Origin of the sequence: Nocardioides sp. NPDC101246, from assembly GCF_044767415.1 — a bacterium.
Taxonomy (GTDB): Bacteria; Actinomycetota; Actinomycetes; order Propionibacteriales; family Nocardioidaceae; genus Nocardioides.
The window spans coordinates 1-42,860 of record NZ_JBIWNX010000028.1 but is presented as its reverse complement, the minus strand read 5'-3'; the positions used below and the strand labels follow the sequence as shown (position 1 = coordinate 42,860).

33 protein-coding genes and 1 tRNA gene are annotated in these 42,860 nt (G+C 68.7%); 9 read left to right on the top strand and 25 right to left on the bottom strand.

What is annotated here, in order from left to right; genetic code table 11:
• Nucleotides 1–427 precede the first annotated feature (427 nt).
• Complete coding sequence (tyrS, locus tag ACIRON_RS30535; protein ID WP_402999089.1) at nt 428–1,699, bottom strand: tyrosine--tRNA ligase; 1,272 nt, start codon at nt 1,697–1,699, stop codon at nt 428–430.
• A gap of 134 nt (nt 1,700–1,833) precedes the next feature.
• On the opposite strand from tyrS, the gene ACIRON_RS30530 reads away from it, so the two are divergent.
• Nucleotides 1,834–3,294, top strand: coding sequence for a serine/threonine-protein kinase (locus tag ACIRON_RS30530; protein WP_402999086.1), 1,461 nt, complete (start codon nt 1,834–1,836; stop codon nt 3,292–3,294).
• Between the two features lie 30 nt (nt 3,295–3,324).
• On the opposite strand, the gene ACIRON_RS30525 is transcribed toward ACIRON_RS30530, so the two are convergent.
• Nucleotides 3,325–3,585 (bottom strand): hypothetical protein, encoded by a 261-nt coding sequence (locus ACIRON_RS30525; RefSeq protein WP_402999092.1) that lies wholly within the window; start codon nt 3,583–3,585, stop codon nt 3,325–3,327.
• Between ACIRON_RS30525 and ACIRON_RS30520 the strand changes: the two genes are divergently transcribed.
• Together ACIRON_RS30520 and ACIRON_RS30515 are read left to right on the top strand one after the other, a co-directional pair.
• Entirely contained in the window at nt 3,519–7,961 is a 4,443-nt protein-coding gene (locus tag ACIRON_RS30520; RefSeq protein ID WP_402999083.1) for a BTAD domain-containing putative transcriptional regulator, read from the top strand. The genes ACIRON_RS30525 and ACIRON_RS30520 overlap by 67 nt on opposite strands.
• Before the next feature lie 106 nt (nt 7,962–8,067).
• On the top strand, nt 8,068–8,775 hold the full coding sequence (locus ACIRON_RS30515; RefSeq protein ID WP_402999080.1) for a hypothetical protein: 708 nt from the start codon (nt 8,068–8,070) through the stop codon (nt 8,773–8,775).
• A 95-nt stretch (nt 8,776–8,870) separates the two neighbouring features.
• On the opposite strand, the gene ACIRON_RS30510 is transcribed toward ACIRON_RS30515, so the two are convergent.
• Both ACIRON_RS30510 and ACIRON_RS30505 read right to left on the bottom strand, forming a co-directional pair.
• Nucleotides 8,871–9,857 (bottom strand): DUF4365 domain-containing protein, encoded by a 987-nt coding sequence (locus ACIRON_RS30510; protein ID WP_402999077.1) that lies wholly within the window; start codon nt 9,855–9,857, stop codon nt 8,871–8,873.
• Nucleotides 9,854–14,620 carry a DEAD/DEAH box helicase gene (locus ACIRON_RS30505; RefSeq protein WP_402999074.1) on the bottom strand — a complete coding sequence of 1,589 codons (4,767 nt, stop codon included), beginning with the start codon at nt 14,618–14,620 and terminating at the stop codon, nt 9,854–9,856. Before ACIRON_RS30505 ends, ACIRON_RS30510 begins: the two co-directional genes overlap by 4 nt.
• Before the next feature lie 103 nt (nt 14,621–14,723).
• Between ACIRON_RS30505 and ACIRON_RS30500 the strand changes: the two genes are divergently transcribed.
• The gene (locus ACIRON_RS30500) at nt 14,724–15,059 is read left to right on the top strand and encodes a hypothetical protein (protein ID WP_402999071.1); all 336 of its coding nucleotides are present in this window, start codon (nt 14,724–14,726) and stop codon (nt 15,057–15,059) included.
• 7 nt (nt 15,060–15,066) lie between these two features.
• On the opposite strand, the gene ACIRON_RS30495 is transcribed toward ACIRON_RS30500, so the two are convergent.
• The 4 genes from ACIRON_RS30495 to ACIRON_RS30480 are packed head-to-tail and all read right to left on the bottom strand — an operon-like array spanning nt 15,067 to nt 17,308.
• Complete coding sequence (locus ACIRON_RS30495) at nt 15,067–15,834, bottom strand: hypothetical protein (protein ID WP_402999068.1); 768 nt, start codon at nt 15,832–15,834, stop codon at nt 15,067–15,069.
• Between the two features lie 2 nt (nt 15,835–15,836).
• Nucleotides 15,837–16,187, bottom strand: coding sequence for a hypothetical protein (locus ACIRON_RS30490; protein WP_402999065.1), 351 nt, complete (start codon nt 16,185–16,187; stop codon nt 15,837–15,839).
• A complete protein-coding gene (locus ACIRON_RS30485; protein ID WP_402999062.1) occupies nt 16,184–17,017 on the bottom strand; it encodes a hypothetical protein in 834 nt (277 codons plus the stop codon). Before ACIRON_RS30485 ends, ACIRON_RS30490 begins: the two co-directional genes overlap by 4 nt.
• A complete protein-coding gene (locus ACIRON_RS30480; RefSeq protein ID WP_402999059.1) occupies nt 17,018–17,308 on the bottom strand; it encodes a hypothetical protein in 291 nt (96 codons plus the stop codon).
• 104 nt (nt 17,309–17,412) lie between these two features.
• Here ACIRON_RS30480 and ACIRON_RS30475 point away from each other — a divergent pair, with 104 nt between their 5' ends.
• The 3 genes from ACIRON_RS30475 (at nt 17,413) to ACIRON_RS30465 (ending at nt 18,937) form a co-directional block, all read left to right on the top strand.
• Nucleotides 17,413–17,670, top strand: coding sequence for a hypothetical protein (locus ACIRON_RS30475; RefSeq protein WP_402999056.1), 258 nt, complete (start codon nt 17,413–17,415; stop codon nt 17,668–17,670).
• A 40-nt stretch (nt 17,671–17,710) separates the two neighbouring features.
• Nucleotides 17,711–17,784, top strand: a tRNA-Ile gene (locus tag ACIRON_RS30470).
• A gap of 247 nt (nt 17,785–18,031) precedes the next feature.
• Entirely contained in the window at nt 18,032–18,937 is a 906-nt protein-coding gene (locus tag ACIRON_RS30465) for a hypothetical protein (RefSeq protein ID WP_402999054.1), read from the top strand.
• A 153-nt stretch (nt 18,938–19,090) separates the two neighbouring features.
• Here the strand turns inward: ACIRON_RS30465 and ACIRON_RS30460 are convergent, their stop codons facing one another.
• The 6 genes from ACIRON_RS30460 to ACIRON_RS30435 form a co-directional block, all read right to left on the bottom strand.
• A complete protein-coding gene (locus ACIRON_RS30460) occupies nt 19,091–20,053 on the bottom strand; it encodes a GNAT family N-acetyltransferase (protein ID WP_091048786.1) in 963 nt (320 codons plus the stop codon).
• 65 nt (nt 20,054–20,118) lie between these two features.
• Nucleotides 20,119–20,550, bottom strand: coding sequence for a DUF5990 family protein (locus tag ACIRON_RS30455; RefSeq protein WP_402999050.1), 432 nt, complete (start codon nt 20,548–20,550; stop codon nt 20,119–20,121).
• 15 nt (nt 20,551–20,565) lie between these two features.
• A complete protein-coding gene (locus tag ACIRON_RS30450) occupies nt 20,566–22,833 on the bottom strand; it encodes a transglycosylase domain-containing protein (RefSeq protein ID WP_402999047.1) in 2,268 nt (755 codons plus the stop codon).
• A gap of 196 nt (nt 22,834–23,029) precedes the next feature.
• Complete coding sequence (locus ACIRON_RS30445; RefSeq protein ID WP_402999044.1) at nt 23,030–23,455, bottom strand: ribonuclease domain-containing protein; 426 nt, start codon at nt 23,453–23,455, stop codon at nt 23,030–23,032.
• Between the two features lie 109 nt (nt 23,456–23,564).
• Nucleotides 23,565–24,218 carry a response regulator gene (locus ACIRON_RS30440; protein WP_402999041.1) on the bottom strand — a complete coding sequence of 218 codons (654 nt, stop codon included), beginning with the start codon at nt 24,216–24,218 and terminating at the stop codon, nt 23,565–23,567.
• A complete protein-coding gene (locus tag ACIRON_RS30435) occupies nt 24,215–25,498 on the bottom strand; it encodes a sensor histidine kinase (protein WP_402999038.1) in 1,284 nt (427 codons plus the stop codon). Before ACIRON_RS30435 ends, ACIRON_RS30440 begins: the two co-directional genes overlap by 4 nt.
• Nucleotides 25,499–25,616: 118 nt before the next feature.
• Between ACIRON_RS30435 and ACIRON_RS30430 the strand changes: the two genes are divergently transcribed.
• Nucleotides 25,617–26,369: a GAP family protein gene (locus ACIRON_RS30430; RefSeq protein WP_402999035.1), complete on the top strand. Its 753-nt coding sequence runs from the start codon at nt 25,617–25,619 to the stop codon at nt 26,367–26,369.
• 7 nt (nt 26,370–26,376) lie between these two features.
• Here ACIRON_RS30430 and ACIRON_RS30425 read toward each other — a convergent pair whose 3' ends face one another.
• From ACIRON_RS30425 to ACIRON_RS30375, 11 genes are all read right to left on the bottom strand, one after another.
• Nucleotides 26,377–27,225, bottom strand: coding sequence for a hypothetical protein (locus tag ACIRON_RS30425; protein WP_402999032.1), 849 nt, complete (start codon nt 27,223–27,225; stop codon nt 26,377–26,379).
• A 31-nt stretch (nt 27,226–27,256) separates the two neighbouring features.
• Nucleotides 27,257–30,025: a family 78 glycoside hydrolase catalytic domain gene (locus ACIRON_RS30420; RefSeq protein ID WP_402999029.1), complete on the bottom strand. Its 2,769-nt coding sequence runs from the start codon at nt 30,023–30,025 to the stop codon at nt 27,257–27,259.
• A gap of 93 nt (nt 30,026–30,118) precedes the next feature.
• Nucleotides 30,119–30,721 (bottom strand): lactate utilization protein C, encoded by a 603-nt coding sequence (locus tag ACIRON_RS30415; protein WP_402999026.1) that lies wholly within the window; start codon nt 30,719–30,721, stop codon nt 30,119–30,121.
• 8 nt (nt 30,722–30,729) lie between these two features.
• On the bottom strand, nt 30,730–32,163 hold the full coding sequence (locus ACIRON_RS30410; protein WP_402999023.1) for a lactate utilization protein B: 1,434 nt from the start codon (nt 32,161–32,163) through the stop codon (nt 30,730–30,732).
• A complete protein-coding gene (locus tag ACIRON_RS30405; RefSeq protein ID WP_402999020.1) occupies nt 32,160–32,900 on the bottom strand; it encodes a (Fe-S)-binding protein in 741 nt (246 codons plus the stop codon). Before ACIRON_RS30405 ends, ACIRON_RS30410 begins: the two co-directional genes overlap by 4 nt.
• A 44-nt stretch (nt 32,901–32,944) precedes the next feature.
• Entirely contained in the window at nt 32,945–33,172 is a 228-nt protein-coding gene (locus ACIRON_RS30400) for a helix-turn-helix domain-containing protein (protein ID WP_091048755.1), read from the bottom strand.
• Nucleotides 33,173–33,228: 56 nt separating this feature from the next.
• Nucleotides 33,229–36,309, bottom strand: coding sequence for a glycosyl hydrolase (locus ACIRON_RS30395; RefSeq protein WP_402999016.1), 3,081 nt, complete (start codon nt 36,307–36,309; stop codon nt 33,229–33,231).
• Nucleotides 36,310–36,332: 23 nt separating this feature from the next.
• A complete protein-coding gene (locus ACIRON_RS30390) occupies nt 36,333–37,808 on the bottom strand; it encodes a rhamnulokinase family protein (RefSeq protein WP_402999013.1) in 1,476 nt (491 codons plus the stop codon).
• Nucleotides 37,805–39,835 (bottom strand): bifunctional aldolase/short-chain dehydrogenase, encoded by a 2,031-nt coding sequence (locus tag ACIRON_RS30385; protein ID WP_402999010.1) that lies wholly within the window; start codon nt 39,833–39,835, stop codon nt 37,805–37,807. Before ACIRON_RS30385 ends, ACIRON_RS30390 begins: the two co-directional genes overlap by 4 nt.
• 6 nt (nt 39,836–39,841) lie before the next feature.
• Nucleotides 39,842–41,011 carry an L-rhamnose isomerase gene (rhaI, locus tag ACIRON_RS30380; RefSeq protein ID WP_402999007.1) on the bottom strand — a complete coding sequence of 390 codons (1,170 nt, stop codon included), beginning with the start codon at nt 41,009–41,011 and terminating at the stop codon, nt 39,842–39,844.
• Between the two features lie 144 nt (nt 41,012–41,155).
• Complete coding sequence (locus tag ACIRON_RS30375) at nt 41,156–41,494, bottom strand: L-rhamnose mutarotase (protein ID WP_402999004.1); 339 nt, start codon at nt 41,492–41,494, stop codon at nt 41,156–41,158.
• A 138-nt stretch (nt 41,495–41,632) separates the two neighbouring features.
• On the opposite strand from ACIRON_RS30375, the gene ACIRON_RS30370 reads away from it, so the two are divergent.
• Nucleotides 41,633–42,676: a LacI family DNA-binding transcriptional regulator gene (locus ACIRON_RS30370; RefSeq protein WP_402999001.1), complete on the top strand. Its 1,044-nt coding sequence runs from the start codon at nt 41,633–41,635 to the stop codon at nt 42,674–42,676.
• Nucleotides 42,677–42,860: the final 184 nt, after the last annotated feature.

Here is a 42,860-nt window from a genome sequence, read left to right as displayed (position 1 = left end):
TTAGCGGAGCCATTCTCACTTTCGCAATTCGGCGCTAACCGCGCTTTCCCGCTGAAAGTTTGAAGCCTTATCCGCCTCAGTCCTGGAGGACTTTATCGGATCTCGTTTTGTTCTCCAACTCGGCGAATTCTCGCTCTTATCGGACAAACCACGATATCCACGCCACACAGCACAAGACGATCAAACTACGGTTCGTCACGGTCTTGATGTCTGATCCGAAGACCCGACTGAGACTCTGAACCGAGCTGAAGCTCGAGAATGTTGGCGGCCGACTCAGGGGCCGGAAACCCGCTCGAAGACTCGAACTTGCTTCCCGCCGCACCCCGGCGACCAGATGAACATTACGCCTCAGTGACGCGCTTGCCAAATCGAAGAACGCCCCAGGGAAGGCGGTCACCTTCCGCGGGGCGTTCTCGCAGGTCAGAGCCTACTTGAGGCGCACGCCGGCGAACTTCTTCTTGCCCCGACGCAGGACTACCCAGCCGTCCCCGAGCAACTCTTTTTCGCCGAGCGCGCCCTCGGCGTCCTCGACACGGACGTTGTTGACGTACGCCCCGCCCTCGGAGATCGTGCGGCGGGCCTCCCCCTTGGAGGAGACGAGGCCGGCGGCGATGAAGAGGTCGACGTAGGTCGGCAGCTCCTCACCACGCTCCAGCTCGACGGCACCGGCCTCCGTGATCGCGGCGGCCAGCGTCGTACTGCTCAGGGTGGCCAGGTCGCCGCCGCCGAAGAGCGCGGCCGCGGCCTGCTTGGCCTGCTCGGTCTCCCCCGCCCCATGCACGAGGGTCGTCATGTGATCGGCGAGTGCCTTCTGCGCCACCCGCAGGAACGGCTTCTCCTCGTGCTGCGCCTCCAGGGACTCGATCTCCTCGTGGGACAGGAAGGTGAAGACACGGAGCATCTCCCCCACCTTGGCGTCCTCGACGTTGAGCCAGAACTGATGGAAGGCGTAGGGCGACATCATCGTCGGGTCGAGCCAGAGGGCGCCGCCCTCGGTCTTGCCGTACTTGGTGCCGTCGGCCTTGGTGATCAGCGGAGTGGTGAACGCGTGGACGGTCTCGCCGGTGACCCGGCGGACCAGCTCGACGCCGCCGGTGATGTTCCCCCACTGGTCCGAGCCACCGAACTGAAGGCTCACCCCGTGCGTACGGAAGAGGTTCAGGTAGTCCATGGACTGCAGGAGGATGTAGGAGAACTCGGTGTAGGAGATGCCGTCCTCGAGACGCTTCTTCACCGTGTCGCGGGCAAGCATCCGGTTGACCGGGAAGTGCTTACCGATGTCACGGAGGAAGTCGATCACCGACAACGACGCCGTCCAGTCGGCGTTGTTGACCATCGTCGCCGCGGTCTCGCCCTCGAAGGAGACGAACCGCTCGATCTGGCTCCGCACCTTCCCGACCCATTCCTGGACGGTCTCGGGTGAGTTGAGGGTGCGCTCACCCGAGTCGCGCGGGTCGCCGATCATGCCGGTGGCACCGCCGACCAGTACGTAGGGCGTGTGGCCGGCCCGCTGCAGGCGCATCGCCATGGTGATCTGGAGGAGGTTGCCCATGTGCAGGCTCGGCGCGGTGGGGTCGAACCCGATATAGAACTTCACACTCCCGCCGGCGAGCGCTTCTCGGAGCGCGTCGCGGTCCGTCGAGTCGGCGATGAGGCCTCGCCACTCGAGGTCGTCGAGGAGTGTGGGATCGATGGACACGTGGTGCCTTTCTCAGGTCGTTCTCAGATGGTGTTTCCGGGGCCCGGAACGGGCTGTCCCGGAAGCAAGGGTAGTAGGCGATACCCCCTAGAGTTGACCACTGGCGAACACGTTCGAGATTTGAGGGGACCTGGGTGATCGCAGGGAGGTACCGGCTCGAGAGGGAGCTCGGCCGGGGAGCGATGGGAGCCGTCTGGCTCGCCACCGACGAAATTTTGGGGCGTTCGGTCGCACTCAAACAGCTGATCGCACTCGACGGCGTATCGGATGCCGCCGTCGAACGGGAGGCACAGCTCGCCGCACGACTGGTCCACCCGAACGTCGTCGCCGTCTTCGACCTGGTGCGCGACGACGACAAGCCGTGGCTGGTGATGGAGTACGTCGAGGGGAAGACCCTCGCTCACATGGTGCGCGACGACGGCCCGCTGCCGATCGAGGACGCCGCGAGGCTGATCGGCCAGATCGCCTCCGCCCTGCGCTCGGCCCATGCCGCCGGCATCGTCCACCGGGACGTGAAGCCCGCCAACATCGTGGTCGGCCGCGCCGACCGCGCCAAGCTGACCGACTTCGGGATCGCGCGCGGCGTCGACTCCCAGACCACGCAGACCGGTCAGGTCACCGGCTCCCCGGCGTACCTGGCTCCGGAGATCGCCACCGGTGGGCGGGCCTCCCCCGCGAGCGACATGTGGTCGCTGGGGGCCACGCTCTTCCAGGCGCTGACGGGCGAGCCTCCCTACGGGATCGGCGACAACGCTCTGGCGACGCTGTACCGCGTGGTGCACGAGGACCCGCCGCGTACGCCTCTGGCGGGCCGGCTCGCGCCGCTGCTGGAGCACACGATGGCCTACGACCCCGCCGAGCGATGGTCGGCCGAGGACGTCGTCGACTTCCTGGCCGGGCGGTTGGCGGCCGAGAAGCTGGAGCCGGTTGCGCTGCGTACGCAGACCCTTGCCGCGGTCGCGGCTCCGACGCCGGCCCCGGCCGCGCCTTCAGGAGCGGCACAGTCGACCAGCACCCCGGCGCGGCGCCGCTGGTGGCCGATCGCGCTCGTCGTCGCAGCGGCGTTGGTGCTGGTGGTCGGCGGAGCGCTGTGGGCCAACCGCGGCGAGGAGCCGAGTGCGAAGCCGAAGCCGGCCGCGTCCGGATCGCCGCTCGCGGAGGCGACCGAGGAGGCCACCGACGACGCGGACGACGAGCAGTCGGAGGAGGCGTCCGAGGAGCCGACGCCCAGCGAGACGGCCAGCGAGTCTCCGAGCGAGAGCCCCTCGGCGAGCGAGACCTCCGGCGCGAGCGCCGAGGGGATCGACGCGTTCATCCGCAGCTATCTCGCCACCGCGCCCGCGAACCCCGACAGCGCGTACAGCTCGATGCTGACCCCGGCGTTCCAGGCCAGCAGCGGCGGGCTCGAGGGCTACCGCAACTGGTGGGGCTCCGTCGCGAGCACCAGCGTCGTCTCGGTCTCCCCCAGCGTCGACACGCTCAAGGTGACCTACACCTACAACTACACGATGAAGGACGGCCAGAAGGACGGCGGCACGGTGACGTTGGGGCTCGTCTACGCCGACGGGAAGTACCGCATCAACAGCGAGGGTTGATCCCGGGAGCCGGTCGGCTCCCGGGGTCGCTCAGCGGACGAGCTCCGGGTGGTCGGCCAGGTACTTCGCCCTCCGGACCTTCAGCATCGTGACGATCTCGTCGATCTCCATGGATCCGGTGCTGGATTCCGTGGGGTCGTCGACGCAGAGCGTGACCGGGTCGGCGGCAGGGTCGACGGGGCGCGCGCCTGCGGCTGCGGGCACCGCGGCCGAGATGACCGTCAGTGCGCCCGCGGCGGCTACAGCAGTGGCGAGAGCGGTCGTGGTGCGACGGGTGTTCTCGATGTTCATCAGGTTCCCCTCGGGCCGTGGGGCCGGTGGCCCCGGGTGTGTGGACCTCCGTTCTGACATCGGCGGGTATCGCCGCGGTCGGGGCTCGGTATCGCGGCGGTATCGACCGCGTTGACGGCACCAGGACCCGGTGCGACGCTGGGCGCGTGGGCATTAGCGTTCTCGGCCCACTGACGGTGGACGGCTCGGGCGACCTGGGTCGGCGGGACCGAGTGGTTCTCTCAGCGTTGGCGACCGACCCCGGACATCCGGTGAGTGCCGACCAGCTCTTCGACGCACTCTGGGGCGAGCGCCCGCCGGCGTCGGCCGGCAAGATCCTGCAGGGATGCGTGGTCCGGCTCCGCAAGGTGCTGGGACGAGAAGCGATCCGGACCTCACCTCACGGCTACACGTTGCACCTGCCCACCGAGGACATGGACTCGCTGCGGTTCGAGGACCAGGTCGGCCGGGCCCGCGAGCTGCTCACCCTCGGCGAGGCCGACCGGGCGGCGTACCTGCTGACCGATGCGCTGGAGCTGTGGCACGGGGCGGCCTTCGCCGAGCTGGAGAGCTGGGAGCCGGCGGTCGCGGCCGGTACGCGGTTGTCCGAGCTGCGGCTGGAGGCCGAGGAGCTCCGGATCGACGCGCTGCTGCGGGCTGGGCGGTACCGCGAGGTCCTCTCCGAGGCACAGGCTCTGGTCCGCGCCGCGCCGCTGCGCGAGTACCGCTGGGTGCTGCTGGCCCGCGCGCAGTACCAGTCCGGGCAGCAGGGCGAGGCGCTGCGTACGATCCACCAGCTCAAGGCGGTCCTGGCCGAGCACCTGGGCATCGATCCGGGTCCCGACGTGGTCGCGCTGGAGACCTCGATCCTCCGGCAGGACAGCTCGTTGCTGGTGGCCGATGCGCCCACCGCTTCAGCCACCTGTCCGTGGCTGGGCCTTCGGCCGTACGGCCTCGAGGACGCCGACTGGTTCTTCGGACGGGACGACGACGTCGCCGCCTGCTTGGACATCCTGGCGCGGACACCGGTGCTAGCTTTGATCGGCCCCTCCGGGTCGGGCAAGTCCTCGCTGCTCCGGGCAGGGGTGGCTGCGGCCCTGCGCCATCGCGGTCAGCACAGTGTGACGATCACGCCCGGCGCCCATCCGATGGATTCGCTGACCGCTCTCGCCCGCGCCCCACGCGGGGCGGCGCTGCTGATCGACCAGTGCGAGGAGCTGTTCTCGTTGTGCGAGGAGCCGGAGGAGCAGCAGGAGTTCCTTCGCGCCCTCACCGCCGAGGCCACGAGCCGGACCGTGGTCATCGCCCTGCGCGCCGACCACCTGGCCGACCTCGCCGCCCACCCGGGCTTCAGCCGGCTCGCCGAACACGGGATGTACCTGATCGGCGGGCTGGACGAGGAGGGCCTGCGCACCGCGGTGGAGACACCCGCCCGACAGGCCGGCCTGCTGATCGAGCCGGGCCTGGTCGACCTCCTCGTCCGCGAGGTCGGCCACGACCCGGGGGCGCTTCCGCTGATGTCCCACGCGCTGCAGGAGACCTGGAAGCGACGCGAGGGCAGCACCCTCACCGTGGCCGGCTACCGAGCCAGCGGCGGCATCAACGGCGCCGTGGCCCAGTCGGCCGAGGGTCTCTACTCCCGCGTCGAGGTCGAGCATCGCCCCCTGCTGCGCGACCTCGTCCTCCGCCTGGTCTCGCCGGGCCCCGAGGGCGAACCCGTACGTACCCGGGTGCCGCGGCGCCTGGTCGGCACCGACCCCGAGCACGAGCAGCTCATCGAGATGTTGGTCGCCGCCAGGCTGGTGACCACCGACGACGACGCCCTGGAGATCACCCACGAGGCCCTCACCCGGGCCTGGCCCCGGCTCCGCGGCTGGCTCGACGACGACATCGAGGGCCAACGGATCCGTCACCACCTCTCGGCCGCCGCCGACGCCTGGGAGGTGCTCGGCCGTCCCGACAGCGAGCTCTACCGCGGCGTACGCCTGGCCAGGGCGGTGGAGTGGAGCGCCGACAAGGACACCGCCCTGACCGACGTCGAGCGAGCCTTCCTCGAGGCGTCCTCGCACCACGCCGAGACCGAGCGACAGAGCATCCTCGAGCGGGCGCGGGCGCAGGCGCGGCTGATCCGGCGGCTCCGGATCGCGCTGGTCGGGGCCGCCGTGCTCCTTCTCGTCGCCGTGGTCGCGGGATCCCTCGCCGCCGTCCAGTCCGACCGCGCGAGAGAGAACGCCGCTCGGGCGGAAGACACCGCGCTCTCGGGGGACGCGCGGCGTGTCGGCGCCCGGGCGCAGATCACCGAGGACATCAGCCTCTCGCTGCTGCTCGCCGCGGCCGGTGCGCGGCTGGAGGACTCGGCGGAGGCCCGGCAGAACCTGGTCGCCGCGCTCGCCATGCGTCCCGGGCTCGTCCGTTCCGGCCCCGCCGCGGGCGGCTACGTGGAGAGCCTCGACGTCAGTCCCGATGGCCGCTTGATCGCTTCCACTGACGACCAGAACCGGGTCCACCTCTACGACGCCACCACCAACCGGCTGCTGAACACCTACGACTCGGTCCAGCCCTCGGGACCCGGGTGGCTGTTCGCGGCGTTCAGCCCCGACGGCAGGCAGCTCGCCGTCCTCCCCAACGGCCAGCGCTCCAGGGAACCGGTGCAGCTGCTGGACGTGACGACCATGGAGCCGACGACGAAGCTGAACTTCCTCGACGGCAAGCCGCTCTGGGGAGTCGACCTCCGGTTCGCTCCCGGCGGCCGCTACCTCGCCGCCAGTGTGTACCCCTCCAACTGGCCGACCCAGACGACCTGGAAGGACACGGGCTACACGTTGGTCTGGGACCTGCGCTCGCCGTCCGCGCCTCCCACCCGAGTGCCCACCGGAACCGACCCCACCGGGGCGGGGCCCAGCCGGGACGGCCGAACCCTCTACGCCGACTGGCCGCTGACGGCGTACGACATGTCATCGGGCGAGCCGATCTGGCAGCGCGAGGAGATCAGGTCGCTCGCCTCCGCCGACATGAACGCCCAGGGGACCCTGCTGGCGCTCGCGGACACCGGCGAGGCGAACATGCGGGAACGCACGCCGAGAAGCTGGAACGCCCTCCTGGTGCGTACCTCCGACGGGTCGACGGTCCGCACCTTGGTCGGGCACCAGGGCCAGGTCCGCGACGTAGCCTTCTCACCCGACGGCACGCGGGTCGCCTCGCGCGCGAGCGACGGTGAGGTCATCGTCTGGGACACCGCCACCGGCCAGCCGTTGGCCCGCTGGGAGACCCCCTCCCAGTGGGGCGTCGACTTCAGCCCCGACGGCGACCTGGTCTACGAGGGCGGCGGCGTCTCGATGCTGCGCACCTGGGATCTGTCGGCGGAGAAGACCTACCTGCAGCGCGCGGCTCGGGTCGACGACACCGACATGTACGCACACGCCGATCTCTCCCCCGACGGAAGGCGGGTGGCGTACAGCTGGACCGACGGTGACACCGGATGGGTCCGGTTCGTCGACACCGCCACCGGCGAGGCGACACCACCCGTGCGGGCACCGGTGACAGCGGGCCCGTGGCGCAGTGGCACCTGGTCGCCCGACGGGACGAGGTACGTCGCCAGTTGTGTCACCGGCCAGTGCGGCGAAGCCGTGGTCATCGATCCCGCCATCGGCGCCGTGGAGAGGCGGGGTGACCTCAACGGCGGCACCGTCTCCCTCGCGTACGTCGAGAAGGCGCGCAGCCTGCTCGTCGGTGGCATCGCCGGGACGACCGTCGTCGCGGCCGAGACCCTCCAGCCCCGCCGCGACCCGTTCGACATCGGCAGCTCCATCATCGTCCCGATCGGGGACGGCGCCACGGCGATGGTCGGCGGCCTCACCGCCGACGGCACCTCCGAGCACTGGCAGGTGATCGACGTACGGACCGGCGACGTCCGCTCCGAGGGGGACCTGGACTTCGTGCGGTACGCCTCGGTCGCCTCACCGGACGGTTCTGTTGTCGCGGGGGCGGGAGACACCGGCGAGATCGTGACCATCGATGTCTCGACCGGGGAGATCCTGCAGCGATCCACCGGCCTCGGCTCCGCCGTGCTCTGGCTCGACTACTCCGACGACGGGTCGCGGCTCGTGTCCGGAGCCGACGACGGCGGCGTCAGTCTGTGGGATGCCACGACGTTGGACCTGCTGGGCACCGTGTACCCGCCTCACGTGGGCGAACCGGTCCCAGCCAGTGCGCAGTTCATCGAGGACAGCCACGACGTCGCGATCGCGTCGTACGACGGCACGGTCTACCAGTGGGAGACCGATCTCGACCGGGCGATCGACTTCGCCTGCCGGATGGCCGGCCGGGACCTGACCGAAGAGGAGTGGGAGGAGTTCCTGCCCGCGCAGCCCTATCGGTCCGTGTGTCCCGGCAAGTGAGAGGCCGTTAGGATCTGCGCGGGCCGTTAGCTCAGTCGGTTAGAGCAGAGGACTCATGTACGCTCACCGGCGTCGATTTGATTGACACCTAGGAGTCAACGCCGCTTTGGACGCCAGCGCGCTGGTCGCAGCGCTCGAGGCCACCTGGTCCGCCATCCAGCTCCAACACCCTGACGTGCCGGATGTCGTGGTGACCCTGGGCGCCGGCAGCATCGGCGTGCCGGCCGGCGCACTCAAACTCGGACACTTCGCGGCCGAGCGCTGGGTCTCCAACGAGAGCAAGGACCCTGTCGGCCTGGCCGAACTCTTCGTCGGAGGCGAAGGTCTTCGCCGCGGCGCTGAACCAGTCCTCGCCACTCTTCTCCACGAGGCGGCCCACGGAGTCGCACACGTCCGCGGCATCAAGGACACCAGCCGGCAGGGTCGATACCACAACACCCGCTTCAAGGTCCTAGGCGAGGAGCTCGGACTCACGATCACGCAGGCACCGACGATCGGCTGGGCCAGCACGGAGCTCGCACCTGGCACTGCGATTGAGTACGTCGACGAGATCGCGGCGCTTGCGTCGGCCATTGTCGGCTTCCGCGACACCGAGGGCACCGCGCCGGCCGGGTCGACAGGCGGCGGGAAGGGTGGCACGGCGGGTGGTCATGACGGCGTTGGCGGTGGGTCGAGGCGGCCGAAGAACGGTCTCGTTCTGGTCTGCGAGTGCTCCCCTGGCCGCCGGATCCGCGCATCGTCTGCGGCGGTCGAATGCGGCCCAATCGTCTGCGGCGTCTGCAGTGCCGACTTCATCGAATCCTCAGTCGCGTAGGACCGTCCGTGCCAGCGCCATGATGGAACTCATGAACGAAACTACACCCATCGACACATCGAACACACGCGAGACGATTTGCGACCTGAAATCATTCAGAAATCTGCCCCGAAGACTTCACGCGACAACCGCTCCTTCAACTCTAAGACCTCCACGCGCCGACTATCGAGATTAACATCAGAACCCCAACCGAGGTTCTTCGAATTTGCTATTTCTCGGTAGGCCGGCCGGTCAACCATAACCATCGAAAGATAATCGGCAAGTTGGCGTCCGCGCTCTGTCAACGGAGCGATAGTTAAACATATGGATTGGCCGCACGTCATCACGTCCCGAAGAACAGCGTCATGGTCGATTCGCGCCAAGTCCGAGCCGCTCAACCAGTCGAGGTAATTCCAGAGGAAGTCGTAGTCGGCATCATCAGGAGCTGTGTCCCCGCCAATCGTCGACTCTCGAAGGTTCTGCTTTGCAACAGCATCGATCAGATCGGTGCTGATGTAGAGACTTTGACCATAATTGAACATACCGTGCGCAAAGAGTTCAAGGAATGTGACTTCATATCGAGGATTCACCGTTTCTCCGCAGACCAAGTTCTCAACCAGACCATCAATCGACAGCGCGCCCCAAGGCAGTGTTCCAGCGCACTCCAGGGCACGGATAACACCCTTGGCATTGAATGTGCTGTACGCCGTGGATGTCTGGATCTCGATTTGACTCCTTCCGTCACGAAGTTGATCTCGAGCGTCTACCCAATAGGCCACCCCTTCCTTCGGGCCGACGAGAATCAGGATTACTGGAATATAGAATCTTTCCCAGTAACTTCTATGCCGTTCACTCGGAGTGAAAGTGATTTTCCCCTTTCTGCTTCTGCGCAAGTAGGAATCCCCCGTCTTTACCTGAACTGCCACTTGATGCCCGGTAGCACCGTCCCTGCCTACGTACTCGATGTATCCGTCGATACCGACATCGTGCGCCATCACCTCGCGCCACAGGCACCGGGCTTCGTTAACCGTCTTGGCAACTTGGAGCACGCCCTCGCGCTCGGTAAAGCTTGATGCAGGAACACCGGGCAGCGGAGGTGTCACGGCGACACCACTCGGATCTCGAGCGGTGGCAGCGAGTCGACGATCCTCATCGTCTCGACGCTGACGGTGACGATCCGCGCGAGCAGGTCGAAGATGTAGCGGGGGTTGCCAACCTCGCGGGACCAGTCGTTGGGGTTGTTGACGATGCCGGAGGCCTTGTCGGTCTTGATCCAGTAGCGGTCGATGATCCACTCGATCGCCGATCGGCTGCCGAGCACGTACCGATATGCCTCCTTCGGGATCCCCGACACCGTGACCCGGTCGTTGTACTTGATCGTCGACCGGTCCGCGACCAGCTTCCCGTCCACCCGCACCTTCGCGAACTGCATCTTCTTGTCCTTGACTGCGAAGAAGTCGTACGGATCGCCGGCCGCCTCGACATCGAGCCCGTCGAGCGGGTACGGCTCGACCGACTCATAGCCAAGATGAAGCTCGCTCAGTCTTCGGCCGGCGTCCGCGTAGCCAGCGAAGTCGCGCACGAACGGAATCCGCGGCAGCATCTTCTTCAGATCCGCGGCGTACGTCTCGCGGTACTCCGGGCTGTGCAGCAGCCCGTAGACGTAGAAGAAGATGTCGTCCTTCGTGAGAGCGACGGAGGGATACGCCGCCCGGAACTGCTTCAAGGCCTCATCCGTGATGTTATCGATCTTGCGGTACCCATCGACCACCTCGCCCTCGCCGCCGAGGTCGAGCCAGCCCGAGTCCTCGACCTGTTCGTAGCGCCAGCGGGAGTAGTAGGTGCCCGTGTCGAGGAGATGACGATCAGGGTGGTGCATCGCCACCAGGAGACAGAAGTCATAGTGAGAAGCTGGCCCGGTTAGGGCAAAACCGAGGTTTCGTCCGCTCGCCGGAAACATTTGCGGGAGTTGATAGACCGTGTTGTTCCACGCTCGGTCAACATACCCCCAGGTCCTCGTGAACGGTCTATAGGCGGCGCTCCTCACGCTGCTCGGGACGTAGTCGTATTGCTTGCCGCGCTTAGCGTCGGCCAAAGGCTTTCGATCCCAACTGATTCGCGTGGGGTCTCGCTCAATCTCGGCGCCAGCAAGTGCGCTGGCCGCCTGATGGTTGTAGTAGTTTAGCGTGCCTTGAATGTTCTCCGTCAGCGCTGATCGCGAGAAGTTGTAATTCCACGCGTCTCGGCTGGTGTTCAACCCAGCTGACTCTAGGGTGAAAACGCTAGGTGTCGATGACGGGGAGAGCGCCAAGAAGCCATCGAAGGAACCCGTCCGCTGGCTGAGCCAGTCGCCGTGCTCGTTTGGCGCGATGTGAGTCACGGTTTCAAGCCCCGTCACACCCCCGGCAGAGGCGACCTTCGCCAACTTCTGCTCGGCGGTCAGGTAGTCGCCAACGTCGGTGTAGTGGATCGTGGCGGGACCAGTCTTGGTCGGATCCTTGACGAGAACCGTGATGGCGACGGTAGCTCGGCTGCCCCCGCCGAAGACCTTGCCCCCCTCTTTGCGGGACTGCTCGCCGGCCGTGCGCTGGTTGCCGCGGAGGTTGTAGACGTAGATGCTCGAGAACTCCTCAGCCAACGTCTTCCGCATGCCGTCGGCCGTGTTGGAGTCAAGGAAACCGCCGTTGGTGACGTACGCGATGACACCGCGGTCCTGGATCCGCAGGGTGGCCCACTTGATCGCTCGGATGTAGGAGTCGTAAAGGGAGTTCTTGAGCGTCGCTGTCGAGCGCTCGGCGTACGTCTTGCGGATCTCCTCGTCCAGGGACGGGTACTTCTCGTTGGCGTTGTCGTCGTTGGCGCTGTCCTGGCCCGAGGAGTACGGAGGGTTGCCGACGATGACGGTGATCGGGAGGCCCTTGACACGCTGGAGGCGTTCGTTGTTCTCGGCGAAGATCTCGAAATCTGGGGTGTCGTCGGGCTCCCAGGACTGGAAGGTGTCGGTGAGCACGAGCCCCGGGTACTCCTTTGTCTCCCCGGTGAGTTCGGCGTAGGTCGTCTCGATGTTGACCGTGGCGATGTAGTAGGCCAGCAGCAGGATCTCGGAGGCGTGCAGCTCGGTGGCGTATTTGCGAGCGAGGTCATGAGGGTCGATCAGGCCCGACTGCAGCAGGCGGACCATGAAGGTGCCGGTACCGGTAAAGGGGTCGAGGATATGTACGCCCTCGTCGGTGAGGCCCTGGCCGAACTCCTGGCGGAGCACGTCATCGGCCGAGCGGAGGATGAAATCGACGATCTCGACCGGCGTGTAGACAATGCCCAGCTTGTCCACCGTCCGTTTGAACGCGGTGGCGAAGAACTTGTCGTAGAGCTCGATCAGGATCCGCTGCTTGCCGTCGGCGTTGTCAACACCGACGACCCGGCGGCGCACCGAATCATAGAAGCCCTCGAGCGGGGCGTTCTCCGCGGCGAGCGGGTGCTCGTCGAGGCTGGCAAGCATCAGCTCCATGATCCGCGCGACCGGGTTGGTCTTGGCGAACTCGTAGCCCTCGAACAACGCCTCGAAGATCGGGCGCGTGATGAGGTGCTGGGAGAGCATGTCAATCGCGTCAGACTCGGTGATCGACTCGTTGAGCGAGCCGCGCAGACCCGCGAGGAAGGCGTCGAACTCCTTGGCCTGGTTGGACTCCTTGTCGGCCAGGAGGCCGTTGATCCGAGTGACGTGCTTCTGGGCGATGTCGGCGACGTCCTTGGCCCAGGTGTTCCAGTACTTGCGCTCGCCGACCTTCTGCACGATGCGGGCGTACATGGCATCGCGGAAGCTCTCGAAGCCGAAATCGAGGGCCATCTGCTCGGACCCGTCACCCCGCGGCCCGTCGGCGACGTGCTCGGACTCTGAGGGAGGGGTGACGTTGTCGATGACGAGCCGGTCAGAGCGCTGCTTGTTCAGCTCGACCTGGTTGATCATCGCGTGGAAGCGGTCATCATGGGAGCGCAAGGCTTGTAGCACCTGCCACACAACGCGGTAGCGCTCGTTGTCCTTCAGCGCCTCCTCCGGTGTGGTCCCCGACGGCACCACCACCGGCAGCACGATGTAGCCCAGCTCCTTGCCTGGCGCCGTGCGCATCACGCGGCCGACAGACTGGATCACGTCGACCTGGGAACCACGCGGGGTCAGGAAGAGGACCGCGTCGAGCGCAGGCACGTCGACACCCTCCGACAGACAGCGGGCGTTGCTCAGGATCCGGCAGACGCCCTCGGGCGTCTCCTGCTTGATCCAGCTCAACCGGGCGTTGCGATCATGGATGCCCATGGTGCCGTCGACGTGTCGCGCCTCCACACGGAGGCTGTTGCGCTCCCCCGGTTCGACATCCCGTAGCACTCGGTCGACCAGGATCGGGAACGAGCCCGCGGCGAGCTTGGAGGTCTTGATGTCCTTGGCGAACGCGACCGCTGTCTTCATTGGTGCCGGGTCGACCTCGCCGAGTTGGTCGGAGCGGAAGTGCTTCGCGAGGCCGTTCCAGCAGCCGATCAGCTTGGCGGCGTCATCGAGCTTGATCTCGCCGGACTCAGCCATCGCCTGCTGGAAGTTCTCCGCGACATACTTCTCTTCGACAGCCAGCACCAGGACCTTGTAGTCGGTCAGCAGACCGGCCTCGACCGCATCACCGAACCCCAGCCGGTGCAACTCCGGGCCAAAGAGCGTGTCGTCGTTCATGTCCGCAAGCACGGCCTCGGCGTCCTTCGCCTTGGCCTTGACGTCCTCGCCGAAGACCCGTGGTGTGGCGGTCATGTAGAGCCGCTTCGCAGCCTTCACGTATGCGTCATCGTGGACCTTCACGAAAGCGGAGTCTTGCCCACCCTTGAGAGTGAGCCCCGTGGTCCGGTGGGCCTCGTCGCAGATCACCAAGTCGATCTCGCCCATCCCTTGGCGCTGCGCCTGAGTGATCACGTCGATCGACTGGTAGGTCGAGAAGATGACCGTCATCCGTGCTGTAGCGTGCCGCCCGGCCCGCAAGCGGGCGAGCAACGTCGAGGCATCCGTCGTGGCCGGCTCGGTCAGGTCGATGGTCGCCATGTCGGCGTCATCGCCGTTGTTGACCTTGCGGCCGACGCGTACGTCCGAACAGACTGCGAATGGACGGATGTCTACCTCACTGTTGGCCATCCACTCGCGCAGCGTCTGCGAGAGCAGTTGGATGCTCGGCACGAGAAACAGCACCGTCTTACCGGGGCCGGCCAGGTGCTCGGCGATCCTCAGACTGGTGAACGTCTTTCCGGTCCCGCACGCCATCACCAGCTTGCCGCGGTCGTAGGTCTGCAGGCCCTTGAATACGTCCTCCAAGGCGTGCTCCTGGTGCGGCCTCAGGAGCTTCTTGCCGGTGGGTACGACGATCTCGGGGGTCTCCCAGCGGAACTGCTCCCAATCGATGGCAGCGTCGTCCAGGTAGCCGATGTCGACGCGCTGAACCACCCCATGGACCTCGGCCTCGACGTTGTGCGACCAGCCAGCCGCCGTATCGAAGACGTACCTCTGTGAGAAACCAAAGTCCGGGCGCATCGAAGCAGCGAGGAAGGAGTCGATGTCGCTCTTAGCGACCTTCTTCCCGGCGTCGTAGAACTTGCACTGAATCGCCGCGAAACCTTCGCGATCCCGGTTCTTCGCCACCAAGTCGACCCCGATGTCCGTGACACCGTTGCGTCCCGGCCACTCCGGCCAGAGCCACACATCTGAGAACCGAGCGGCCCACTCCGGATCAGTCTTCAAGTAGGCCTTGATCAGCCGCTCGAACCTGTCGCCCTTATCGCGCTCGTCCAACGCCGTGGAACGCAACTCTCCGAGCACCTCATGAATCGTCACAGACACGCCAGTGATGATCTGGACGGCCTCGGTGAGGAGTCATGCCAACGGTAAATTCATCCCCAAAACTCAGGAACCGCGAAGCCACCGTGCGCCTTCAGTGCCCAGTGTGAGCCTAGAAACGGCGGAACGAATGGGGCAATCGGCATCGAGCGCAGGCGCCACGACACCGTCCGAGAAGATGCGGCATGTGGAACCGGATCACCTAAAAGTGTCCGTGGTCGAGTCCAAGATGGGTGTTATGAGTGATTACACCGTGGACGTATCGATCAACCACGAGACGAACCAGGTCTACGCAGTGACCGTCTCCACCAGAGACGGCCAGTACGTCGGCCGATGGGAAGAACCGTATGAAGGCGTGACAGCGCGCGACCTCCGCGACAAGGACGAGGTTCGTCGGATCGTCAACGAGATCCGCGCCCTGAGGATCCGTTGCCACAGTTGACCCGTCGCTAGTTCACCCATTGCCCCGCGGCGTGAACATCCTCGGGAGACGTGGCCTGACGCACGGCAACAGCGATCGCAAGCGCGGCGATCGCTCTATCTCGTTCAACTCCAGCTGGGATCTGCTGCACCAGGCGCTCCGCCGACAGGTAGCGCCACGAGTCCGCAGACTGGTTGAAGTAGGCACGAAGCTGCTGAGATGCGAGCAGGTACGCCCGCATGAATGTTGCCCCGACGTAGCAGGTCAACGCCGACACGACAGCCCCCAGACCCCCGGCCGTCACGGCCCCGGTCACTGACCCAGCGCGGGCGGCAACAACCGCACAAACCACGGCGGCAACGAGCCCAAGACCTGCGGCAACGAGTCCGTAGGCGAAACTTCGCCTCGACTGGAGAAGTCCGAGTTCATGGTAATAATCCAGACGCTCTTGGGTCGCCCGCCAGATCGCCGCGAACCCATCATCATCTGCCTCTGCAACCATGGCATCCGCCGTTGCGATGTCACCGCGGACCGCCTCAAAAATGAGTCGTTCCGCACGCTTGTCTACACGCGACCCGAGAACAGCAACGCCCACCAGAAAACCGATGATCGCCCCGAGGATGAAGAAGCCTGCCGGCTTCGGCGCCTCGGGGTCCGCACGCACCGCCGGAATCAGGCCTAGTGCGAATGCGACTAATCCGAACGCGCCAGGAAAGCCGAGCATAAAGACGGCCAGCTCGCGCCCGTTCGCCCCGGCCGCCTCCCGAATCTCGCTTGGAAGCTTTTTGAGATTCACGCCTACACGACCGACGGCCAACGGACAGTGAGCACAATCGAGTCGTCAAACGCCTGCCAGGAGTGGGAGGTCCCAGGGCCGAAAACGACGAAGTCGCCTTCGCGCTTCATCTCCTGGTCACCGTCGGGGAGCCGTACGGCGAAGTGGCCGCGGAGAAGCATGACCATGGTCGTGCGAACCTCCTCCTCGGCAACGGTCCACTCGTGGCGCTCCTCGCCGGCCGCGTGGGTGCCCCACTTGACCTCGACGTCGGTTGAATGGAGTGGGCTGGTCTCTGGGTCGATGAAGTGGCCGATGAGCCAGCCGCGGCGCTCTGCGCCGTCGTCGTAGGCGTTGCCGGTCGCGGTCGTCACTGGGTGAATCCAATCTCGAGGTGGGGCAGCGCTACGCGCTCGGGGTGCAGCTCGTGGAGACGTCTCAGGCCGAGCACGAAGGCGAAGAGGCCTTCGTCGGACCAGGCGGGTTTGCGGGCGAGGGACCGTAGGCCGGCCTGGTCCTGGGACGAGACGAGGGTGATCCGCTCGGACTCCCAGTTGCTCTCGACGTCACCTCCGCAACGGTGCCAGAAACCCTCGTCGTGCACGGCGACAAGACACGGAAATTCATAGTTTCCGGTGAGGAGGTTGAAGCCGAAGCCGGTACACTCCATCGACCACCCTGCAGGGCTGGTTTCGGTCAGGTAGCGCATTGGGCCGGGAAGGAGATCCGGGTGCATCGGGTCGACGGTCCGGCGGGTGTCGAGAGTGGTGTCGACCTCGGGCTTGCCGAAGAGTTCCTCCTCGAGCTCCCTCGCGAGCGACGTTCCGACGCTGACGTCCCACGTGGGCTCCGATGTCGGCTCGTGGAAGCACTTCGGGATCACGGCGAGGCGCCGCGACGCGTTGAGCACCTTGGCACCGCGCTCCTGGATCAGGAGGGCGAAGTAGGCCGGGCGTGTGCCCTGCGCGGGCCGCGCGAAGGCTGTCAGGGCGAGGGCACCGCCCATGCAGTTGCGCGAACCCGGGTCGAGCACCGAGTCGACGGTAGGCAACATCAGGTCGCGCAGAGGGAGCGCCTCTCCCCCGGTCTGAACGGCCGCGAGCGTCTTGGCCTCGAGGAGATCGACCGTGAGCGCGTACTGGGCGAATGACCCTTTCGCGAAGGACGTACGCACTCCGTCCGGCCGCGATTCCCAACCGGTCATTCAGTAGAGCTGGCCGTCGACGAAGCGGGTCTCCTGGACCAGGCACTCGGCGAGCCTCGTCGCCGCGGCCAGACGCCACGTATCGGGCTCCGGCTGCGGAACTACGGCCGCGTCGTGGTCATAGGTAAATCGTCCGGCGGCCTCGTCCGCCCGGAGATCGAGTGGACGGCTGAGCCAGTCAGCTCCGCTGAGGATCGTCAGAGCGATCGATGCGTTGTCCAGGTCGATCTGGACCGGTCGACGGCCACCGAAGCCGTCGGCGTAGTAGTACTGGTGCAGCCGCTCGGCCACGGCCGAGCGGTCAGTCTCAGCCGTGCGCCAGCGAGGGCCAGTAGCAGCGTCCAATTGCGCTGCAGTCGCTCTCACGGCCTGTTCCGCTCTGCGCTGTCGGCCGGGTGATGAAGAACGCGCGAGCCGAAGCGTTCAACGAGGGCGAGCAGAAATCGCCGCTGGCGCGCCGGGCATACGACCTTCGACATGCTGCCGTCTCGACCTGGCTCGCGGCGGGCACCCCACCGCCCCTCGTTGCGAAGTGGGCCGGCCACAGCGTGTCGATCCTCCTGACGGTCAACGCCCACGCCGTCGACGGCCAGGAGGAGGCGGCGCGCATGTGGATCGAGCAGGCGCTCGCCGATGACGACGAAGCCGCGTAGTGCGTGCGTAGTCTCCGCGTCGTGCCGCTAGGATCTGCCCGGGCCGTTAGCTCAGTTGGTTAGAGCAGGGAACTCATAATTCTCCAGTCGCGGGTTCAAGTCCCGCACGGCCTACGACGCGAATGCCCTCGCCCGTCCTGGCGGGGGCATTCGCTACCGTCGGAGATTCATCGGCGGCATACACATGTCGTCCCTGCCTCGACTCGCGCACGAAACATCAAGGCGTAAATTCAGCCACCTCGAGGGTCGCGGCTTACTACGACTTTGCCGCAGCCTGGCCATCGGGGCGGTACTTCACTTTGGGTATCTGAACAGGTCGCCCACGGAAGGCTCTCCTGGCGAGGACCTACCGTGAGGGCTCGTGTTTGATGAACTCGTCAACTGCGTGGATGATCCAAGTCAAAGCATGATCAACGACGCCACAGTCGCTGGGTTCTACTCGACGTTGGCTGGTGTTCTAGCAGGGTTCGCGTTCGCCGCCCTCATGCTGATCGTCACTTTCAGCCTGGAGAAGCGCCGCGCACAACCCGGCCAGACAACGATGGCAGTGGCACCCCACACGATCGCGATGTTGTTCGCGGCATTCATGAGCCTCGCGATCTCCTCGCTCACTTATGCGGTTGTTGCTGGTACCGACAATCGTGATGCTGCTCCCCTAGGGAACGCTTCCGCGGCACCGACACTGTCGGTATCGGCATTCCTTCTCATCATGGCCATTCACCTTCTGATCGCGGATGCAGATATGGGCAGGCCAGCCTACTTCGCTAGCATGCGAGCCGTCGGGCTTACCTTGTTCATCGGTGCTGCCTACCTCCTCCTTGGAGCGTGGGAGTCCAGCGACCAGCTTGGTTCTGACTCGCTCAAGCCTTGGGCCTCGGGTTGGCTGATGCCAGCCTCCGTCGTGACCCTGCTCGGTGCGATCGTCCCGGAGCGTCTGCTCGACTTGATTCGGAGTTGGGGCTGGGTTCGGAATACGCGCACGGCCGTTATCCAGTGGGTGGAGAACTTGAGCTCTCACATCGATGGTTGGCGATTTCGCCAGTGGCACCTCGGCCGATCTCTGATCGAGATGCTGCGGCGCCACTCGCTGCTGACGTGGTTCGCCGAACTGAGCGTCGGGCTTGTCGTTGCGTGCTCGATCCTGGTCTCGTACACGGTCGGCGGCCTTAACGAGGGGCCGACAAAAGTCAGCACCGTGGCTTTGGCTATCTACGTCGTCGTCGCCATCGTCATCGTTCGACTCAGCCGCCGACCACCGTCTGCGTAGCTCCAAGTCCGGAGTAGTGAGCATCCTGAGGCGACGCGCGCCATACGTACGATTGGCGTCGCCGAAGGCACGTTTCGCAGCGAACGCGCAGCTCAGGACGGCGCGATAAGAGGACTCATAATCCTTGGGTCGCGGGTTCGAGCCCCGCACGGCCTACCAACGATCGGTGCGCTGGACCTCGTGCATGAGCTCGATCTTGCGGAAGCCGAACTGCCTGTTGATGCGCTGCATCACGTCGTTGGACGGGTCGGTCCAGGTGTGGATGCTCGTGCGCTCGGGGTGGTCGCGTTGGACCGCGGCGAGGGTGGCGACCTTGAGGGCGAGGCCCAGCTTGTGGCCGCGGTGGGCGGACTTGACGAAGGTGTCGTCCTGGATGGCCTCGTCGCTGCCGTGGGCCAGGAAGATGACCGAGTAGCCGACGAGCTCGCCGGTGAGGATCTCGCGGGCGGCGGCGGTGATGCGGTCGTAGGAGCGGGCGGTGCTCTTCTCGGCCGAGCGGATCCGGTCGGCGGTGTGGGCGACCATGTCCTGCTCGGTCTTGCCCGGCATCTCCTTGCCCATCTGGTTGCGCAGGCCGACGAACTGGGCGAGCAGCTCCTCGGGGGTGCGGTCCTCCCACATCAGGAGCTCGTAGCCGAGCACCTTGAAGGGCTTGTGCGGCAGCGGGAGGTCGGCGGCGAGGTGGTCCTCGCGGCGTACGGACTTGAAGCCGAGCGCCCGCGCGAAGGCCAGGGACGACTTCGGGGGGATGGTCACCTCGGCGGTCGTCAGGGTGCGGCCGCTGGTGCGGCGTACGTCATCGGCGGCCCGCCACAGCTCGGTGCCGACCCCGCGCCAGCGGTGCACGGGGAGGACGTGGATGCCCAGCTCGACGACGTGGCTCCGCTCCTCCTCCGGGAGGTCGAGCTCGGCGATGCCGATCGTCTCGCCCTGCTCCTTCGCGGCGAGGAGGACGCGGCGGCCGTGGTCGTGCGGGGTGCGCACGGAATTGGCGAGCGCCTCGAAGGTGCGATGTGACGCGTAGGGTCGGTCGAACGCCATCGATGCCGCCTCCACGGCGTACCAAGCCTTCAGAGCGGTGTCATCGTGGACGTCGACGGGGGCGATCACTGACACGGGCACTATCTAACCGTGTCGGGCAAGGTCGCGGGAAATGAGGTCCCCCAGCAAGCGTTGACACATCATCTGGTTCGGAGCTGGAGGGCCGGAGCGGCCAGTCGTGCGCATCGCGGGCCGCCACGCTCGTCGGTGAGGTCGACGGTGGCGATGACGTGCTGCCCGGTCCGGCCGGACGCCACCATCGGGGCGAGATCGTCGAGCATCAGTTTGGCGCGACGAAACATCGTGAACCCGTCGTCGCCCACCTCACCCCAGGTCAGATAGACGAACCTGGCTCCGCGTCGGCCCTGGACCGCATCGCCGCGGAAGTCGAGACCCGCGTCGACGTCGAGGAGCTCGATCTCGGCCTTCCAGACCGCACTCTCGCTGTCGCCGGGCACCAGCTCGACCGGGTGCTTTCCCCGCTGGATGCCGACATGGACGTTATGGCAGGGGCCGTCGTCCAGATGCCAGGTCCGGCCTGGGAGGTTGTGGCCACGGATCTCGAGCAGCACCGTGCATCAGCCGCCTCAGAGCGGCCCGGGCTCGGTCGAGGGGTCGTTGGGGTCGGGGTCCGGAGGACCGGGCGTCTTGGTCGGCGTCGGGGTCGGCGTCGGGGTCGGAGTGGGCGTCGGGGTGGGGGTCGGCGTCGGCGTCTGGGACGGCGGCGGGGTGTTCGACGGCTTCGGCTCCTCGGTCGGCTCGGGGTCCGGGCTCGGCGGGACGTAGGGTGCGTGGCCGGACTCCGGGGCGTCCCCGTCGAGCCAGGCCGGCGGCGGGAACTCCTCGTAGTCGAGCTCGTCGGTCAGCTCTCCCATGATCTCGACCCAGGTGTCGGCCGGGTAGTCGGCGCCGAAGAAGGTGTCGAGCCAGCCGTCGAGAGCGCCGCTGCCCTGCCCGCGGCTGTAGGCCACGGCGGTGGAGAGCTGCGGGGTGTAGCCGACGAACCAGGCCGAGGAGACCTCGTCCTTGTCGTTGGTCGCGGTGCCGGTCTTGCCCGCGGCCGGCTGGACCACCGCACTGGCCGCCTGGCCGGTGCCGCTGGAGACGACCTGCTGGAGCGAGTAGGAGGTGTCGGCGGCGACGTCCTCGTCCATCGCCCGCTTGCTGCCCGCGGTGTCGTCGTGCTCGTAGAGGACGGTGCCGTCGGCGTCGACCACCTTGGAGACGACGTAGACGTCGTTGTGCACTCCGCCGTTGGCGATCGTGGCGTAGGAGTTGGCCATGTTGATCGGGCTGACGGTCGAGTTGCCCAGCGTGAGCAGGAAGTTCTCGGGCTGCATGTCCCCACCCGACTTCATCGGGATGCCCGGGTAGGCGGCGTCGCTGCGATCTCCGCGCGGGATGCCGGAGCGTACGGCCATGTCGTAGACGTCCTTGCTGCCGTTGGGCAGCGAGTCGGACATCTCGACGAAGGCGGTGTTGATCGAGTCTTCCATCGCCTGAAGGCCGCTGACGTTGGAGCCGTAGCTGTGGCCGTTCGGGTCGGCGGCGCTCTGACCGGAGTTGCGTACGTTCACACCGCCGGGGAACTCCATCGGCGAGTTCCCGTTCCAGCTGTCCTTGAGCGAGTAGCCCGCCTTCAGGGCCGCCGCCATCGTGAACGGCTTCATCGTCGATCCGGCCATCGTGGCGCTGCTCGCGGCCCAGTTGATCTGGGACTCCAGGTAGTCCTGGCCACCGTAGAAGCCCCGCAGGGCGCCGGTCTTGACGTCGACCGTCGCCGCTCCGACGTGCAGCTCGTCGGAGACGTCGCCCTCGATATAGGCCTTCTTGTCATCGGGACGTACGTCGTTGACCGCGTCCTCCGCGGTTTTCATCGTCTTCTTGGTCAGCGTGGTGGTGATGCGGAGCCCGCCGCCGTTGATCTCGTCCTCGGTGACCAGCGGGTTGCCCTGCTCGTCCTTGAGCTTGAGGAGCTCGTCGCGGACCAGCTTGAGCGCGTGACCCTTCTGGCCGCCGTAGCGACTGTCGGAGCGCGGCTTCTTGAACTTCGGCAGCGACTGCTTGGCCTTCTCCCCCTCGGCGGCGTCGACCATCTCCATCTTGACCATCGAGTTGATGACGTAGCGGTAGCGGCCGTCGAGCTCGGCGACCGCCTCCTCGCCGTTGCTCGGGTCGAGGTCGTTGGGGTCGTTGAGGATCGCGGCCAGGGCGGCGGCCTCCCGGAGGGTGAGCTCCGCGGCCGGCTTGTCGAAGTAGGCGTTCGACGCGGCCTCGACGCCGTAGGCACCACGGCCGAAGTAGATGGTGTTGAGGTAGCCGGCCAGGATGTCCTCCTTGGACTTCTGCCGGCTGATCTTCAGCGAGATGACCGCTTCCTTCACCTTGCGGGTGTAGGTGCGCTCCTGGGTGAGGTAGAGGTTCTTGACGTACTGCTGGGTGATCGTCGAGGCACCGGACTGGGCGCCGCCGGTGTTGTTGTTCACCAGCGCGCGGGCGATGCCCTTGAGGTCGATGCCGCTGTTGGTCCAGAAGGTACGGTCCTCCGCGGCGACCGCGGCGTCCTTCATCAGCTGCGGGATCTCGTCATAGGGCAGCGAGTCGCGGTCCTGCGAGTCGGCGATGTAACGCCCGAGCTCGTCCTTGCCGCCGCGGTAGTAGACGAAGGAGGTCTCCTTCTCGTAGGCGGCGTTGGCGCTGGGGATCGGGATGGCGTTGTAGGCCACGATCACACCCAGGGAACCGAGCAGCGCGCACACCAGAACCACGATGAAGAAGGCCTTCAGGACCTTCCTTCCTCGCTTCTTCTTCGGCGTCGGCGTAGGTATGTATGGCGGATTGCCCTGCCAGCTCACGATGTCCCCTCCCGCGGTCACAAACGTCCCTAGAGTACGGCGGGCGCCCAGCCGCTTCGCGATCCTCGGACCCGTGTTTTCGACGTCTCAGCCGGGGCTCAGCGAGGTCTCAGCAGGTCATCAGCGTACGAACGGGCCTCCGACCTGGGCCGGCGATGCCGTGTCTGCCCAGGTCAGAGGCCCGTTTTCGAAAGGCTCAGACCAGGAAGTAGAAGGTGCTGTAGTGGTCGGGGGTGAAGTAGACGTCCCCCGTTGTGGTGTCCACCACGAGCCGGTAGGACTGGCGCTGCGCACCGCATTCACGCGGGGTCACGTCGAACTCGAGGTAGGAGTGGCCCGAAGGCAGCTCGCCCTCGTAGTTGTTGTAGGTGCCACCGGAGAAGTTGCAGGTGCCGGTGGGCGGCCAGTCGTGCCAGCCACGGTTGGTCGGGTAGTCCAGCGAGGCCCAGACGTCGTTGGAGTCGAGGGCCTCGGCACAGCCCTTGTGGGTGCAGCTCTCGATCCAGTCGGCCTGGGCGGCGGGGGCGAGCGCGACGCTCCCGCCGAGCAGGCCGGTGGTGGCGACGAGAGCTGCGAGGAGCAGCTTGAGCATCGTGAGCACGGAGCGGTTCTTCCCGGACATGAATCCTCCAGTGTGTGCGTTACGGACGGTTGGTAATTCTGCTACCTGACTCGTCCGGATGGGGGCTCCGAAGGTCACGAACCGGTGAACTCTGGGTGCGGGAGCGCCTTCAGACGATGCCTGCCTCGCGGGACACGATGGCCGCCTGGACCCGTGAGGCGACCCCGAGCTTCGCCAGGACGCGGGAGACGTGGGTCTTCGTGGTCGCCTCGGAGATCACCAGCCGCCGGGCGATCTCGGCGTTGGACAGGCCCTGTCCCAGGGCGGCGAGCACGTCCGTCTCCCGAGGGGTGAGATCGGCGGGAAGCGATGAGCCGGTCGTCGCCGCCGGGCCGGAACGGTCAGGGGCGCCGGCCAGCTCGGCGAGCACCCGGCGGGTCACCTCCGGGGCTACCACGCCGTCCCCCGCGGCGACGTGCCGGACCGCGTCGACCAGGTCGGAGGCCTCCGCCGACTTGAGCAGGAACCCGGCCGCGCCTGCGCGGAGGGCACCGAAGACGTACTCGTCCAGGTCGAAGGTGGTGAGCACGAGTACGTCGGCGAGCCCCTCGTCGACGACCTGGCGGGTCGCGGTCACGCCGTCGGTGCCGGGCATGCGTACGTCCATCAGCACGACGTCGGGGCGCAGGGCCCGCGCGTTGGCGACCGCGGTCGCACCGTCGGCAGCCTCCCCCACCACCTCGATGTCGCCGGCGGTGGCGAGCAGCATGCGCAGGCCGGCACGGATGGCGGCATGGTCGTCGGCGAGCAGGACCCGGATCATGCGCTCGCTCCCGGCAGCGGCAGGATCGCTCGGACCCGCCAGCCGGTGCCGTCGGGGCCGGCCTCGAAGGTTCCACCGACAGCCTCGGCTCGTTCGCGCATCGACACCAGTCCAGTTCCGGTGCCGGCCTCGGCCGCAGGCTCCTTCGCGGCGCCGGCATCGGTCACCTCGATCTCGAGGGTGTCGGCGGGGATCAGGCGCAGATGAGTGGTGCCGCCGCCGTGCTTGAGCACGTTGGTCAGGGACTCGCGGACGATCCGGTAGACGGCGTGGTCGACCGCGACCGGCAGCGCGAGGTCGGCACCGTCCAGAAGCCCACCGGGGTCGTCGACCCGCAGCGGCAGACCGGCCAGTCGCGTCTGCTCCAGGACGGGGCCGAGGTTGGCGGCACGGGAGGCGGCGGTGAGGCCCTCGGCGTCACCGGAGTCGCCGTCGGAGCGCAGGACGCGGATCATCGCGCGCATGTCGTCGAGCGAGGCCAGGCTCTCGGCCCGTACCAACCGCAGCGCCGCCCGGTCTCGTTCCGCGTCGTGCTGACCGGCCAGCGCCGCACCTGAGGTCAGCGCGATGGCGGACAGGTGGGAGGCGACGACGTCGTGCAGGTCCCGGGCCACCGCGGAGCGCTCGGCGCGGACCGCGTCGTGCCGTTCGGCGTCGGCCAGGCGCAGCAGCGCTGCGCTGCGTTCCCGCTCGAGCCGGGCCCTGTCGTCGGCGGCGTCGGCGAGCTCGCTGCCCTGACGTACGTTGTTGCCCCACCACATCGGGGTGACCACGAGCGCGAAGAGCGTGAGCGCGAGCACGATCGGGGTGCGGGGGTCCGAGGTGGCCGCGGCGGAGGCGACGACCGCGGCTGCGATGGCCACCGCGACGGCGACGGTGGTGATGCGCCGTGCCATCCGCGATCCGTGCAGCTGGCCGGCGAAGAGCGCGTCCCAGAGCACCACCACCATCGCGATGCTGCCCCCGATCAGCAGGTCGGCGCCGAAGCAGAGGGCGACGACGGTCTGCACCGCGAGCGGCCGGCGCCGCTTGAGCACGAGCGCACCGGCCGCGAGGGCGAGCGGGACGAGGTGCCACCAGATCGGCACGCCGTCCAGGTCGATGCCGAACGGGTGCAGGCCGCGTATGCCCCCGACCTGCCCCAGGGCGTGGAGCGCGAGGCCGGCGGCGAGGACGACCACGGCGTCGAGCCAGGCCAGACGACGGTCCGCGGCGCGCAGGCTCGTGCCACCGCCGAGAAGCGCCGCGGGCAGCTGCTGCAGCAGGGTCGGGCGGTCCACGGCACCATCTCAGCACGTACGCCGCCTCCTCGGGGTCATCCGAAGGATGTATCCCCGCGCCGAAGGATCACCGGTTCGGCCGACGCGAACCGGGCCGGGCGCACGCGAGCCTCGGGGCATGGACATCGACCTCGGCCCGCTCACCGGCGATCTGGGCGGCACCGCGACGTACGTCGCACTGGCGGTGCTGGCACTGATCGACTCGACCAGCTTCGGCACACTGCTGATCCCGGTGTGGTTGCTGATGGCCCCCGGCCGGGTGCGGCCCGGACGGATCCTGGTCTACCTGGGCGCGCTCGCCGGGTTCTACGCACTGCTCGGCATCGCGATCCTGCTGGGCGGCTCGGCCGTGGCCGACGCGCTCAGCGGGCTGCGCGACTCGCGTCCGCTGCTGTGGGGGCAGCTGATCCTCGGCGTCGGGCTGTTCGCGTGGAGCTTCAGGCTCGACCCGCCCGGACCGGGGAAGGAACGGGCCGATGCTCCTGAGCCGCCGCACCGCCTGCTCCGCTGGCGCGAGCGGGCGGTCGCCTCGGAGTCGGGCTCGGCCTCGGCGCTCGCCGCGCTGGCGGTGCTCGCCGGGCTGGTCGAGGCCGCCTCGATGCTCCCCTATCTCGCCGCGATCGGGGTGATCGGGACCCAGGGTCCGGACTGGCCGGTGTCGGGGCTGTGGGTGATCGGCTACTGCGCCGTGATGATCGCTCCGGCGCTCCTGCTCACCGCCGCGCGCGTATTCGCCGCTCCTGTGGTGGCGCGACCGCTGGCCCTCCTCGACGGCTGGCTGGTCAAGCACGCCGCGAGCGCGACGGCGTGGGCCGTGGGCATCGTCGGGTTCCTGCTCGCCAGGGCCGCGCTCGGGCCGCTCTTCGGCTGAGCGAGCCTCACTCCCAGCCGCAGTAGCCGGGAAGGAAGTCGTAGAGGGCGGCCTTCTGGGCCTTGCTGAGCGGGAGGAAGTAGCTGGCGCCGTCCGGGACCTCGGGGCCGCCGACATGGACCCGGAAGAGGCTGCCGACCTTGTCGTCGGCCAGGGCGTGCGGGTCGCACCGGGCGGGCAGGACGCGCAGCTCCAGCGTGATCGGGTCGCCCGTCATCGGGTGCGGGGCGGTCCGCGGCCAGGTGGGTGTCTCGGCGGCGAGCTGGAAGAGGACGGTGCCCTCCCAGCCGTCGAAGGTGACCTCGGGGGCCTTCTCGGTCGGGGTGAAGGTGACCGGGAGGACGAACACGCTGCTGCCCTTGCCCGCTCCCTCGACCCGGGGATCCCCGACCGTGATCTCGGCCGCCTCGGTCAGGGTGCGCTCGGCGCAGTCGCGGTCGAGGAGACGGTCGACGTTGGCGTACCTGTCCTCGGCGGGGCCGGTGCTGGTGCGCCACTCCCCCGCCTCCTCGCCGGTCTCGCGCCAGGTGATGGTCACGTCGGCGTCCCCGCCCTCGCCGCACTTTCCGCGCGGCATGTCGAAGTCGAAGTCCATCTCCGGGTCGACCGGTTCCGAGCCCGTCCATCGGGCCCGGAACCGGTCGCTGTCCACCTCGAGGCGCGAGACCTCGATCGAGGATCCGGTGTCGTTGACGAGGCGTACGAACGCCTCACCGGTGTTGCGCTGGAGCCGGGTCTGATCGAGGTAGGCGGTCAGCCCGTCGGGCCAGGCCGTCTCGCGCGGCTCGGTCGTCCCACAGGCGGCCAGGGCCGTCCCGATCAGGAGACCCGCGGCGAGCACTGCGATTCGGCGCACTGCCGCAGGTTAGCGGAGTCGCGGCGCCTGTTCATGCCCCTTTCTTGAAGGTCCAGGCACCGGAGCCGATCCGGTAGGAGGTGATGCCGTTCTCGGTGCCGAGGCGCTCCGGTGCGGTCCTGCCGGGGCCGGTGGCCAGGTAGTGGCCCGCGGGGAGGCGTACGACGGCGGTGACGTTGACCGGGATCGTGGCGCGGAGAGTGACGCCGTTGCCGGTGCGGGTCCAGGCGGAGGCGACGCGGCCGCGCTGGGTGGCCACGGAGCCCTGGGCGTGGGTGAGGCCGGTGGTTGGAACGCTCAGCTCGACCTCGGCGGCGCCCGGGGCGGTCGTGCGGATGCCGAGCACCGACTCGGTGATGTCGACGATGCCGCGCGAGCCCCAGCCGTGGGAGGCGCTGTTGGCCGAGCCGCTCAGCTCCCAGGCCTCGGGAGTGAAGGTGCCGCCGTCGGCGAGCCAGCCGGCCCAGCCGTAGTCGTCCTCGTTGGTCAGCAGGTTCAGGACGCCTGCGCCGGCATCGGCGTCGGCGAGGGCCTCGAGCAGCACGTGGGCGGTCATCGGGCCCTGCTTCATCCCCTGGGCGGCGATCTGCTCACCGAGCGCGGGGACGTCCTGCGCCGGTGCGACGCCGAAGGCGATGGCGTACGAGGTCGCGTGCTGGCCGGCGTGGGCCGACTGGGTGCCGTCGGCGAGCAGGCCGTCGACGTAGGTCCCGTCGGCCTTGCGCAGCGTCTGGTTCATCCGGGCGGCGAGGGCGTCGGCGTCGGAGTTGAGTGCGGCGACCTCCTCGGCCGGGCGGTCGAGCTCCTCGCCGATCAGCGCGACCTTGCGGAGCACGTCGACGCCGAGCGCGTTGACCGTGGTCCTGGCGGCGGTGGTCATGTCGTAGCCGAAGCGGCCGTGGGCGGGCCAGTCGACGATGCCGTACAGGTACTGGCCGGAGCCGCCGGACAGGTTGGTGACCAGCCCCTGTGTCGGGCCGCTGGTGGCGATGTGGCGGCGGATGTAGCCGGCGGTTGCGGTGAGGTTGTCGTAGGCGTCCTCGAGGACGGCCTTGTCGCCGGTCTCGAGGTAGTAGCGCCAGATCCAGTCGGGGACGACCTCGGTGAAGTCGGGGATGTCGCGCTTGCCGTCGCCGTTGGGGTAGACCGCGTTGTAGCGGCCGGCGTCGTTGCCGGTGGTCCAGTAGCGCTCCTGGCTGAGCAGGAACTCCCGGATCGCCTGCCGGGAGGCGACCCGCTCACGCTGGGAGGACATCAGGCCGATCGAGATGTTGGCGGTGTCGTGCAGGAACTGGCCCTGCTCGCGCGTCGGGGTGTCGACGAAGGTCTCCTGGACGGAGTAGCGCAGCGAGCGGTCCATCAGGTCCCAGACGTCGTCGAGGGTCTCGTCGGAGCTGTCGAAGGTGGCGGCGCCGTCCTCGTCGTAGGCGGTGTGGACGACGGTCGCGGTCACGTCCTCGGTCGTGATCTCCTCACCGGCGCCCGGGACCTCGAGGTAGCGGAAGCCCAGGTGGCCGACCGCCAGGTAGTCCTGCTCGCCGGCGGCCTGGGTGTAGGGGAAGGACATGTTGGTGCTCTGCGTCGAGAGTCCCGTGGTCGAGACCCGGCCGGTGTCGGCGAGCTCGTAGCCGGCCCGGATCGGGACCTGTCGCCCGGCGACGCCGTCCTCGAAGTGCACGCCAGGCCGAGCCGGGATGATCGTGCCGAAGTCCGCGACCGGGGTGCCGTCTGCGGCTCGGAGGATGCGCTCGGGGTGGACGACGGTCTCCTCGAGCCGGGTCTGCTGGCCCTCCAGGTGGGTGAACGGCGCCACCGGGTGCGCGCCGACGACCACCGCTCCGGACCACTGGGAGTCGTCGTAGCCGGGCGCGGTCCAGTCGCCGATCTGTTGGGCCACCTGACCGTCGAGGTGCTCGATCCACAGGCCCTCGCCGTTGCGGGTGCCGACGGTGACGTACGGGCCGCGGCGGACCTTCCAGGAGCCGTCGGTGACGATCGTGGTCGTCTCACCGTCGGCGTAGGTGAGCTCGAGCTTCAGGAGTACGCCGGGGATGCCCGCGGCGCGGCCCTGGCCTCCGCTGAACCAGTGCAGCTTGACGCCGAGCGCGAGAGTCTCGCCGGGAGTGACCAGGTCGGTGACGTCCGCGGCCTGGTAGTAGCCCTCGCTCGGGTAGCCGAAGTTGCTCATCCGGTCGGCCTGCTCGCCGCCGAGGTAGAGCTCGGCGGTGTGGCTGGCGGCCAGGTAGCTGCGGGCGCTGACGATCCTGCCGTCCGGGATCTCGACCTCGGTGCGGGCCAGGGTCCACTCGTCGCGCTCCTGGGCGGGGTTGTCCGCGGTGCCCGGTGGCCTCCTGATCCAGCTCGCCCCGGCCCAGTCGGTGTCGCCGAGACCGGTCTCGAAGGCAGCCTTCGCCGACCAGCGCGAGGGGTGCTTGCGGCGGTCCCAGGTCATGACCCGCCAGGTGTAGCGGCTGCCTGGCTCGAGGGTCTCGCCGGCGTAGTCGATGTAGGACTGCTGCGCGGAGGTGACCTTGCCGGAGTTCCAGACGATCTCACCGCCGGCGTCGCGTACCTCGACCTTGTAGGCGCTCTGCACCTCGTTGGCGTCGCTGTCCTGGGGCAGCCAGCCGAACCGCGGCGTCAGGTCGGTGTTGAGCGGTCGGCTGATGTCGTCGACCGTCAGGCCGACCGGCCGGTCAGGTGCGGTGTTGCCCGGCGCTGCTCCCGAGGGGGAGATCGTTGCCGAGAGGCTGGTGACGACGAGGGCACTGGTGACGATCGCGGCCAGGCGGAGCTGCATGGGGGTCCTCCGGAGCGTGATTGATACGTTTCACTACTACCCGGAGACTATGACGGCCGTCACACAGGCGGGAAGGGCTGTGGCCGGATCCGGTCACGGATTGGCGGCAACCACCAGGACGTGGAGTGTGCGGGGGCCGTGGACGCCTTCGACGCGGTCCAGCTCGATGTCGCTGGTGGCCGAGGGGCCGCTGATCCAGGTCTGCGGGCGGGCCGGGTCGAGGAGGGCGATCGCCTCGGGGACGTCGGGGACCACCTGGTCCTCACGGACCACGCAGATGTGGGTGTCGGGGACCAGGGAGATCGCCCGGCGGCCCTGGTCGGGGGCGTGGTCGAGGACGATCGTGCCGGTCTCGGCGATGCCGACCCGGGCCTCGGTGACGACCGCCGCGATCCGGTCCAGCTCGGCCGCGGTGAGGGTGCCGTCGTCGACGATCGCGTCGGCGACCTGGATCGAGAGGCCGGGTGGGACGACCACCTGGCCGGCGGGGAGGGCGGCGGCGATCCGGTCCGCCAGGTCGCCGGGCGAGCAGCGCTCGACCACGGCACGGTAGTCGGCGACACGTTCGGCGAAGAGGTCGACGATGTCGCTGGTGACCTCCCGTGGGACCGGGGCGCTCTCCGGTCTCGTCCCCGGCTCGACGTCGGCCAGCGCCGCGCGGACGCGGGCGAGGATCTCGGTGCGTGCGTCGGTCATGGCCATCCTCAGCTCTCGTTCTTTCCACCGTCGGTGCGGTCCCACCAGGCCCGGAAGCTCTCCCCCGGCGCCTCGGGCAGGTCACGCGCGCCGAGCCAGGCCTTCGGCCCGAACCGACGCGCGAAACGCATCCCCACACCGGTGAGGCGCTCGACGGCGGAGAGGCGGCGCGAGCGCCCTAGGACGTACGCCGCACCCTTCATCGCCACGGCCTCCGGCTTCGGTACACCACCCCGATGGGCGTCGACCACCTGGGCGCGCTGGTCGACCAGGACGGAGGGGATGTCGATGCGTACCGGACAGACCTCGAAGCAGGCGCCGCACAGCGAGGACGCGTAGGGCAGCGAATCGGTCTGGTCGTCGTGCCCGACCCCCTTCAACAGGGGGTTGAGGATGGCGCCGATCGGGCCCGGGTAGACCGAGCCGTACGCATGACCGCCGGTGCGCTCGTAGACCGGGCAGACGTTGAGGCAGGCCGAGCAGCGGATGCAGCGCAGCGCCTGCCGGCCGACCTCGTCGGCCAGCGCGCGGGTGCGGCCGTTGTCGAGCAGCACGACGTGGACTTCTTGGGGGCCGTCGCCGGGGGTGACGCCGGACCACACCGAGGTGTAGGGGTTCATCCGCTCGCCTGTCGAGGAGCGCGGCAGGAGCCTGAGCATCGGGTCGAGGTCGTCCCAGCGGGAGACGACCTTCTCGATGCCGACCACCGAGATCAGCACCTCGGGCAGGGTCAGGCACATCCGGCCGTTGCCCTCGGACTCGACCACCACGAGGGTGCCGGTCTCGGCGACCGCGAAGTTGGCGCCTGAGACCCCGACCTTGGCGCGCAGGAACTTCTCGCGCAGATGCTCGCGGGCGGCAGCGGCCAGCACCGCCGGCTCGTCGGTCAGGTCGTCGGGCGCCGGGCGGCCCGCGGCCGCCATCTTGGTCCGGAAGATGTCCCGGATCTCGGCCCGGTTGCGATGGATCGCCGGGACGAGGATGTGCGATGGCAGGTCGTCGCCGAGCTGCACGATGAGCTCGGCCAGGTCGGTCTCCCAGGCCGCGATGCCCTCCTCGGCGAGCGCCTCGTTGAGCCCGATCTCCTGGGTCACCATCGACTTGACCTTCACGACCTCCTCCGCGGCATGCGCCTTCGCGATGCCCGCGACGATCGCGTTGGCCTCGGCGGCATCACGGGCCCAGTGGACGGTCGCGCCGTTGGCGGTGAGGGTCTCCTCGAGGCGTACGAGCTGGGTGTCGAGGTCGCGCAGGGCGCGCTCCTTGACCGCGGCACCGGTCAGGCGCAGCTCCTCCCAGTCGGGGACCTCGGCGACGACCTTGGCCCGCTTGGCGCGGATGGTGCCGGTCGCGTGGGCCAGGTTGTGGCGCAGCTGGGAGTCGGCGAGGGCCTCGCGCGCGGCCGTCGGGAAGGCCGGCATGCCGACGAATGTGCCAGTCATCGCAGCGCCCCCTCGGTCGAGGCGAGGATCTCGGCGAGATGGACGGTGCGTACGCCCGAACGCTGCCGGGAGAGCACGCCGCCGATGTGGGTCAGGCACGAGTTGTCGCCGGCGACCACGATCTCGGCGCCGGTCTCTCGGATGTGGCGGGCCTTGTCGGCGCCCATCGCAACCGAGGTGTCGGCGTTCTTGACCGCGAAGGTGCCGCCGAAGCCGCAGCACTGGTCGGCACCGGGCAGGTCGACGAGCCGGATCCCCCGGACCGACTCGAGCAGCCGGCGCGGCCGGTCCCCCACCCCCAGCATCCGCAGCGAGTGGCAGGTCGGGTGGTAGGTCACCCGGTGCGGGTAGTAGGCGCCCACGTCGGTCACCCCGAGCACGTCGACGAGGAACTCGGAGAGCTCGTAGATCTTCGGGGCGACCTCCGCGACGGCCCGCTCCAGGGCCTCGTCGCCGGAGCGGCGGGCCACGATCGAGTGCTGGTGCCGTGCCGAACCGGCGCACGACCCGGACGGCGTCACGACGGCGTCGTAGCCGGCGAAGGCGTCCACGAACGTACGCACCACCGGGACCGCCTCGTCCAGGTAGCCGGTGTTGACCATCGGCTGTCCGCAGCACGTCTGCGCCTGCGGGAAGTCGACCTCGACGCCCAGCCTGCGCAGCAGGCGTACGACGGCCTGACCTGTGCTCGGGTAGAGCGCATCGTTGATGCACGTGACCATCAGCGCGACTCGCATCCGGCGGCCTCCTTCGTCTGTGTCTTGGTGTCCATCACATCAGTTCAGATGAGTCCGGTGCGTACGGCCCGCACGACGGCCTCCACACTCGTCCCCGCTCCCAGCGCATCCGCGGCCGCCCGGAGACGGCGCCGCACGGTGCGCTCGGAGACACCCAGCGCACGCGCGATCCGCTCGATCGTGTAGCCCCGCGCGAACAACGCCAGCACCTCCACCTCGTCCTTGGGAAGGTCGGTGGGAGCAGATGGTCGTACGCCGCCCGAGGCTGCCACGGTTCACTCCTGTCTCAGCGTGAGGCTGACCGGCGGGTGGGTGCGGGACGCCGGGCTCATCCGGCGACGACCTTCTCGACGTAGGGCACCAGCCGCACCGGCCCGGCGAGCCCGTAGCTCTGCCTGGTCGCCACGCCGTAGACCGACGGGGTGACGGTACGCAGCCGGTTGAGCAGCGTCGAGGCCACCTCGATCTCGATCCGGTTGGAGCCGGGGACCAGGGCATGGCCCAGGTCGACGACCGGATCCATCGGGTCGCACGGCGCCAGCAGCTCACCGTTGACGCGGACCCGGAAGGTGTCGTTGACCTCGCCGAGCTCCAGGTAGGCGCCGTCCTCCGGGGTCCAGTCGGTGCCGAGGTCGAGGCTCGTGCGGTAGCGGCCGATGCCGGAGACGTCCTCGAGGCCGGCGACCTTCGACCAGGACTGTGGCGCCGTGAGGTCGCTGGTCACGACCTCCTTCGTCGTGGCGAGGTCCTTGGGGTCGGCCGGGTTCGCCGGCTTCCAGTCCTCGAGGGCGAGCGCCCAGGTCTGCGGCGTCACCGGCTCGCGGACCCGGTCGACGACGACCTTCACGGTCCGCCCGTCGGCCTTGGTGAGCTCGAAGGTGCCGGCGGTCGTCGTACGCAACGCGACGTTGGCGCCCCGCGCCACCACGGCCTGGCCAGCGGTGGCGACGGGGAGAACAGAGCGGGCCGCGCCCTTGCCCGGGGCCGCGAGAGCGACCACGGTGGACTGGCCCGGAACCAGATCGACGCTGACGCGGACCCGGTTCCCGGAACGCTCGTAGGCGGCGATCCGGGTGACCTCACCGGTCCAGGCGTCCAGCAGCCACGGCACCGCGGAGCGGTCGGTGGCGGTGAGCCAGACGTCCTGCTGCACCGGGTTGAGCCGCCGGTTCTCGGCGTGCCGGGCGTTGGCGAGGTAGTAGAGGTCGACCTTGCCGGTGACGCGGCGCACGTGCATCACCGTGGAGTCGGCGTGCTCGACGTCGCGTACGACACCGAGCTCGGCGAGCGCGCCACCGACGCCGGCCTCCAAGACGCTGCGGGTCGTCGGCAGCGCGGCGATCTTCGTCATCAGGTCGCGGACCTCGGTGACGGCGGCCTCGTCGGTGCGGCCGATCGGGGTGGCGTCGCGGCCCCAGTCCTTGCCGGCGTCGTTGACCAGGATGATCGGCAGACCCGCGCGTCCCAGGGCGAGCGCCTTGCGGGCGGCCGCCAGGTCGATGGTGACCTCACGGCTGCGGATCTTGTCGGGGCCGATGACCAGCACCTTGTAGGCCGGACCGTCGGGCGCCAGCCGCCCGTCCCTGAACCGGACGTCGTCGCGGGTGAGCAGCGCCGAGGTGATGAACGAGTGCGACCAGCCGAGCTTGGTGCCGTCGTTGGTCACCCAGAACGGGCCGATGCCGGTGGAGGCGCCGGCCTTCTGGCGCAGGAAGACGATGTCGTACGTCGGGCGACCGGTCCGCAGGACCAACTGGGTGCGGGCGAGGTAGCGCGCGATCCCGGGGATGTGCTCCCACTGCGGCGTCCGGGGTCCCCACGCCTCGCCGTAGCCGATCGCGCCGTTGTAGTAGGGCGAGAACGCGGCGAAGCCGGGCCAGGTGACGTCCGGGGCGGCGGCGTAGGGGAAGCCGTGGATCATCGCGTGGTTGACGCCCGCCGCGAAGATGCTGTTGATCGTGAACAGCGCCTGGTTCTGCGCCGTGGGGCTGGTGCTGTTGGCACCCCAGGTCGTGTTGTAGGCGGCGCCGTTGTAGCAGATCGCCTCGCAGGAGAGCACCTGCTTGCCGGCGATGTCGCGGCCGCCGGCCATGACCCGGTAGTCGTCGAGGTTCTTGAAGCCCAGCGACTCGGTCTCGGCGATGTCGAGCAGCGCGGAGTGCTCGGTGGCGTCGGTCTCCAGGCCGTACGCCTGGATCCGCAGGCCCATCCCGAGCGAGCGCGCGAACCGCTGCATCGGCAGCAGGTGGTGGTCGCGGTAGAGGTCGGAGAGGACCTGGTTGAAGTCGTCGCGCACCTGGTTCGTACGCAGCGAGTCGGTCGTCGCGGGAGCGCCGGGTGTGCCGAGGGCGAAGCGGTAGGCCTCGTCGACCTCGAGCACCACCGGGAGGAACGGCTCGAGGTCGTAGCCGGCCCGGGTGCGGAACTCCTCGAGCAGCTTCGGCGTCCAGATCGTGGCGTCCGACTCGATCTCGAGGGAGTCCTCGAAGAGGTAGCCGCCCGCGGCCTTCAGCAGGCTGCGCATCTGCTTGTCGAGGATCGTGTCCTGCCACAGGTCGACGACGGCCCGGGTGCCGGCCTCGCTGAAGTGGTCGACGACGTAGGAGCGCGGCGAGGTGTGCGGGCCGGCCTCGGGCTCCTGCCCGCTCCCCCGGCGCCAGGTGGCGAGGACGACCCAGGAGCCGGCCGGGTCGGCCGGCGCGGTCCAGGTCAGCCGGTTCTGGCTCACCTGGGCGGAGAGGTCGAGGTAGGAGTCGGGGTCGATGGTGGTGATCGAGGAGGTGCTGGCCGTGATCCGGTGCGCCTGGACGGTGACCAGCTCGACCCGGTCACCGTGGGACTCCCCCTGCGGAGCGGGGAGCACGTCGTCGAAGGTCTGTCCGGCGGCGACGTCGACCCGCCCGTAGGCGAGCTCGCTGCAGGCCGCGTCGTCGTCGGGGGTGATCGTGGAGACCGCGGCCGGCCAGGAGGGGCCGACGGTCAGGTCGATGCGTACGTCCCGCTTCGCGCCCCGCGCCAGCGCCGCCTTCACACCGGCGACCCAGGACGGGCTGCCCCAGCCGTACTTCGCCACGTCGACCTCGATGCCACGGGCACGCAGGCTGTGGGTGACCACCGCGACCTCGAGCACACCGAATCCGGCGTCGGCGACGGTGTCGACCTCGCGGGCGACCTCGGCCGGATCGACCAGGCCGTAGGGCCACCACCAGCGGAAGCCCGCCGCCGAGGCGGTGCCGGGCTTGCGGAACGCCTTGGTGAGGTCGTCCGGGAGGCCGGCGGTGCCCGGCGACCCGGCGTACGCGGGGGTGCTGCCGAGGGCACCGGCGACGGCAGCCGTGCCGAGGGTGGCGGCCGCGGCGCCGAAGAGGGCGCGGCGGCTGAGTCGGGCGGTGGAGAAGGAGTCGGTCATGGGGGTGCCTTCGGGGAGCAGGGTCAGGAGATGCGGGCCTCAGCGGCGGCCCAGTCGAGGCCGTCGCGCGGCTCGAAGCGGCGTACGTCGTAGGAGCGGCGGACCAGGTCCCGCATCGCGGGGAGGTCGGGCAGGTCGGCCCCGAGGGACCTGCCTTGGATCAGTACGTTCCCGAGAGCGGCCGCCTCGACCGGACCGGCGAGAACCGGAAGGCCGCAGGCGTCCGCGGTGAGCTGGCAGAGCAGCTCGTTCTGGGAGCCGCCGCCGACGACGTGGACGACCTCGGGCGAGGTGCCCGCGAGGGCGGCAGCGGTGCGGACGTGACGTCGGTAGGCGACAGCGAGGCTGTCGAGGATGCAGCGGGTGATCGCGGCAGGCGAGTGCGGGATCGCCTCGTCGGACTCCGCGGCCAGAGCGGCGATGCGCTCGGGCATCGGGTCGGCCGACGTGCTCGGGAAGAGCAGTCGCGGGTCGTTGATGTCGACGACCGTACGCAGCGGCTCGAGCTCCGCCGCGGCTGCGAGCAGCGAGCGGAGCTCGGCGCCCTGGTAGCGACGCTCGCTCCACGAGCGCAGCGACTCGGACAGGACCCACAGGCCCATCACGTTCTTGAGGAAGCGGATGGTGCCGTCGACGCCGACCTCGTTGGTGAAGTCGGCGAGCCGGGCGTCCTCGGTCAGCACGGGCCGGTCGAGCTCGAGGCCGACCAGGGACCAGGTGCCCGAGGAGATGTAAGCGAAGTCGCGGGCCTCCGCGGGGACCGCGACGACCGCCGAGGCGGTGTCGTGGGAGCCCACTGCCACCACGGGCACCTCGGCCGAGGCACCCAGGTCCTCGGCGACGTCGGGCAGCAGCGGCCCGAGAAGAGAGCCCGGGTCCCGAAGGGGCGGGAGGACCCCTTCGGGAAGCCCGAGCTCCCGGCACAGGTCGACCGCCCAGACGCCCTGCCGGACGTCGTAGAGCTGGGTGGTCGAGGCGTTGGTGCGCTCGGCGCCGATCGCACCGGTGAGCCAGTAGCCGAGCAGGTCCGGCAGCAGCAGCATCGTCTCGGCGGCGTCGAACGCGGTGGTGCCGCGGGCCGCGACCAGCTGGTAGATCGTGTTGAACGGGAGCTGCTGGATGCCGGTAGTGCCGTAGAGCGTGGCCGCACCGATCTGGGCGACCACCTTCTCGGCGATCCCCTCGACGCGGGCGTCGCGGTGGCTGAAGACCTGGCCGAGCAGCTGGCCGTCGTGGTCCAGCAGCCCGTGGTCGATGGCCCAGGAGTCGATGCCGATGCCGTGCAGCGGTCCGGTCCCGGCCACCTCACGGATGCCGGTGAGCACCTCGCGATGGATGCCGAGCACGTCCCAGAAGAGCGAGCCGCGGACGCGTACCGCTCCGTTGGGGAAGCGGTGCAGCTCGTTGATCTCGACCCGGTCGCCACCGATCCGGCCGGACATCACCCGGCCGGAGGTGGCACCCAGGTCGACGGCGGCGACTCTGACTGCGGGGTTCATCGCAAGAAGGCCGCGGCGACGCCGGCGTCGACGGGGACGTGCAGGCCGGTGGTGTGGGTCAGGTCGGGGCCGCAGAGCACGAAGACGGCGTTGGCGATGTTCTCCGGGAGCACCTCGCGCTTGAGCAGGGTGCGCTGGGCGTAGAACTTCCCGAGCTCCTCCTCCTTGACCCCGTAGACCTCCGCGCGCTTGGCGCCCCAGCCGCCGGCGAAGATGCCGGAGCCCTGGACCACGCCGTCGGGGTTGATGCCGTTGACCTTGACGCCGTGCTCACCGAGCTCGGCGGCCAGCAGGCGTACCTGGTGGGCCTGGTCGGCCTTGGCGGCGCCGTAGGCGACGTTGTTCGGCCCGGCGAAGAGCGAGTTCTTCGAGGAGATGTAGACGATGTCGCCGCCCATCTCCTGCTCGATCAGCACCTTCGCTGCGGCCTTGGAGACCAGGAACGAGCCCTTGGCCATCACGTCGTGCTGCAGGTCCCAGTCGCGCTCGGTGGTCTCCAGCAGCGACTTCGACAGCGACAGGCCGGCGTTGTTGACGATCAGGTCGACACCGCCGAAGGCGAGCACCGCGGCGTCGAACATCGCCTGTACGGCGGCCTCGTTCGAGACGTCGGCTGCGAGACCCACGGCGACATCGCTGTTTCCGATCTCCTCTGCCGCCGCCTGGGCCTTGGCGAGGTCGAGGTCCGCGATCACGACGCAGGCACCCTCGGCCGCGAGCCGCTGGGCGGTGGCCTTGCCGATGCCGGAGGCGGCGCCGGTGACCAGGGCGACCCTGGTCGCGAGCGGCTTGGGGGCGGGCATCCGCTGGAGCTTGGCCTCCTCGAGCGCCCAGTACTCGATCCGGAACTTCTCCGACTCGTCGATCGGGGCGTACGTCGAGAGCCCCTCGGCACCGCGCATCACGTTGATCGCGTTGACGTAGAACTCCCCCGCCACCCGGGCGGTCTGCTTGTTCTTGCCGAAGGAGAACATGCCGACACCGGGGACCAGGACGATGAGCGGGTCCTTGCCGCGGATCGCGGGGCTGTTCGCGTCGGCGTGCCGGTCGTAGTAGCCCTGGTAGTCCTCGCGGTAGCTGACCGCGAGCTCCTTGAGGCGGGCGATGCTGTCCTCGACGGAGGCGGAGGCCGGGAGGTCGAGGACCAGCGGCTTGACCTTGGTGCGCAGGAAGTGGTCGGGGCAGGAGGTGCCGAGCTCGGCCAGACGCGGGTGCGTCTCGCTGGCCAGGAAGTCGAGGACCACCTCGGAGTCGGTGAAGTGGCCGACCATCGGCTGGTCCGCCGAGGCGATGCCACGGATCGTGGGAGCCAGAGCAGCAGCCCTCGTACGCCGCTCCGCCTCGTCCAGGGGCGCGTAGCCGTCGAGCGCGGGGCCGAACGGCTCCGCCTTGCTGTGCTCGGCGATGTAGGCGGCGGCCGTGTCGATGATCCAGAGCGAGTTCTTCTCGGCCTCCTCGGAGGTGTCGCCCCAGGCGGTGATGCCGTGGCCGCCGAGGATGCAGCCGACCGCCTGCGGGTTCTTCGCCTTGATCTCGGCGATGTCGAGGCCGAGCTGGAAGCCGGGACGACGCCACGGCACCCAGACGACCTGGTCGCCGAAGATGCTCGCGGTCAGCGCCTCGCCGTCAGCGGCGGTCGCGATCGCGATGCCGGAGTCGGGGTGGAGGTGGTCGACGTGCTCGGCGTCGACGAGGCCGTGCATCGCGGTGTCGATCGAGGGGGCCGCCCCGCCCTTGCCGTGCAGGCAGTAGTCGAACGCGGCGACCATCTCGTCCTCGCGCTCCACGCCCGGGTAGACGTCGACGAGCGCGCGCATCCGGTCGAGCCGGAGCACGGCCAGGCCGCTCTCCTTCAGGGTGCCGAGGTCACCGCCGGAGCCCTTCACCCAGAGCAGCTCGACGTCCTGGCCCGTCACCGGGTCGGTCGCGGTGCCCTTGGCGGAGGTGTTGCCGCCGGCGTAGTTGGTGTTCTTCGGATCCGCGCCGAGACGGTTCGAGCGCGCGATCAGGTCTTCTGCAGTGGTCATGGTTTGTCAGTTCCATCCAGCCTGGGTGCCGCCGACTCGGGCGGTTTCGATCTGTTCCTGGTAGCCGCTGGCGAGGTAGGCGCGCATCGGGTTCGCGGCCAGGCCGCGCTCCTCACGCCACCCGCCGAGGTCGGCGCGTACGTCGGTGTAGAAGGCGTCCATGAAGATTTCGTTGGCCAGGAGTACGTCGCCGTCCTCCTGCGCCTTGGCGAGAGCGTCGGTGTCGAGGAGGAGTGCCCGCGCGGACATCTCCTGGACGTTGAGCACGGACCGGATCTGGCCCGGGATCTTCTTCTCGATGTTGTGGCACTGGTCGAGCATGAAGGCGACCCCGCCCTCGGCCACGGGCTTGAACCCGCCGCCGCGGACCACCTCGACGAGGATCCGGAAGAGCTGGAACGGGTCGGCCGCGCCGACGATCAGGTCGTCGTCGGCGTAGAAGCGACTGTTGAAGTCGAAGGAGCCGAGCTTCCCCAGCCGCAGCAGCTGCATCACGATGAACTCGATGTTGGTGCCGGGAGCGTGGTGGCCGGTGTCGAGGCAGACGACGGCCCGGTCACCGAGGGCGCTGACCTGGGCGAACGACGTGCCCCAGTCGGGGACGTCGGTGTGGTAGAACGCCGGCTCGAAGAACTTGTACTCCAGCACCAGGCGCTGCTCCTCGCCGAGGCGCTCGTAGATGGTCGCGAGCGACTCGGCGAGCCGGTCCTGACGGCCGCGCATGTCGGCCTGGCCCGGGTAGTTGGACCCCTCGGCGAGCCAGATCTTCAGGTCACGCGAGCCGGTCGCGTCCATCACCTCGATGCACTCGAAGTGGTGGTCGATCGCCTTCTGCCGGATCTTCGCGTCGGTGTGGGTGAGCGCACCGAACTTGTAGTCGTCGTCCTGGAAGGTGTTGGAGTTGATCGTGCCGAGCGCGATCCCCTGGTCCTCGGCATAGCCGCGCAGCGCCGCGTAGTCATCGACCCTGTCCCAGGGGATGTGCAGCGCGACGCTCGGCGCCAGGCCGGTGAAGCGGTGGACGGTGGCCGCGTCGGCGACCTTCTCCTCGGGGGTGCGCGGGGTGCCGGGGGTGCCGAAGACCTTGAACCGGGTCCCCGAGTTTCCGTAGGCCCACGAGGGGACCTCGATCTCGAGGGCGGCCAGGTCGCCCGAGATCTGGTCGAACGTCGTCATCGGAGAGCCTCTCTGTGTGCGGTTGAAAGGTTTCAAAGCGCGCATCCGACGTTAGTGGCGCACGTCACTTGCGTCAAGAGGAGGCAGGCTTTCGTTGCGTTTCAGTTTTCGCGCCAGCGCTCCCGCACCCACTCGAACCAGAGGTCAGTCGCGACCGAACTGGTCCTCGAGGTGGAAGACCTCCTCGAGGCGGAGGAAGCCCTCGTCGGGCGCGACGCCGTCGAGGTCCTCGAAGAACTCCGCCATCTCCGCCTGCCACCGAGCATTGACCTCGGTGGCCGCCATACCCGCCTGAGCAGCCTCGATGGAGGGGGTCTCGACGTAGCCGATGAGCAGGCCGTCGGGGCGGAGGAACAGGGAGTAGTTGTGCCACCCGGTCTCCGCGAGCGCCCGGAGCATGTCGGGCCAGACCGCGGCATGGCGCCGCTTGTACTCCTCGATGCGCTCGGGCTTGACCTGCAGCTGGAAGCAGACGCGCTCCATGACGACCTCCGATGAAACGATTTAGGCATGGACGCTAATGAGCATGTCCGACATCGGTCAATCCGGGTAGCGTCCCTTCCTCGTCACAGCGCCGCGCACGGCCTATGCTGCGATTTAACGTTTCAGGAAGGAGCCCAGGTGGCGATCACCCCAGCTGCGGGTTCACCGCGCAGCGCCTCGGTCAAGGATGTCGCGGCCACCGCAGGCGTCTCCCTCGGCACGGTGTCCAACGTGCTCAACCGCCCCGAGCGGGTCAGCCGAACAACACGCGAGCGGGTCGAGCGTGCGATGGCCGACCTCGGCTTCGTACGCAACGAGTCCGCGCGCTCGCTGCGCACCGGCAGCACCCAGTCGCTGGCCTACGTCATGCTCGACGCCGGCAACCCGTTCTTCACCGACGTCGCCCAGGGCATCGAGCTGGCCGCCGAGGCGGCCGGGCTCTCGCTGTTCCTGTGCAACAGCGACGGACGCTCGGCCCGCGAGGGCGCCCACCTGGCCCACCTGCAGCAGCAGCGGGTCCAGGGCATCCTGATCACCCCCGTCGACCCCGACGACCCGCAGCTCGACCAGCTGATCGAGCGGGGCACCCCCGTCGTCATCGTCGACCGCACCCGGGCGGGGTCGTCGTTCTGCTCCGTCGCCGTCGACGACGTCCTGGGCGGGCGACTGGCCGTCGAGCACCTCATCGACGCCGGCCACAAGCGGGTGGCGTACGTCGGTGGGCCGGAGTCGATCGGACAGGTCCGCGACCGCGGCGAGGGCGCCCGGCAGGCCTGGGCCGAGGCCGGACTGCCTCCCGAGGACCTCGTCATGCTCTCCTGCGAGGCCCCGACCGTGGCCTGTGGCCGCGCCGCCGGCGAGCGGCTCGTCGGGCTGCCCGCCCGGCGCCGTCCGACCGCCGCGTTCTGCGCCAACGACCTGCTCGCGCTCGGGCTGCTCCAGCAGACGATCTCCAGCGGCCGCACCGTACCCGGCGACCTCGCGATCGTCGGCTACGACGACATCGAGTTCGCCGCCGCCGCAGCGGTGCCCTTGACCTCCGTACGCCAGCCCCGCCACGACCTCGGCCGCCGCGCCGCCGAGCTGCTCCTCGACGAGGTCGGCGACCCCAACCACCAGCACGAACAGGTCGTCTTCACCCCCGAGCTCATCGCCCGCGCCTCCACCCTCGGACGCCCCTGACCGCCGACTCGGCGCATCTGTCCCAGGTTCAAGCGCCGAGTCGGCGCGACTGTCCCGCCATACCGCGTCGGGGGGGGGGGGGGGGGCCCCCCCCCGGCGGCCCCCCCCCCCCCCCCCGCCCCCCCACACCCCCCCCCCCCCCCCCGCCCCCCCAACCCCCACCCCAACACCCCCCCCCCCCACA

What these genes read in the sequence shown, in the direction of transcription:
- ACIRON_RS30395 (WP_402999016.1), bottom strand. Translation starts at nt 36,309, where the DNA reads ATGACCGACTCCTTCTCCACCGCCCGACTCAGCCGCCGCGCCCTCTTC.
- ACIRON_RS30390 (WP_402999013.1), bottom strand. Translation starts at nt 37,808, where the DNA reads ATGAACCCCGCAGTCAGAGTCGCCGCCGTCGACCTGGGTGCCACCTCC.
- ACIRON_RS30385 (WP_402999010.1), bottom strand. Translation starts at nt 39,835, where the DNA reads ATGACCACTGCAGAAGACCTGATCGCGCGCTCGAACCGTCTCGGCGCG.
- ACIRON_RS30445 (WP_402999044.1), bottom strand. Translation starts at nt 23,455, where the DNA reads ATGTCCGGGAAGAACCGCTCCGTGCTCACGATGCTCAAGCTGCTCCTC.
- ACIRON_RS30375 (WP_402999004.1), bottom strand. Translation starts at nt 41,494, where the DNA reads ATGGAGCGCGTCTGCTTCCAGCTGCAGGTCAAGCCCGAGCGCATCGAG.
- ACIRON_RS30525 (WP_402999092.1), bottom strand. Translation starts at nt 3,585, where the DNA reads ATGAACATCGAGAACACCCGTCGCACCACGACCGCTCTCGCCACTGCT.
- rhaI (WP_402999007.1), bottom strand. Translation starts at nt 41,011, where the DNA reads ATGACGACGTTCGACCAGATCTCGGGCGACCTGGCCGCCCTCGAGATC.
- ACIRON_RS30420 (WP_402999029.1), bottom strand. Translation starts at nt 30,025, where the DNA reads ATGCAGCTCCGCCTGGCCGCGATCGTCACCAGTGCCCTCGTCGTCACC.
- ACIRON_RS30430 (WP_402999035.1), top strand. Translation starts at nt 25,617, where the DNA reads ATGGACATCGACCTCGGCCCGCTCACCGGCGATCTGGGCGGCACCGCG.
- ACIRON_RS30485 (WP_402999062.1), bottom strand. Translation starts at nt 17,017, where the DNA reads ATGACCGGTTGGGAATCGCGGCCGGACGGAGTGCGTACGTCCTTCGCG.
- ACIRON_RS30405 (WP_402999020.1), bottom strand. Translation starts at nt 32,900, where the DNA reads ATGCGAGTCGCGCTGATGGTCACGTGCATCAACGATGCGCTCTACCCG.
- ACIRON_RS30440 (WP_402999041.1), bottom strand. Translation starts at nt 24,218, where the DNA reads ATGATCCGGGTCCTGCTCGCCGACGACCATGCCGCCATCCGTGCCGGC.
- ACIRON_RS30415 (WP_402999026.1), bottom strand. Translation starts at nt 30,721, where the DNA reads ATGACCGACGCACGCACCGAGATCCTCGCCCGCGTCCGCGCGGCGCTG.
- ACIRON_RS30410 (WP_402999023.1), bottom strand. Translation starts at nt 32,163, where the DNA reads ATGACTGGCACATTCGTCGGCATGCCGGCCTTCCCGACGGCCGCGCGC.